The 55,239-nt window shown below is 71.3% G+C and carries 55 protein-coding genes and 4 tRNA genes (2 of these 59 only partly in view); 17 read left to right on the top strand and 42 right to left on the bottom strand.

The annotated features are described in order from the left end of the window. From rpoB to ACZ7H1_RS06525, 9 genes are all read right to left on the bottom strand, one after another. On the bottom strand, positions 1 to 1,956 hold the 5' portion of the coding sequence (gene rpoB / locus ACZ7H1_RS06565; RefSeq protein WP_470784287.1) for a DNA-directed RNA polymerase subunit beta. The gene continues 1,527 nt to the left of window position 1, outside the view; the window shows 1,956 of its 3,483 coding nt (coding positions 1-1,956); the start codon lies at positions 1,954 to 1,956; the stop codon falls past the left edge of the window. Between the two features lie 548 nt (positions 1,957 to 2,504). Further along, a complete protein-coding gene (gene rplL, locus ACZ7H1_RS06560) occupies positions 2,505 to 2,888 on the bottom strand; it encodes a 50S ribosomal protein L7/L12 (protein ID WP_470784285.1) in 384 nt (127 codons plus the stop codon). 110 nt (positions 2,889 to 2,998) lie between these two features. Beyond that, the gene (gene rplJ, locus ACZ7H1_RS06555) at positions 2,999 to 3,529 is read right to left on the bottom strand and encodes a 50S ribosomal protein L10 (protein WP_470784283.1); all 531 of its coding nucleotides are present in this window, start codon (positions 3,527 to 3,529) and stop codon (positions 2,999 to 3,001) included. Positions 3,530 to 3,805: 276 nt separating this feature from the next. Continuing rightward, entirely contained in the window at positions 3,806 to 4,696 is an 891-nt protein-coding gene (locus tag ACZ7H1_RS06550) for an SCO4651 family lipoprotein (protein WP_470784281.1), read from the bottom strand. A 134-nt stretch (positions 4,697 to 4,830) separates the two neighbouring features. Further along, positions 4,831 to 5,553 (bottom strand): 50S ribosomal protein L1, encoded by a 723-nt coding sequence (gene rplA, locus ACZ7H1_RS06545; RefSeq protein ID WP_470784279.1) that lies wholly within the window; start codon positions 5,551 to 5,553, stop codon positions 4,831 to 4,833. 112 nt (positions 5,554 to 5,665) lie between these two features. Beyond that, positions 5,666 to 6,100: a 50S ribosomal protein L11 gene (gene rplK / locus ACZ7H1_RS06540; RefSeq protein ID WP_361606070.1), complete on the bottom strand. Its 435-nt coding sequence runs from the start codon at positions 6,098 to 6,100 to the stop codon at positions 5,666 to 5,668. Between the two features lie 172 nt (positions 6,101 to 6,272). After that, positions 6,273 to 7,199 (bottom strand): transcription termination/antitermination protein NusG, encoded by a 927-nt coding sequence (gene nusG / locus ACZ7H1_RS06535; RefSeq protein WP_470784277.1) that lies wholly within the window; start codon positions 7,197 to 7,199, stop codon positions 6,273 to 6,275. An 86-nt stretch (positions 7,200 to 7,285) separates the two neighbouring features. Next, the gene (gene secE / locus ACZ7H1_RS06530) at positions 7,286 to 7,567 is read right to left on the bottom strand and encodes a preprotein translocase subunit SecE (RefSeq protein ID WP_470784275.1); all 282 of its coding nucleotides are present in this window, start codon (positions 7,565 to 7,567) and stop codon (positions 7,286 to 7,288) included. Positions 7,568 to 7,672: 105 nt separating this feature from the next. Further along, positions 7,673 to 7,745 (bottom strand) — tRNA-Trp (locus ACZ7H1_RS06525). A gap of 203 nt (positions 7,746 to 7,948) precedes the next feature. Here ACZ7H1_RS06525 and ACZ7H1_RS06520 point away from each other — a divergent pair. Both ACZ7H1_RS06520 and ACZ7H1_RS06515 read left to right on the top strand, forming a co-directional pair. After that, positions 7,949 to 9,175, top strand: coding sequence for a pyridoxal phosphate-dependent aminotransferase (locus tag ACZ7H1_RS06520; protein WP_470784273.1), 1,227 nt, complete (start codon positions 7,949 to 7,951; stop codon positions 9,173 to 9,175). Between the two features lie 137 nt (positions 9,176 to 9,312). Next, positions 9,313 to 10,332 carry an adenosine deaminase gene (locus tag ACZ7H1_RS06515; RefSeq protein ID WP_470784271.1) on the top strand — a complete coding sequence of 340 codons (1,020 nt, stop codon included), beginning with the start codon at positions 9,313 to 9,315 and terminating at the stop codon, positions 10,330 to 10,332. Here the strand turns inward: ACZ7H1_RS06515 and ACZ7H1_RS06510 are convergent. The 9 genes from ACZ7H1_RS06510 to ACZ7H1_RS06470 form a co-directional block, all read right to left on the bottom strand. Further along, positions 10,267 to 10,797: a hypothetical protein gene (locus ACZ7H1_RS06510; protein WP_470784269.1), complete on the bottom strand. Its 531-nt coding sequence runs from the start codon at positions 10,795 to 10,797 to the stop codon at positions 10,267 to 10,269. The two genes, ACZ7H1_RS06515 and ACZ7H1_RS06510, sit on opposite strands and share 66 nt — an antisense overlap. 68 nt (positions 10,798 to 10,865) lie before the next feature. Next, positions 10,866 to 11,921 (bottom strand): UDP-N-acetylmuramate dehydrogenase, encoded by a 1,056-nt coding sequence (locus ACZ7H1_RS06505; protein WP_470784268.1) that lies wholly within the window; start codon positions 11,919 to 11,921, stop codon positions 10,866 to 10,868. 78 nt (positions 11,922 to 11,999) lie between these two features. Beyond that, a complete protein-coding gene (locus ACZ7H1_RS06500) occupies positions 12,000 to 13,472 on the bottom strand; it encodes a DHA2 family efflux MFS transporter permease subunit (RefSeq protein ID WP_470784266.1) in 1,473 nt (490 codons plus the stop codon). A gap of 89 nt (positions 13,473 to 13,561) precedes the next feature. Then, positions 13,562 to 14,131: a TetR/AcrR family transcriptional regulator gene (locus ACZ7H1_RS06495; protein WP_470784264.1), complete on the bottom strand. Its 570-nt coding sequence runs from the start codon at positions 14,129 to 14,131 to the stop codon at positions 13,562 to 13,564. A 136-nt stretch (positions 14,132 to 14,267) separates the two neighbouring features. Then, positions 14,268 to 14,696 (bottom strand): MaoC family dehydratase, encoded by a 429-nt coding sequence (locus ACZ7H1_RS06490; protein WP_470784263.1) that lies wholly within the window; start codon positions 14,694 to 14,696, stop codon positions 14,268 to 14,270. A 1-nt stretch (position 14,697) separates the two neighbouring features. Next, positions 14,698 to 15,150, bottom strand: coding sequence for an FAS1-like dehydratase domain-containing protein (locus ACZ7H1_RS06485; protein WP_470784262.1), 453 nt, complete (start codon positions 15,148 to 15,150; stop codon positions 14,698 to 14,700). A 115-nt stretch (positions 15,151 to 15,265) separates the two neighbouring features. Then, on the bottom strand, positions 15,266 to 15,430 hold the full coding sequence (gene rpmG / locus ACZ7H1_RS06480) for a 50S ribosomal protein L33 (RefSeq protein ID WP_007265873.1): 165 nt from the start codon (positions 15,428 to 15,430) through the stop codon (positions 15,266 to 15,268). Positions 15,431 to 15,527: 97 nt separating this feature from the next. Next, a tRNA-Met gene (locus ACZ7H1_RS06475) sits at positions 15,528 to 15,600 on the bottom strand. A gap of 50 nt (positions 15,601 to 15,650) precedes the next feature. Then, positions 15,651 to 15,723 (bottom strand) — tRNA-Thr (locus tag ACZ7H1_RS06470). A gap of 323 nt (positions 15,724 to 16,046) precedes the next feature. Between ACZ7H1_RS06470 and ACZ7H1_RS06465 the strand changes: the two genes are divergently transcribed. Further along, positions 16,047 to 17,330, top strand: coding sequence for an amidohydrolase family protein (locus ACZ7H1_RS06465; protein WP_470784261.1), 1,284 nt, complete (start codon positions 16,047 to 16,049; stop codon positions 17,328 to 17,330). Between the two features lie 43 nt (positions 17,331 to 17,373). Then, positions 17,374 to 18,030, top strand: coding sequence for an SDR family oxidoreductase (locus ACZ7H1_RS06460; RefSeq protein WP_470784260.1), 657 nt, complete (start codon positions 17,374 to 17,376; stop codon positions 18,028 to 18,030). A 96-nt stretch (positions 18,031 to 18,126) separates the two neighbouring features. Here the strand turns inward: ACZ7H1_RS06460 and ACZ7H1_RS06455 are convergent, their stop codons facing one another. From ACZ7H1_RS06455 to ACZ7H1_RS06430, 6 genes are all read right to left on the bottom strand, one after another. Continuing rightward, positions 18,127 to 18,570: a DUF3574 domain-containing protein gene (locus tag ACZ7H1_RS06455; protein WP_470784259.1), complete on the bottom strand. Its 444-nt coding sequence runs from the start codon at positions 18,568 to 18,570 to the stop codon at positions 18,127 to 18,129. Between the two features lie 142 nt (positions 18,571 to 18,712). Continuing rightward, a complete protein-coding gene (locus tag ACZ7H1_RS06450; protein WP_470784258.1) occupies positions 18,713 to 19,060 on the bottom strand; it encodes a hypothetical protein in 348 nt (115 codons plus the stop codon). Then, on the bottom strand, positions 19,000 to 19,245 hold the full coding sequence (locus ACZ7H1_RS06445; protein ID WP_470784256.1) for a hypothetical protein: 246 nt from the start codon (positions 19,243 to 19,245) through the stop codon (positions 19,000 to 19,002). Before ACZ7H1_RS06445 ends, ACZ7H1_RS06450 begins: the two co-directional genes overlap by 61 nt. A gap of 110 nt (positions 19,246 to 19,355) precedes the next feature. Further along, positions 19,356 to 20,459, bottom strand: coding sequence for a CU044_5270 family protein (locus tag ACZ7H1_RS06440; protein WP_470784255.1), 1,104 nt, complete (start codon positions 20,457 to 20,459; stop codon positions 19,356 to 19,358). Next, positions 20,456 to 21,124: an RNA polymerase sigma factor gene (locus ACZ7H1_RS06435; protein ID WP_470784254.1), complete on the bottom strand. Its 669-nt coding sequence runs from the start codon at positions 21,122 to 21,124 to the stop codon at positions 20,456 to 20,458. The genes ACZ7H1_RS06440 and ACZ7H1_RS06435 overlap by 4 nt, the downstream gene beginning before the upstream one ends. A 141-nt stretch (positions 21,125 to 21,265) precedes the next feature. Further along, a tRNA-Tyr gene (locus ACZ7H1_RS06430) sits at positions 21,266 to 21,347 on the bottom strand. A 201-nt stretch (positions 21,348 to 21,548) separates the two neighbouring features. Between ACZ7H1_RS06430 and ACZ7H1_RS06425 the strand changes: the two genes are divergently transcribed. The 3 genes from ACZ7H1_RS06425 to ACZ7H1_RS06415 all read left to right on the top strand — a co-directional run bounded on the left by ACZ7H1_RS06425 (position 21,549) and on the right by ACZ7H1_RS06415 (position 24,994). Continuing rightward, positions 21,549 to 22,037, top strand: coding sequence for a YajQ family cyclic di-GMP-binding protein (locus tag ACZ7H1_RS06425; protein ID WP_470784253.1), 489 nt, complete (start codon positions 21,549 to 21,551; stop codon positions 22,035 to 22,037). 213 nt (positions 22,038 to 22,250) lie between these two features. Further along, positions 22,251 to 23,726 (top strand): SulP family inorganic anion transporter, encoded by a 1,476-nt coding sequence (locus ACZ7H1_RS06420; protein ID WP_470784251.1) that lies wholly within the window; start codon positions 22,251 to 22,253, stop codon positions 23,724 to 23,726. A gap of 11 nt (positions 23,727 to 23,737) precedes the next feature. Next, positions 23,738 to 24,994 (top strand): APC family permease, encoded by a 1,257-nt coding sequence (locus ACZ7H1_RS06415; protein WP_470784249.1) that lies wholly within the window; start codon positions 23,738 to 23,740, stop codon positions 24,992 to 24,994. Here ACZ7H1_RS06415 and ACZ7H1_RS06410 read toward each other — a convergent pair. The 13 genes from ACZ7H1_RS06410 to ACZ7H1_RS06350 form a co-directional block, all read right to left on the bottom strand. Beyond that, complete coding sequence (locus tag ACZ7H1_RS06410; protein WP_470784247.1) at positions 24,960 to 25,514, bottom strand: SMI1/KNR4 family protein; 555 nt, start codon at positions 25,512 to 25,514, stop codon at positions 24,960 to 24,962. The genes ACZ7H1_RS06415 and ACZ7H1_RS06410 overlap by 35 nt on opposite strands. Positions 25,515 to 25,653: 139 nt before the next feature. Beyond that, positions 25,654 to 26,046: a YccF domain-containing protein gene (locus ACZ7H1_RS06405; RefSeq protein WP_365041111.1), complete on the bottom strand. Its 393-nt coding sequence runs from the start codon at positions 26,044 to 26,046 to the stop codon at positions 25,654 to 25,656. A gap of 10 nt (positions 26,047 to 26,056) precedes the next feature. Continuing rightward, the gene (gene htpX / locus ACZ7H1_RS06400) at positions 26,057 to 26,920 is read right to left on the bottom strand and encodes a zinc metalloprotease HtpX (protein ID WP_470784245.1); all 864 of its coding nucleotides are present in this window, start codon (positions 26,918 to 26,920) and stop codon (positions 26,057 to 26,059) included. Between the two features lie 232 nt (positions 26,921 to 27,152). Next, entirely contained in the window at positions 27,153 to 28,769 is a 1,617-nt protein-coding gene (locus ACZ7H1_RS06395; protein WP_470784243.1) for an NADH-quinone oxidoreductase subunit N, read from the bottom strand. Continuing rightward, entirely contained in the window at positions 28,766 to 30,379 is a 1,614-nt protein-coding gene (locus tag ACZ7H1_RS06390; protein ID WP_470784242.1) for a complex I subunit 4 family protein, read from the bottom strand. The genes ACZ7H1_RS06395 and ACZ7H1_RS06390 overlap by 4 nt, the downstream gene beginning before the upstream one ends. A gap of 14 nt (positions 30,380 to 30,393) precedes the next feature. Next, the gene (locus ACZ7H1_RS06385; RefSeq protein WP_470784240.1) at positions 30,394 to 32,301 is read right to left on the bottom strand and encodes an NADH-quinone oxidoreductase subunit 5 family protein; all 1,908 of its coding nucleotides are present in this window, start codon (positions 32,299 to 32,301) and stop codon (positions 30,394 to 30,396) included. Continuing rightward, positions 32,298 to 32,678, bottom strand: coding sequence for an NADH-quinone oxidoreductase subunit NuoK (gene nuoK / locus ACZ7H1_RS06380; protein ID WP_470784238.1), 381 nt, complete (start codon positions 32,676 to 32,678; stop codon positions 32,298 to 32,300). The genes ACZ7H1_RS06385 and nuoK overlap by 4 nt, the downstream gene beginning before the upstream one ends. Beyond that, on the bottom strand, positions 32,678 to 33,271 hold the full coding sequence (locus tag ACZ7H1_RS06375) for an NADH-quinone oxidoreductase subunit J family protein (protein ID WP_470784237.1): 594 nt from the start codon (positions 33,269 to 33,271) through the stop codon (positions 32,678 to 32,680). The genes nuoK and ACZ7H1_RS06375 overlap by 1 nt, the downstream gene beginning before the upstream one ends. Continuing rightward, entirely contained in the window at positions 33,268 to 33,879 is a 612-nt protein-coding gene (locus ACZ7H1_RS06370; protein WP_470784448.1) for a NuoI/complex I 23 kDa subunit family protein, read from the bottom strand. The genes ACZ7H1_RS06375 and ACZ7H1_RS06370 overlap by 4 nt, the downstream gene beginning before the upstream one ends. Continuing rightward, on the bottom strand, positions 33,876 to 34,844 hold the full coding sequence (locus ACZ7H1_RS06365) for a complex I subunit 1/NuoH family protein (protein ID WP_470784236.1): 969 nt from the start codon (positions 34,842 to 34,844) through the stop codon (positions 33,876 to 33,878). Before ACZ7H1_RS06365 ends, ACZ7H1_RS06370 begins: the two co-directional genes overlap by 4 nt. Next, complete coding sequence (locus tag ACZ7H1_RS06360; protein WP_470784234.1) at positions 34,841 to 36,049, bottom strand: NADH-quinone oxidoreductase subunit C; 1,209 nt, start codon at positions 36,047 to 36,049, stop codon at positions 34,841 to 34,843. The genes ACZ7H1_RS06365 and ACZ7H1_RS06360 overlap by 4 nt, the downstream gene beginning before the upstream one ends. Continuing rightward, entirely contained in the window at positions 36,046 to 36,708 is a 663-nt protein-coding gene (locus tag ACZ7H1_RS06355; protein WP_470784232.1) for an NADH-quinone oxidoreductase subunit B, read from the bottom strand. Before ACZ7H1_RS06355 ends, ACZ7H1_RS06360 begins: the two co-directional genes overlap by 4 nt. Beyond that, the gene (locus ACZ7H1_RS06350) at positions 36,699 to 37,109 is read right to left on the bottom strand and encodes an NADH-quinone oxidoreductase subunit A (RefSeq protein ID WP_470784230.1); all 411 of its coding nucleotides are present in this window, start codon (positions 37,107 to 37,109) and stop codon (positions 36,699 to 36,701) included. The genes ACZ7H1_RS06355 and ACZ7H1_RS06350 overlap by 10 nt, the downstream gene beginning before the upstream one ends. 148 nt (positions 37,110 to 37,257) lie before the next feature. Here ACZ7H1_RS06350 and ACZ7H1_RS06345 point away from each other — a divergent pair, with 148 nt between their 5' ends. The 5 genes from ACZ7H1_RS06345 to ACZ7H1_RS06325 all read left to right on the top strand — a co-directional run bounded on the left by ACZ7H1_RS06345 (position 37,258) and on the right by ACZ7H1_RS06325 (position 44,435). Then, positions 37,258 to 38,448 carry a sensor histidine kinase gene (locus ACZ7H1_RS06345; protein WP_470784228.1) on the top strand — a complete coding sequence of 397 codons (1,191 nt, stop codon included), beginning with the start codon at positions 37,258 to 37,260 and terminating at the stop codon, positions 38,446 to 38,448. A 692-nt stretch (positions 38,449 to 39,140) separates the two neighbouring features. Further along, positions 39,141 to 40,451 carry a sensor histidine kinase gene (locus tag ACZ7H1_RS06340; protein WP_470784447.1) on the top strand — a complete coding sequence of 437 codons (1,311 nt, stop codon included), beginning with the start codon at positions 39,141 to 39,143 and terminating at the stop codon, positions 40,449 to 40,451. 169 nt (positions 40,452 to 40,620) lie between these two features. Then, positions 40,621 to 41,292 (top strand): response regulator transcription factor, encoded by a 672-nt coding sequence (locus tag ACZ7H1_RS06335; protein WP_470784227.1) that lies wholly within the window; start codon positions 40,621 to 40,623, stop codon positions 41,290 to 41,292. Positions 41,293 to 41,431: 139 nt separating this feature from the next. Then, a complete protein-coding gene (locus ACZ7H1_RS06330; protein WP_470784225.1) occupies positions 41,432 to 43,375 on the top strand; it encodes a 2-oxoacid:acceptor oxidoreductase subunit alpha in 1,944 nt (647 codons plus the stop codon). Then, on the top strand, positions 43,368 to 44,435 hold the full coding sequence (locus tag ACZ7H1_RS06325; protein ID WP_470784223.1) for a 2-oxoacid:ferredoxin oxidoreductase subunit beta: 1,068 nt from the start codon (positions 43,368 to 43,370) through the stop codon (positions 44,433 to 44,435). The genes ACZ7H1_RS06330 and ACZ7H1_RS06325 overlap by 8 nt, the downstream gene beginning before the upstream one ends. A 50-nt stretch (positions 44,436 to 44,485) precedes the next feature. On the opposite strand, the gene ACZ7H1_RS06320 is transcribed toward ACZ7H1_RS06325, so the two are convergent. Next, entirely contained in the window at positions 44,486 to 44,824 is a 339-nt protein-coding gene (locus tag ACZ7H1_RS06320) for a winged helix-turn-helix transcriptional regulator (protein ID WP_470784445.1), read from the bottom strand. Positions 44,825 to 44,940: 116 nt separating this feature from the next. Here ACZ7H1_RS06320 and ACZ7H1_RS06315 point away from each other — a divergent pair, with 116 nt between their 5' ends. From ACZ7H1_RS06315 to ACZ7H1_RS06305, 3 genes are all read left to right on the top strand, one after another. Next, positions 44,941 to 45,819 carry an SDR family oxidoreductase gene (locus tag ACZ7H1_RS06315; protein ID WP_470784221.1) on the top strand — a complete coding sequence of 293 codons (879 nt, stop codon included), beginning with the start codon at positions 44,941 to 44,943 and terminating at the stop codon, positions 45,817 to 45,819. A gap of 85 nt (positions 45,820 to 45,904) precedes the next feature. Next, on the top strand, positions 45,905 to 46,894 hold the full coding sequence (gene rarD / locus ACZ7H1_RS06310; protein ID WP_470784220.1) for an EamA family transporter RarD: 990 nt from the start codon (positions 45,905 to 45,907) through the stop codon (positions 46,892 to 46,894). A gap of 243 nt (positions 46,895 to 47,137) precedes the next feature. Continuing rightward, the gene (locus tag ACZ7H1_RS06305; RefSeq protein WP_470784218.1) at positions 47,138 to 48,454 is read left to right on the top strand and encodes a M28 family metallopeptidase; all 1,317 of its coding nucleotides are present in this window, start codon (positions 47,138 to 47,140) and stop codon (positions 48,452 to 48,454) included. Positions 48,455 to 48,551: 97 nt separating this feature from the next. Here ACZ7H1_RS06305 and ACZ7H1_RS06300 read toward each other — a convergent pair whose 3' ends face one another. The 4 genes from ACZ7H1_RS06300 to ACZ7H1_RS06285 all read right to left on the bottom strand — a co-directional run bounded on the left by ACZ7H1_RS06300 (position 48,552) and on the right by ACZ7H1_RS06285 (position 51,852). Further along, positions 48,552 to 48,977, bottom strand: a complete 426-nt coding sequence (locus ACZ7H1_RS06300) for a hypothetical protein (protein WP_470784217.1) — start codon at positions 48,975 to 48,977, stop codon at positions 48,552 to 48,554. After that, positions 48,974 to 49,177, bottom strand: coding sequence for a hypothetical protein (locus ACZ7H1_RS06295; RefSeq protein ID WP_470784216.1), 204 nt, complete (start codon positions 49,175 to 49,177; stop codon positions 48,974 to 48,976). The genes ACZ7H1_RS06300 and ACZ7H1_RS06295 overlap by 4 nt, the downstream gene beginning before the upstream one ends. A 115-nt stretch (positions 49,178 to 49,292) precedes the next feature. Next, positions 49,293 to 50,606 carry a LolA family protein gene (locus ACZ7H1_RS06290; protein WP_470784214.1) on the bottom strand — a complete coding sequence of 438 codons (1,314 nt, stop codon included), beginning with the start codon at positions 50,604 to 50,606 and terminating at the stop codon, positions 49,293 to 49,295. Positions 50,607 to 50,841: 235 nt separating this feature from the next. Beyond that, positions 50,842 to 51,852, bottom strand: coding sequence for a polyprenyl synthetase family protein (locus ACZ7H1_RS06285; protein ID WP_470784213.1), 1,011 nt, complete (start codon positions 51,850 to 51,852; stop codon positions 50,842 to 50,844). Positions 51,853 to 52,039: 187 nt separating this feature from the next. Between ACZ7H1_RS06285 and ACZ7H1_RS06280 the strand changes: the two genes are divergently transcribed. Further along, the gene (locus ACZ7H1_RS06280) at positions 52,040 to 53,545 is read left to right on the top strand and encodes a peptide MFS transporter (protein WP_470784443.1); all 1,506 of its coding nucleotides are present in this window, start codon (positions 52,040 to 52,042) and stop codon (positions 53,543 to 53,545) included. 11 nt (positions 53,546 to 53,556) lie between these two features. Then, positions 53,557 to 55,239, top strand: the 5' portion of a protein-coding gene (locus ACZ7H1_RS06275) for a CocE/NonD family hydrolase (protein ID WP_470784211.1). Its footprint extends 324 nt past the window's final position; the window shows 1,683 of its 2,007 coding nt (coding positions 1-1,683); the start codon lies at positions 53,557 to 53,559; the stop codon falls past the right edge of the window.

Below are 55,239 nucleotides of genomic sequence, written 5' to 3'. Positions count from 1 at the left end.
GTACGTGCCGTCGTCGTTCGCCACGGTGACGTAGTCGGCCGAGACCTCCTGGACGACACCGTCCTTCTCCGCACGGATCGAGTCACCGGCGTCGACCGCACAGCGGTACTCCATGCCGGTGCCGACGAGCGGGGCCTCCGCCTTGATGAGCGGAACGGCCTGGCGCATCATGTTCGCGCCCATGAGGGCGCGGTTGGCGTCGTCGTGCTCGAGGAACGGGATCATGGCGGTCGCGACCGACACCATCTGGCGCGGCGAGACGTCCATGTAGTCCACGTCGGCGGGCTCGACGTAGTCGACCTCGCCACCACGCTTGCGGACGAGAACGCGGTTCTCGGTCAGGCGCAGGGCCTCGTCCAGGCCGGCGTTGGCCTGGGCGATGACGAAGCGGTCTTCCTCGTCGGCGGTGACGTAGTCGACCTCGTCGGTGACCTGGCCGTCGACGACCTTGCGGTACGGCGTCTCGATGAAGCCGAACGCGTTGACGCGGCCGTAGGACGCGAGCGAGCCGATCAGACCGATGTTCGGGCCTTCGGGGGTCTCGATCGGACACATGCGGCCGTAGTGCGACGGGTGAACGTCACGGACCTCGAAGCCGGCCCGCTCACGGCTCAGACCACCGGGGCCGAGCGCGGAGAGACGGCGCTTGTGGGTCAGACCAGACAGGGGGTTGTTCTGGTCCATGAACTGCGACAGCTGGCTGGTGCCGAAGAACTCCTTGATGGAGGCGACGACCGGCCGGATGTTGATCAGGGTCTGCGGCGTGATCGCCTCGACGTCCTGGGTGGTCATCCGCTCGCGGACGACGCGCTCCATACGAGCCAGACCCGTGCGGACCTGGTTCTGGATGAGCTCGCCGACGTTGCGCAGACGACGGTTGCCGAAGTGGTCGATGTCGTCGGTCTCGACGACGATCGAGTTGCCGCTCTCGCCGATCGTCTCGGTCTCGCCCGCGTGGAGCTTGACCAGGTACTTGATCGTGGCGATGACGTCGTCGGTGGTGAGGACGCCGGCGTCCAGCGGCTCGTCCGCGCCGAGCTTCTTGTTCACCTTGTAGCGGCCGACCTTCGCGAGGTCGTAGCGCTTCGGGTTGAAGTAGAGGTTCTCGAGCAGCGTCTGCGCGGCCTCACGGGTCGGCGGTTCGCCCGGACGCAGCTTGCGGTAGATGTCGAGCAGCGCGTCGTCCTGGCCCTGGGTGTGGTCCTTCTCCAGGGTGGCGCGCATGGACTCGTACTCGCCGAACTCCTCGAGGATCTGCTCGGTGGTCCAGCCGAGAGCCTTCAGGAGGACGGTGACGGACTGCTTGCGCTTGCGGTCGATGCGGACACCGACCATGTCGCGCTTGTCGACCTCCATCTCCAGCCAGGCACCCCGGGACGGGATGATCTTGGCGGAGAAGATGTCCTTGTCGGACGTCTTGTCGATGGAGGAGTCGAAGTAGACACCGGGGGAACGGACGAGCTGCGACACGACGACGCGCTCGGTGCCGTTGATGACGAAGGTGCCCTTGTTGGTCATGAGCGGGAAGTCGCCCATGAAGACCGTCTGAGACTTGATCTCACCGGTCTCGTTGTTCGTGAACTCGGCCGTGACGAAAAGCGGAGCCGCGTACGTGAAGTCGCGCTCCTTGCACTCGTCGACGGAGTTCTTCGCGGGCTCGAAACGGTGGTCGCGGAAGGTCAGCGACATCGACCCGGAGAAGTCCTCGATCGGCGAGATCTCCTCGAAGATCTCTTCAAGACCGGACTTGGTGGGGACGTCCTGTCCACTCTCGAGAGCCGACTCGACGCGAGCCTTCCAGGCGGCGTTGCCGAGCAGCCAGTCAAAGCTCTCGGTCTGCAGCGCCAGGAGGTTCGGAACCTCGAGGGGCTCCTTGATCTTTGCAAAGGAGATGCGCAGCGGGGCAGTGCTGGCGCCGTTGTTCATATTGGTCGAGGCGTTGCGCGAGGCGGCCAAGAGGGGGTCCTTCCGAGGGCTCGGACTCACTACGCGCGTACCGGTCCCAGTCGTACACAAAAGACGAGAACCCCAGGTCAGAGAGGATCAATCAAATGTGCTCGAGCGTGGGCATGCCCCTGGCGACGGGCAGGGGGCAGCTAACAGGCAGCGCAAAGGGTCAGTGTAGCCACTCGGCTCACTGATGTCCAGACCAGGTTTCCGGAATCCGGCAACAGGCCTTCCCCTTGTTGTTCAACGCTGCGGCCCTCGTACACAGAGCGCGTATCAGTACTGCCCTCTTCGTAGTCGATCCATGCCTCGGAATCCGGATCGACGTAGCGACGGTCCTGAGAATTGCGCGCCGCGTGCCGTTCGTCAAGGCCCCCTGCCCCGTGCGGATCATCACCGGGCCCGTTCGGCGGGGCGGCCGCGAGGGCAACGAAGATCACCATACCGCTCAACGAGACCAGGGCAAGCCAGGCATCGCGGATACCCGGAACGCCGAAGGGCGACCACCCGTACGGGTGATCGCCCTTCGTTGGAGCCTGCAGGAGGCCCCAGAGGTGTTACTTGACCTCGACAGCCGCGCCGGCAGCCTTGAGGGACTCGGCGGCCTTCTCGGCCGTCTCCTTGTTGACCTTCTCGAGGACCGGCTTCGGGGTGCCGTCGACGAGGTCCTTGGCCTCCTTCAGGCCCAGGGAGGTCAGCTCACGCACGACCTTGATGACCTGGATCTTCTTGTCGCCCGCACCGGTGAGGATGACGTCGAACTCGTCCTTCTCCTCCTCGGCCTCGGCAACGGCGCCCGGGCCGGCGGGGCCGGCAACGGCGACGGCCGCGGCGGCGGTGACGTCGAACTTCTCCTCGAAGGCCTTCACGAACTCGGAGAGCTCGATGAGGGTCATCTCCTCGAACTGGGCGAGGAGGTCGTCCTGAGAGAGCTTCGCCATGATGGGCGATCCTTCCACTAATTCGGCAGGTGCCGGATGTATATAGAGGCGGGCGTAACGGCCCGCTACGACCCACGCACTAGGCGGCGTGGATCAGTGCGCGAGCCGAATTACTCGGCACCGCCCTGCTCGGCGAGCTTGACGCGAAGCGCTTCCGCAGTGCGGACGAACTTCGACGGCAGCGCCTGGAAGAGCGAGGCAGCCTGAGACTGCTTGCCCTTGAACGCGCCGGCCAGCTTGCTGAGCAGAACCTCGCGGGACTCGAGGTCCGCAAGCTTCTTGATCTCGTCGGCGCTGAGCGCCTTGCCATCAAGGACACCGGCCTTGATGATGAGATTCGGGTTGTCCTTGGCGAAGTCACGCAGGCTCTTCGCCGACTCCACCGGGTCACCGGTGATGAAGGCGACCGCGGTCGGACCAGCGAAGTGCTCGTCCAGCGCGGTGATCCCGGCCTGGTTGGCCGCAATCTTGGTCAGCGTGTTCTTCACCACGGCGTACTGGGCGTTCTCACCGAGCGAACGACGCAGCGTCTTGAGCTGCGCAACGGTGAGACCCCGGTACTCGGTCAGCACAGCGGCGTTCGAGCTGCGGAACTGGTCCTCAAGCTCGGCTACCGCGGCAGCCTTGTCGGGCCTTGCCATAGAGCGTCGGCCTCCTTCCGGGTGATGAGGACCGCTCAGAAGGGGCTGAACAATACGAAACGCCCCGGCGCAGGCGCACGGGGCGTAGCTCAACCGGTCGTGCTCTTCGCAGAGCGACATCCGGGAACTTTCCACGGTCACCTACGCGGGTCGTCCGCATTCAGCGGATCCTTCGGCCACCGCACCCGATGAAGGGCACGGCAACGACCAGCGGTCTTTGGCTTCTGGGGAACTGTACGTGAACGGGACTCGCAGAGGCAAATCGGCCCGGACGGGTCAGCCCTCGCGGGCTTCCTTCATCATGGCGGCGAGGTCCATGACCTCCGCGGCCGGCGGGGCGGTGACGCTGACCGGCTTGTTGTAGTCCAGGAACTTGACCGTCATGTCCAGCGGGCCCTTGGTGCCCTTGCCGCGCATCCGGAACTGCTTGGTCGTGTCGTCCTCGCCGATCCACATGTCCATGGTCAGGTTCTTGATGCCCATGTCGTCGTACTGCTTGAGGCTCTTCTCGCGGCGCTTCTTGGTCTCGGCGTCGGCGCCGGAAAGCGAGGCCCGCATCTGGTCGAGGGTGACGGTGCCGGTGTAGTGCGTGGTCCGCTGGCCGCCGACCGTCTCCTGGCCGGCGTTCTTCAGGTCCTTGGCCACGGAGAGCTCGCCGGCCTGGTCTGCGGGGTTCTGGCCGCTCTGGGAGCCCAGGGTGTCCAGCTGCTTGGAGGTCTTGGCGTCGAGCGACTTCATGTCGAACTTGATCCAGCTCTTGCCGCCGGTCTCCTTGGCGACCGCGGCGCCGCCGCCGATGTAGAAGGCGTTGTCGACGAGCCTCATCTCGAACTTCTCCCCCGGCTTCTCCGGGGACACCATCTTCATGGCCATGGCGGGCTTGGGCTTGAGGGCCAGGCTTGCCTCCGCCTCCATCTTCCCCTCCGGGGACTGCCCGGAGATGGTGTAGCGCAGGGAGGTGAACTGCTTGGCCTTCTTGCTCACCTTCTCCAGCGCGGCCGCGGGCGTGACCCGTATCGCGCCCTTGCCGCCGCCACCGTCCGAGGCACTCTCGCCCTTCGCGGCGGCCGCCTTGCCGCCCTCGCCGTCCTCACAGGCCGTGGCGCCGGCCGCGAGCAGGACCGCGGCGAGCAGGGCGCCCGTGGTCTTCTTCAGGTGCGTGTGCATGGTTCCCCCCATTGATCGCAAACGGCTTCCGACATTACCGGCGCGTACCGACAGGGAGAAACGAAAAAGGGCCCCCGCACCTCGAAAGGTGCGGGGGCCCTCAGCCACTCGGCGGGCCGTCAGGCCCGACCCCGTCAGACGGCGGCGGGGTCTTCCTCGACGAGGAGGTTGCGCGTGCGGTTCGAGTCCAGCTGGATGCCGGGACCCATCGTGGTGCTCAGGGCGGCCTTCTTGATGTAGCGGCCCTTCGCGGCGGACGGCTTCAGACGGAGGATCTCCTCCAGGGCCGCGCCGTAGTTCTCGACCAGCTTCGTGTCATCGAAGGAAACCTTGCCGATGATGAAGTGCAGGTTCGAGTGCTTGTCGACGCGGAACTCGATCTTGCCGCCCTTGATGTCCGTGACAGCCTTCGCCACGTCCATGGTGACCGTGCCGGTCTTCGGGTTCGGCATCAGACCACGCGGACCGAGCACGCGGCCGAGGCGGCCGACCTTGCCCATGAGGTCCGGGGTGGCGACGACGGAGTCGAAGTCCAGGCGGCCCTTGGCGACCTCGTCGATCAGTTCGTCGGAGCCGACGATGTCGGCGCCGGCGGCTTCCGCGGCCGCAGCACGGTCACCGGTCGCGAAGACCAGGACCCGGGCGGTCTTGCCGGTGCCGTGCGGGAGGTTCACGGTGCCACGGACCATCTGGTCGGCCTTGCGCGGGTCGACACCCAGGCGGAAGGCAACCTCGACGGTCGCGTCGAACTTGGTGGACGAGGTCTCCTTGGCGAGACGGACGGCCTCGAGCGGGGCGTACAGCTTGTCCCGGTCGACCTTGGCGTCCGCAGCGCGGAGAGTCTTGCTGCGCTTCACTTCTGCTCCTGTGTATGTGCTTCAGGCGTGGAGTCGTGGTGCGGGCCGGCGCTGGCCCTACCACTGGGGCGGTGTCCTCCTGCGGATACCGCCACCGGTTGAACGGGGCTGATCAGCCCTCGACCGTGATGCCCATCGAACGCGCGGTGCCGGCGATGATCTTCTCGGCGGCGTCGATGTCGTTGGCGTTCAGGTCGGGCATCTTGATCGTGGCGATCTCGCGGACCTGGTCACGCGTCAGCTTCGCGACCTTGGTCTTGTGCGGCTCGCCGGAGCCCTTCTCCACGCCAGCGCTCTTCAGGATGAGGCGCGCGGCCGGCGGAGTCTTGGTGATGAAGGTGAAGGAGCGGTCCTCGTAGACCGTGATCTCCACCGGCACGACCATGCCACGCTGCGACTCGGTCGCGGCGTTGTAGGCCTTGCAGAACTCCATGATGTTGACGCCGTGCTGACCGAGCGCGGGGCCGACCGGCGGAGCCGGGTTGGCCGCACCGGCCTTGATCTGGAGCTTGATAAGCCCCGTGACCTTCTTCTTCTTGGGAGGCATTGCTCTCTCCGGGTCCTAGTGAGAGTTTTCCAGCCGCCAACCGGTCATCCGGATGGAGGCATACCGCACCACGATAACGGGTATGGGTGCGGGGCTGAAAACCGAGCAGGTCAGACCGCCCTTTACGGGCTGATCTGACCTGTCCGGAAGCTGTGCGATCAGAAGATCTGGATCAGTTCTTCTGGATCTGGTCGAAGCTGAGCTCGACCGGGGTCTCGCGACCGAAGATCTCCACGAGGCCCTTGACCTTCTTCGAGTCGGGGTTGATCTCGTTGATGGTCGCCTGGAGCGTCGCGAACGGACCGTCGGTGACGGTGACCGAGTCGCCGACCTCGAAGTCCAGCACCTCGATCGTGCGCTTGACGGCGGGCGCCGGCAGGCCGGCCTCTTCCGCAGCGGCCTTGGCGGCCTTCTCCTGCGCCTCCGGGGCGAGCATCTTGACGATCTCGTCCAGGGTCAGCGGGTACGGGTCGTACGCGTTGCCCACGAAGCCGGTGACGCCGGGGGTGTTGCGGACGACGCCCCAGGATTCGTTCGTCAGATCCATGCGGACGAGAACGTAACCGGGCAGCTTGTTCTGCCGGACGTTCTTGCGCTCGCCGTTCTTGATCTGGACGATCTCTTCCTCGGGCACCTCGGCCTGGTAGATGAACTCCTCGACGTTCAGCGAGACGGCGCGCTGTTCCAGGTTGGCCTTCACGCGCTTCTCGTAGCCCGCGTAGGTGTGGATCACGTACCACTCGCCCGGGAGCAGGCGCAGCTCGTCGCGGAGGGCCTGGATGGGGTCGACCGGCTCGGCGGGCTCTTCCTCGGCGGCCTCGACGGCCTCCTCGGTGTCCTCGTCGGCGTCGTCAGCCTCGTCCTCGGCAGCCTCGTCGTCGGCCTCGTCAGCCTCGTCGTCGGCCTCGTCGGCGTCGTCCTCGGCAGCCTCGTCGGCCGCTTCTTCGACGTCCTCGACGTCCTCGGCGGGCTCGCCCGCCTCGGCGTCGGCGATCTCGGCCTCGTCAGGTTCCACAGCGTCCGCCGCCTCGACGATGTCGAGCTCGTCCTCGACGGACTCGACGGAGTCGTGGCTCACGTTCAGGTTCGGGTCAGACACGGTGGCTGCTTCTTCCTGGATACAAAGAGGGGTGGAACATGCGAAAAGGGGCGGCAGCCCTGTCAAGGCGCCGCCCTCCGCGGGGATCAGCCGAAGACGTACTTGATGGCTTCCTGGAACCCATAGTCAATCACGGTAACCAGACCGATCATGATGACGACGAAGACGATCACGACTGTCGTGTAGGTCGTCAGCTGGCTGCGAGTCGGCCACACAACCTTGCGGAGTTCCGCAACGATCTGGCGGTAGAACAGCGCGAGGCGACCCAGAGGGCCCTTCTTCCCGCGCTTGCCGCCCTTTCGGGCCTTCTTCTCGCGTGTGTCGTCCTCGGCGTCAGGCATGTCGATGGAGCCCAGGGCGTCCGTCACGTCTCTCACCTGAATCCGGGTCATGGCCGTGCCGCGCCCGGTTGAGCCGCACGGCGGTGCATCGAAGTACGTACCTGCGCACACATCCGGCGAAGGAGTGTGGAGCAGGGCCGGAGGGACTCGAACCCCCAACCGCTGGTTTTGGAGACCAGTGCTCTACCAATTGAGCTACGACCCTTTGTTGCCTCCCCAACCTACCGCATCTGAGCGAGTGCACGGAGTGCCCGCGTTCGGAGCGGTCGGCGAGGGCCAACGACAGGTGAGTGTACGTGGTCTTGGTCCTGACGTCGAACAGAAACGGATCCAGACCTGCGCGAGCGCGCTGCGTCCGGTCTCTGAAACGGTGTGCCGCGCTGGTTTTCCGTCTGGGACGATGGCGGCATGACCTCTGCAACGCCTCCCTCCGAGCGCCGGGTGTCCGCCCGTATCGGCGCCATTTCCGAGTCCGCCACCCTCGCCGTCGACGCCAAGGCGAAGGCCCTCAAGGCCGCCGGGCGCCCGGTGATCGGCTTCGGCGCCGGCGAGCCCGACTTCCCGACCCCGGACTACATCGTCGAGGCCGCGGTCGAGGCCTGCCGCAACCCGAAGTACCACCGCTACACACCGGCCGGCGGTCTGCCCGAGCTGAAGAAGGCCATCGCCGAGAAGACCCTGCGCGACTCCGGCTACGCCGTCGACCCGGCCCAGGTCCTGGTGACCAACGGCGGCAAGCAGGCGATCTACGAGGCCTTCGCCGCGATCCTCGACCCGGGTGACGAGGTCATCGTCCCGGCTCCGTACTGGACCACCTACCCGGAGTCGATCCGGCTGGCCGGCGGCGTGCCCGTCGAGGTCGTCGCCGACGAGACCACGGGCTACCGGGTCTCCGTCGAGCAGCTGGAGGCCGCGCGCACCGAGCGCACCAAGGTCGTCCTCTTCGTCTCCCCCTCGAACCCGACCGGCGCGGTCTACAGCGAGGACGACGCGAAGGCGATCGGCGAGTGGGCGGCCGGGCACGGCCTGTGGGTCCTCACCGACGAGATCTACGAGCACCTGGTCTACGGCGACGCGACCTTCACCTCGCTGCCCGTGCTGGTGCCGGCGCTGGCCGACAAGTGCATCGTCGTCAACGGCGTCGCGAAGACGTACGCGATGACCGGCTGGCGCGTCGGATGGGTCATCGGCCCGAAGGACGTCGTCAAGGCCGCGACCAACCTCCAGTCGCACGCGACCTCCAACGTCTCCAACGTCGCCCAGGTCGCCGCGCTGGCCGCCGTCTCGGGCAACCTGGACGCCGTCGCCGAGATGCGCAAGGCCTTCGACCGCCGCCGCCAGACCATGGTCAAGATGCTCAACGAGATCGACGGCGTGTTCTGCCCGACCCCCGAGGGCGCGTTCTACGCGTACCCGTCGGTCAAGGAGCTGCTCGGCAAGGAGATCCGCGGGCAGCGCCCCCAGACCTCGGTCGAGCTCGCCGCCCTGATCCTCGACGAGGCCGAGGTCGCCGTCGTCCCCGGTGAGGCGTTCGGCACCCCCGGCTACCTGCGCCTTTCGTACGCGCTCGGTGACGAGGACCTGGTCGAGGGCGTCACCCGGATCCAGAACCTGCTGGCCGAGGCCAAGGCCTGATCCGCCGCCTTCCCACCCGGATGTCCCCGGAACGGGCAGTGCCGCTGACCGCGGCGCTGCCCGTTCCTGCGTTCGGGACGTTCCACGATCGGGAAAACGCTCTCCCAAACCACCCGTTCGTGCGGCAGGATCACCAGATGGAGCAAGTACGCGATCTCACGCTTCTGCCGAAGGCTCATCTGCACCTGCACTTCACCGGGTCGATGCGCCCCTCCACCCTGCTGGAGCTGGCGGACAAGTACGGCGTCCGGCTGCCCGACGCACTGACCGCGGGCGAGCCGCCCAAGCTGCGGGCCACGGACGAGCGCGGCTGGTTCCGGTTCCAGCGCCTGTACGACGCGGCCCGCTCCTGCCTGCGGGAGGCCGACGACATCCGGCGGCTGGTCCGCGAGGCCGCCGAGGAGGACGTCCGGGACGGCGGCGGCTGGCTGGAGATCCAGGTCGACCCGACGTCGTACGCCCCGCTGCTGGGCGGGCTGATCCCCGCGATCGAGATCATCCTGGACGCCGTCGACGCCGCGTCCCGGGACACCGGTCTCGGCATGCGGGTGGTGATCGCCGCGAACCGCATGAAGCACCCGCTCGACGCCCGCACCCTGGCCCGGCTGGCCGTCCGGTACGCCGACCGCGGGATCGTCGGATTCGGGCTCTCCAACGACGAGCGGCGCGGGATGGCCCGCGACTTCGACCGGGCCTTCGCGATCGCCCGCGAGGGCGGCCTGCTGGCGGCCCCGCACGGCGGCGAGCTGGCCGGCCCCGCGTCCGTACGGGACTGCCTGGACGATCTGCGGGCGTCCCGGATCGGGCACGGCGTACGGGCCGCCGAGGACCCGCGGCTGCTGCGCAAGCTCGCGGAGCGCGGGGTGACGTGCGAGGTCTGCCCGGCCTCCAACGTCGCCCTGGGGGTCTACGAGAAGCCCGGTGAGGTCCCGCTGCGGACGCTGTTCGACGCGGGCGTGCCGATGGCGCTGGGCGCGGACGACCCACTGCTGTTCGGGGCGCGGCTGGCGGACCAGTACGAGATCGCGCGCCGCCACCACGGCTTCTCGGACGCGGAGCTGGCCGAGCTGGCCCGGCAGTCGGTGCGCGGCTCAGCGGCGCCCGAGGACGTCCGCGCGAAGCTCCTGGCGGGCGTCGACGAGTGGATCGCGGGCTGAGGGCGTCCGGGCGACGCGGGCATCGGGGGCGCTCGGGGTGTTCAGCCGGGTGAGGCGCAGGTCGCCCTCGTGGCAGTCGGCGCGCACCAGGCCGCCGGGGAAGCCGATCTCCAGGTGGGTGCGCCCGTGGTCGGGGAGGGCGTACTCGGTGACGGTGCAGACGGTTTCGCCCGCGTGGCGCTGGAAGGGGTGGTCGCCGAGGTCCTCGCCGATCTCGATGCGGCCCCAGGCACCCATGTCGTGGGACTCGTAGGACTCGTGGGGAGCGGCGGACTCGACGATCAGGCACCAGTCGGAGCCGGTGGTGATCCGGGTCGACTCGCCGAGGCCGTCGATCAGCCAGACGTCGAGGGGGACCTCGGAGCGTTCGCCCTCGTAGACGTGCCAGGACGCGATGATCCGCCGGATGGTCCGTCCGACGAGGCGGGTGGGGTCCGATCCGGTCCCGTGCAGGGGGCAGCGCATCGCCGGCCGGGCCTCTCTGGTGTCCTGTACTGCCCTGGTCGTTTGGCGGTCTTGTGGCGTCCGGCGGGTCAGATGCTGACGCCGACCGTCACCGGTTCGTTGACCAGCGTGACGCCGAAGGCGGCGTGGACGCCCGCGACGACCTCGCGGGCGAGGGCGAGGAGGTCCTCGGTGGTGGCCTCGCCGCGGTTGGTCAGGGCGAGGGTGTGCTTGGTGGAGATCCGGGCGGGCCCGGTGCCGTAGCCCTTGGTGAAGCCGGCCTTGTCGATCAGCCAGGCGGCGGAGGTCTTCGTACGGCCCTCGCCGGCCGGGTAGGCGGGCGGGGCGGTGTCCGGGCCGAGGCGGTCGTGGACGCGGGCGAGGAAGGCCGCGTAGTCCTCGTCGGTCAGGATCGGGTTGGTGAAGAACGATCCGGCCGACCAGGTGTCGTGGTCCGCGGGGTCGAGGACCATGCCCTTGCCGGCGCGCAGCCGCAGGACGGTCTCGCGGGCGGTGGCGGCGGGGACCCGGTCGCCGGCCTCGACGCCGAGGGCGCGGGCGGTCTCGGGGTACTTCACGGGCGCGGACAGGCCGCCGGCGTCCTCCAGCTCGAAGCGAACGCGCAGGACGACGTACCGGTCGGGCTGGTCCTTGAAGCGGCTGTGGCGGTAGGAGAACGCGCAGTCGGCGTTCGGGAGGGTGACCGTCTCACCGGCCGTGCGGTCGTACGCGACGACCTCGGTGATGGTGCTGGAGACCTCCTGGCCGTACGCGCCCACGTTCTGGATCGGGGTGGCGCCGGCGGAGCCGGGGATCCCGGCGAGGCATTCGATGCCGGCGAGGCCCGCCTCGACGGTCCGGGCCACGGCGTCGGTCCAGTTCTCGCCGGCGGCGAGTTCGAGCGTGGTGCCGTCGAGCCGGAAGCCGCGGGTCGCGATGCGCAGGGCAGTGCCCTCGAAGCCCCGGTCGCCGATGACCAGGTTGCTGCCGCCGCCGATGACCAGGAGCGGGGTGCCGGCGGCGTCCGCGGCGCGGACGGCTTCGACGACCTCGGCGTCGGTGGTCGCGGTGACCAGCCGGGCGGCCGGGCCGCCGAGCCGGAAGGTGGTCAGCGGGGCGAGGGGGGCGTCGTGGAGTTCCTGCACGGGGACAAGAGTACGGTCCGCGGCTCTGCCTTCCCGGCGGGGCCACGGACCGTGTGCGGGTTGCGGATGCGCCGTTCCTCACACCGCGGCAGGACTGAGGTCCTCGGCCGGGCCGGCTCCGGTGCCGTCACCGGCGTCGGCGAGGGCGGCCTTCGCCGCTGCGGCGTCGGCGGCGGCCTTGCCGGGGATCAGCAGGGCGAGTACGGCGGCCAGCGCGACCGCCCCGGCGCCGATCCACAGGGCGGGGGCGGTGCCGTCGGTGAAGATCTGGGGGGTCTCGTAGCCGCCCCGGGCGGAGAAGACCGAGGCCAGGACGGCGACGCCGAGGGCTCCTCCGACCTCGCGGAGGGCGTTGTTGGCTCCGGAGGCCATGCCGCGGTCGGCCGGGCCGACGGTGGACATGAGCACGTTGGCGGCGGGGGCGAAGTAGAGGGCCATGCCGATGCCGCCGAGGATCAGGGCGGGCAGCAGGGCGGTGTAAGCGACGTCGGGCTCGAGGGCGGCGGCGAACCACCCGAGGCCGATCGCCTGGAAGGCGAGGCCCGCCACGACGACGGGGCGGCCGCCGATCCGGTCGGACAGGGCTCCGGCGAGGGGCGCGACGACCATGGGCATGGCGGTCCACGGCAGCATCCGCAGCCCGGCCTCGGTGGGCGAGAAGCCGGCGACTCCCTGGAGGAACTGCACGAGCAGGAAGATCGAGCCGAACATGCCGAGGAACATCAGCAGGCTGGCCATGTTGATGCCGAAGAAGCCGCGGTTGCGGAACAGCCGCATCGGCAGCATGGGGTGCTTGTTGCGGAAGCCGTGGTGGATGAAGCCGCCGATGAGGGCGGTGCCCGCGATCAGGCCGCCCAGGACCGGGGCGCTGGTCCAGCCCTCGGCGTTGGCGTTGACCAGGGCGTAGACGACTCCGAAGAGCCCGCCGCTGATCAGCAGGGTGCCGGGGATGTCGAGGCGGGCGCCCGGGGCGGTGGACTCGGCGAGCCGCAGGCGGGCGAGCGGCAGCAGGGCGAGGCCGATCGGCACGTTCAGCCAGAAGATCCACTGCCAGGAGATGTGCTCGGTGAGCGAGCCGCCGATGAGGGGGCCGCTGGCGATGGCGAGGCCGGTGACGGCGCCGTAGATCCCGAGGGCCATGCCGCGGCGGGCGACGGGTACGGCGTTGGTCAGCAGGGTGAGGGTCAGAGGCATCATGATCGCGGCGCCCACGCCCTGCACGGCACGGGCGGCGATCAGTTCGTCGATGCCGGGCGACAGGGCCGCGGCGGCGGAGGCGCCTGTGAAGACGGTGAGGCCGACGAGGAAGAGGCGGCGGCGGCCGAACCGGTCGCCGAGGGCCGCGCCGAGCATCAGCAGGACGGCGAAGGTGAGCGTGTACGCGTTCACCGTCCATTCGAGCTCCTCCAGGCCTCCGCCGAGGTCGGCGCGGATGGCCGGGAGGGCGGTGGTCACGACGAGGTTGTCGAGGGCCGCCATGAAGCTGGCTATACCGGTGATGACGAGGGCCCAGGCGGCGGGACCGCGCAGGGTTGTGGGCTGCTGTTTCATCGCTTCCCCTTGATGTTAGTTATTACTGACTAACTTTCACGGGCGGAAAAATGGCAGGTACCGGGGCGCGCACCCGGGGGTGCCCGCCGTCACTTCTCCAGACGGCCCTTGGCCCGGGCCGAGGGGTACAGGCCCTCCCAGATGGGGTGGTCCGGCTCGAATCCCATGGCGGCGAGGGTGTTGATCAGCATCCCGAACGCCATGAACGTCGTGGTTTCCTTCTCGTCCGCCCCCAGCGGCAGGTGGACGGTCTCCCAGAGCTTCATCCAGCCGGCGCGCACCATCTCGCCGAACTCCCGCTCGCCCGCGGCCTCGGCGGCCGCGACGGCGACGTAGGTCTGGAGCTGCATCTGCAGCTTGTCGGGGTCGTCGACGATCAGCTGGGTGTAGGCGTTGGCCATCGCGTCCCGGGCCTCCTCGCCCTCCAGCCCCTCCGAGGCGTCGGCGAAGACCTGCCGGGTCTCTTCCATGCACCGGGACGCGGCGGCGAGGAAGATGGCCTGCTTGTTGGGGAAGAGGCGGAAGAGGTACGGCTGCGAGACACCCACCCGCTTGGCGATCGCCTCGGTGGAGGTGCCGTGGTAGCCGCCGCGCGCGAACTCGTGCATCGCGGCGCGGATGACGCTCTCGCGCCTCTCCTCTGCGCTCATCCTGACCATGCAATGAAGTTAGTACTCAATCACTAACTACGTCAAGGAAAAGCCGGGGCACTCCGCACGTTCGGCGGAGTGCCCCCGGAATCTGCCTGGCCGGCCCCTGGTCAGGCGGGTGGTGCGAGCCGGGGGCAGGGCCGGGTCAGGCCAGCTGCACCACGGCCCGGGACATGCCCAGCACCTTCTGCCCGGCGCTCATCGCCGTCAGGTCCACGCGGACCCGGTTGTCGTCGAGCTTGGCGGCGACCTTGGCGCTGACCTCGATCAGGGCGCCCCGGTCGTCGTTCGGGACCACGACGGGCTTGGTGAAGCGCACGCCGTACTCGACGACCGCGGCCGGGTCGCCGGCCCAGTCGGTCACGACCCGGACGGCCTCGGCCATGGTGAACATGCCGTGCGCAATCACGTCCGGCAGGCCCACCTCCTTGGCGAACTTCTCGTTCCAGTGGATCGGGTTGAAGTCACCCGAGGCGCCGGCGTACTGGACCAGGGTGGCGCGGGTGACGGGGAAGCTCCCGGCCGGCAGCTCGGTGCCGACCTCGACGTCCGCGTACGAGATCTTGGCGGTCATCTCAGGCCTCCTCCGCCGCGCGCGCGACGAGCTTCGTCCAGGCGGTCACCACGTGCTCGCCGCTGGCGTCGTGGACCTCTCCGCGGATGTCCAGGATGTCGTTGCCCGCCATCGACTTGATCGCCTCGATGGTGGACGTGACCGAGAGCCGGTCTCCCGCCCGCACGGGCCGGGTGTAGGCGAACTTCTGGTCGCCGTGCACGACCCGGCTGTAGTCCAGACCCAGCTGCGGGTCGGCAATGACCACACCCGCCGCCTTGAAAGTGATCGCAAACACAAAAGTCGGCGGAGCGATCACATCGGGGTGCCCGAGCTCCTTGGCCGCTTCCTGGTCGGTGTACGCGGGATTGGCGTCACCCACCGCCTCCGCGAATTCCCGGATCTTCTCCCGGCCGACCTCGTAGGGATCGGTGGGGGGATAGGCCCGCCCCACGAAGGACTGGTCGAGCGCCATGGCTCACTACCTCCTGGTCGAACTGATCTCTCATGCAGCTGGGGAAACGACACGAGGCCGCCCCCGGAAAGGGACGACCTCGTGACAAGCCTGTTGGTCCGGAGACTCGCTGGGGTCAGCGGGTCTCGCGGTGCGCGGTGTGCGAGTTGCAGCGCGGGCAGTGCTTCTTCATCTCCATGCGGTCCGGGTTGTTACGCCGGTTCTTCTTGGTGATGTAGTTCCGCTCCTTGCACTCCACGCAGGCCAGCGTGATCTTCGGGCGGACGTCGGTGGCAGCCACGTGAGTGCTCCTTGACGGATGGATGGAAGGATGAACGCATAAAAGAGTAGCCGATTGGGAGACCGACCCCACAATCGGCTACTGTTGCTACTTTGAGTAGCGGTGACCGGACTTGAACCGGTGACACAGCGATTATGAGCCGCTTGCTCTACCGACTGAGCTACACCGCTTTGATGTGATCTGCCCCCCACCACGAGTGGCGAGGGACCGTTCACACCAGAGCCCCAATACGGAATCGAACCGTAGACCTTCTCCTTACCATGGAGACGCTCTACCGACTGAGCTATTGGGGCGAGCGATGAAGACATTACACGCTCGGCTGCCGATCGCCCAAATCCTTTGGCCCGGGGCCTTCCGGGGCCCGCTCCCCCGGGCCTGCGGACCTCTCCCGGAGACCGGCACACCCTCATCGGGAACCCGCGGGACTCGCTGGAGCCCCCGTGAAACAGCCGGGATGCCGCGGGCACCACACCGGTACGACTATTTCGCTCCTCCGTGAACCGGGCCCCGGTGCGCCCTACGCTCGGTGCAGGCTGCGTGATCTTGAACACCCGGCACTCCGCGCAGCGCCGCCGCCGTCGTCGTCGACAGGAACGCCCGACCCCGCAGGAGCGCGATGCCCGACAGCCACCCGCAGCAGCCGCCCCACTCGCCGCGCAGCGGCGGCGGCGAGGGCTCGGGCTCCGGAGCACCCGCGGACCCGGCCACCACGCTGCTCCTCAGCGGCGCCCGGCTGACGGACGGCCGCACGGTCGACGTACGGCTCGGCGGGGGCCGGATCGAGGCCGTCGGCACCGTGGGCAGCCTGCCGGCCCCCGCCTCCTCCCGGGTCGACCTGAGCGGCTACCTGCTCCTCCCGGCCCCCGCCGAGCCCCACTCCCACGGCGACACCGCGCTCACGGCCGACTCCGAGGGCCCGGTCTCGTACCGCACGGAGGACGTCCAGCGGCGGGCCACCGAGGCGGCCCTGCTCCAGCTCGGCCACGGCGCGACAGCGGTCCGCTCGCACGTCCGCATCGGGGACGTGCACGGCCTCGGACCGCTGGAGGCCGTGCTCCAGGCCCGCCGGTCGCTGCGCGGGCTGACCGACCTCACCACGGTCGCCGTACCGCGGCTGCTCACCGGAGCGGCCGGCGCGGACGGCCGCGCGATGCTCCGTGACGCGGTCAAGATGGGGGCGACGGTCGTCGGCGGATGCCCCGACCTGGACCCGGACCCCACCGGCTACACCGAAGCCGTGCTGGAGCTCGCCGCCGAGCACGGCTGCCCCGTCGACCTGCACACCGACGGCGACGACCCGGCCCGGCTGTCCCGGCTCGCGGCGATGGCCGGCGGGCTGCGCCCGGGGGTCACCATCGGGCCCTGCGGCGGCCTGTCCCGGCTGCCCCTGGACGTGGCGACCCGGGCGGCCGACCAGCTGGCCGCGGCGGGCGTGACGGTGGCCTGCCTGCCGCAGGGCGACTGCGCCGCCCTGGAGCGGCGCGGCCTGCGGACCGCCCCGGTACGGCTGCTGCGCTCGGCGGGCGTACGGGTCGCGGCGGGCAGCGGCGCCCTGCGCGACGCGGGGAACCCGGTCGGCCGCGGCGACCCGCTGGAGGCCGCGTACCTGCTGGCCTCGCAGGGCGGACTGCGGGCCGCGGAGGGGTACGACACCGTGAGCGCGGCGGCCCGCGAGGCGATGGGGCTGCCGGAGGTCCGGGTCGAGGCGGGTTTCCCGGCGGAACTGCTCGCCGTCCGCGGCGACCGGATCTCCGGGGTGCTCTCGCTCGCGTACAGCCGGATCGTCATCCACCGCGGGCGGGTGGTCGCGCGGACGAGCGCGGTGCGCGAATACTGCGACTCGGCCGTCGCGGTGGCCCTCGACCTGCCCCGGCAGGGCCGGATGGAGCCAGGTCCCTGAGCGTTCGCGGGCAGCGGCACCCGGACCGTCGTACGGTCGGGTCATGCGCATCGTCATCGCTGGTGGACACGGTCGGATCGCGCTGCGGCTGGAGCGGTTGCTCGCCGTGCGCGGCTACGAGGTCGCGGGCATCATCCGCGACCGGGCGCAGGGCGACGACCTCCGGGAGGCGGGGGCGGAGCCGGTGCTGTGCGATCTGGAGACCGCCTCGGTCGAGCAGGTGGCGGCCGTGCTGCACGGCGCGCACGCCGCGGTGTTCGCGGCAGGCGCGGGGCCGGGCAGCGGCGCCGCCCGCAAGGACACCGTGGACCGCGGGGCGGCCGTGCTCTTCGCCGACGCGGCCGAACGCGCCCGCGTGCGCCGCTTCCTGATGGTGTCCTCGATGGGCGCGGACGCCCGGCATCCGGGTGACGACGTCTTCGACGTGTACCTGCGGGCCAAGGGCGAGGCCGACGACCACGTCCGCACCCGGCTCGGCCTCGAGTGGACGGTGCTGCGGCCCGGCACGCTGACGGACGAGCCGGGCACGGGCGTGGTGCGGCTGGAGGCGTCGACCGGCCGCGGAACGGTCCCGCGCGACGACGTGGCGGCCGTCCTGGCGGAGCTGGTCGAGACCCCGGCCACGGCCGGGCTCACCCTGGAACTGATCGCGGGTTCGACCCCGGCCGGGGTGGCGGTCAAGGCGGTCGCCGGGAACTGACCCGCCGGGGGGCGGCCCGGCGGGAGCGGTCGGGGGCGGGAGCGTTCGGGGCTTGAGCGGTCGGGGGCTTGAGCGGTCGGAGCGGGTGATCCGGGGTCAGAAGTCGACCGAGGCGCGGTCGTCGGCGCGTCCGACGGAATCCTGCGCGTACTGCCGCTCGTAGGTGGCGCGGATCCGCTCGATCCGGCCGTCGCGCGCCTTCGCCTCGCCCGCCGGGTAGAGCAGCACGAGGGTGTACGAGCGCTCCCGCTCGATGACGCCCGAGCGGTTGCGCCACTGGCCCCGGCCGGACATCAGGGTGAGCCCCTCGGGGAAGGCGGGGGTGACCTCGCGGTCGATGAACCTCATGAACTGGCCCTCGCTCACCTCCGGTTCCCCGTCGGCCCGTGCCGTCCCGAAGAACAGCCGGGTCTCGACGTACGCCGACCCGCGCGAGCGGGACTCGTCCTGGAAGGTGGCCTGCGCGGCGGGCACGGCGGTCGCGAGCGCGGCCACGAGGGCCCCGCCGGCGAGCAGGGCCCGCGTATCGGAGAATCGCATCACAACGGGACAACGAGACGCGGGCGGCCCCGATGCGGCCCGGCCCCCTGAAGGGTGTTCCGGCGGGCGCGGGCACGACGGGGGCCGAGGGGCCGACCGGGTGCCGGCGAGCGCGCGCGACGGGGGCGGTACGGCCGGCGCCTCACGCACCCCCGGTCAACCCGGGGTCCTGCCGCGGGGCCGGCAGCCCGGCGGCCTCCCTCACGGCGGGGCGCTCGGCGTCCTCCCTCGGGGCCGGCAGCGCGTGCTCCGCACCGACGTTCCGGCGCATGGCCCGCCGCGTGCCTTCGAGCCGGCCCCACACCGCGATGATCTGGGCGTGGGCCTGCTCCGGCGACTCGTCCTCCCGGCGGGGCGGGATCCCGCCGTCGAGCCGCTTGAGCACCCCGTAGACCCTGTTCAGCGCCACATTGACGCCGTTGGCCAGGGTCAGTACGTCGTCGGGGACCCGCATCTGCGCCTCGGAGTGCCGGGCAGCGCGACGCAGCATTCGCGGAGCTTCTCCACGGCCGCCCGCTCCGCCTCGTACCGCCGGTCCTCGACGCGCCGGCGCTCGGCGTGCTCCAGCTCCCTGGCCTTGGCCCGCTCCGCCAGCCGCTGGGTCAGGAGGCCGGAGGCGAGGGTGCCGACGATGCCCAGGAAGGCGATGACGAGCGGGATCACCGAGCCGTCCACGGCACCTCCACCTCCGGGCTCCTGACCGGCCCTCAGACTGCCCCGATCGGGGGACTTTCACCCCACCTTCTGCTGATGCGGGTGCGAGGGCCGATGCGGGTGCGGGTGTGTCAGCCCGTCTGCGACGGGGTCTGCTTGATGCCGTCGACGACCGCCCGGTGCGTGATGGCGCTGGTGGAGGTGACCGTGCCGGGCTTGATCAGGGCTTCGTCGCCGGTGTTCTCCTTCACCTGGACGGTTCGCGCGCCCAGGAAGACGTGGGTCTTCCTGTCGAAGATCCACTCCTCTCGCCGGCCGCTGTTCTCGTCCAGCCGGGCGACTGCCACCCCGTGCCGGCCCACCGCGTCCACCGCGTCCTGCACGACGACGACGCCGGGTATCTTCGCGGCGGCCTTGAACAGGGCCGGGTACAGCTCCGCGGGCGGGTAGCTCTCGCCGAGCAGATCGCCGATGGTGGTGAAGGCCTGCTGGTCGGGCGAGTTCCCCATCCCTTTGGTCTCCTCGTAGATCTTGGCGAGCAGCCTGTCGGGGTCGGTGGTGAGCCTGGCCAGGTAGTCGTACGAGGGGGCGTTCAGGCCGGCCACGGGGGTGTTGCCCAGTTCGTCGGGGAGGCTCAGGGTCTCCCCCTCGGGGCTGTCGTTGACGGCGGGGTCGATCAGCCAGCCCTTGGTGCCGTCGGGCGAGCTCCAGACCTGACGGCGGTGCAGCTCGTGGCCGGCGAGGGTGGTCTTGTCGCCGACGGTCTTGAGGAACGTGCCGGCGGTCTCGGACTCGACGTAGAGGTACTGGCCGGGCAGGACGCGCGGGTGGGGCGCCTTGGCCGCTGCGAGCGAGATCCGGTCGACCAGTTCGGGCAGGCCCTTGGTGCTGGCGGCGAGGACGGGTGTGGTGAGGGCCGGTCCTGTGGCGAGGGCGCCGCCCTCGTGACCGGCGGGCATGGCCAGCATGGCGATGGCCGCCCCGGCCAGCGCGGTGGCCACGAGGGGCAGGGTGATCGCGGGGCGCGGCAGCCGGAAGCGCCGTGTCCGGGCCCGGGCGGCGGCCTGCTCCGTACGCCGGTCCTGCTGGTCCTGCTGGTCCTGCTGAATCTGGGCCATCAGAAGCTCCTTGTGGAACTGGTGGCGGCCCGCGGGCAGGTCGCGCGCCGTCCGGGACAGGAGCTGTGCGTCCCCGTCCCACTCGGCCGGACTCTGCCCGGACGTGTTGGCGTTCATCGGTTTCCTCCCTGCACGGGCCGGATCACGGGTGTGTGATCACCTCTTGTCTGTCGGGCGGGGAGGCCGCCTTCCCGTTGTGCGCGCGTTTTCTGCGGCGCGCGTCCGGGAGCCGGACCGGGGAACGGGCCGGGCTGTTCGTCGCCGGCGAGTACGCGCAGCTTCTTGCGCGCCCGGGACAGTCGGGAGCCGACGGTGCCGACGGCTATCCCGAGGGCTTCCGCCGCGGCTTCGTAGTCCAGGCCCTCCCCCAGGCACAGCGCCACCACCTCGCGCTCCGTACGGCGCAGCGAGGCGAGCGCGGTCAGCGCCTTCGCGAGGCGGCGCCGGTCGTCGACGCGTCCGGCCACCTCGTCGGCGTGGTCGGGAACCGACAGCCCGGCCGCCGCGGCCGCGCTCGCCGCCGCCCGGTACCGCCGGTTGCTCCGGTACTGGTTGCGCGCGGTGTTGGTGGCGATGCCCAGCAGCCATGGCCGCAGGGAGCCGCCTTCGGGGTCGACCCTGTCGCGCAGCCGCCACGCCTCCATGAACGTCGCGGCCATCACGTCCTCGGCCGTCGACCAGTCGGCCGTCAGCCGGAAGGCATGGTTGTAGACCGCGCGGGCACAGCTGTCGAAAAGCTCCGCGAACGCGCTCGAATCCCCGGCCCGTATCCGGGCTCGCATTTGAGTGCTCACGCCCATGAGCTGTCCGGCACCCCCCACCGGCTTCCCGTGACCTGCGCCACACCCTCGCCGCCCCCGTGCAAAGGGAACGAAGAAGCCCCCCTGATCGCGTTTCCGCAGATCAGGGGGGCTTCTATCGCGTGGCGGCGCCAGGATTCGAACCTGGGTAGGCTAAGCCGACGGATTTACAGTCCGCTCCCATTGGCCACTCGGGCACACCGCCATGGGATGTTGCCTGTGGAAGTTCGCTTGCGCGGTGCTCCGTGGCAACGACGTAAACGATACCCGATGCCCGGGGGTGCTTCGCCACCGGATTGATCAGCGCTTCGGGCAGTGGTGGTGGCTAGGCTTTGCGGAGTGGTCCGGGCAGGTCCGGTCCGCACCCCTTTGAGTAATCGCAGCCGACATCAAGGAGCCACAGGACATGGCCGACTCCAGTTTCGACATCGTCTCGAAGGTCGAGCGGCAGGAGGTCGACAACGCCCTCAACCAGGCCGCCAAGGAGCTTTCGCAGCGGTACGACTTCAAGGGCACCGGCGCTTCGATCGCCTGGTCCGGCGAGAAGATCCTGATGGAGGCGAACTCCGAGGAGCGGGTCAAGGCCGTCCTCGACGTCTTCGAGACCAAGCTGGTCAAGCGCGGCATCTCCCTGAAGGCGCTGGACGCCGGCGAGCCGCAGCTGTCCGGCAAGGAGTACAAGATCTTCGCCACGATCGAGGAGGGCATCTCCCAGGAGAACGCCAAGAAGGTCGCGAAGATCATCCGCGACGAGGGCCCCAAGGGCGTCAAGGCCCAGGTCCAGGGCGACGAGCTGCGGGTGAGCTCGAAGAGCCGTGACGACCTCCAGGCCGTCCAGCAGCTGCTCAAGGGCAAGGACCTGGACTTCGCGATCCAGTTCGTGAACTACCGCTGACCTGCGGTTCCGGCGGGGCGGGCCCATGGGCCCGCCCGTGTCGGCGGTACGGCACCACACGCGCCCCCGGGGCACGCCCTCGGCGCGAGAGGTGCTCGTGCGGCGCGCGTGCAGCGTGCGCTCCGTGATCTCCCCCCTGTGGGCCCTTGGGCCCGGGCCCGTGCGCCCACCACGCTGGCTGACGACCGTCACCGTGTGGACAGGGGGTTTCGCATGCCTGGGGCAGGCAGTCTTCGGGACGACTTCGGTGCGTCCGTGGTCGTCGCGCTGGTCGCACTGCCGTTGTGCGTGGGGGTGGCGGTGGCCTCCGGGGTGCCCGCCGAGCTGGGGCTGGTCACGGGCGTGGTCGGCGGGCTGGTCACCGGCTGGTTCCGGGGCAGCTCGCTGCAGGTGAGCGGGCCCGCGGCCGGTCTCACCGTGCTCGTGTACGAGGCGGTCCAGGTCTACGGCGTACGGGCCCTCGGGGTGCTGGTGTGCGCTGCGGGGGCGCTCCAGCTGGCCATGGGGCTGCTCCGGCTCGGACGCTGGTTCCGGGCGATCTCCGTGGCCGTCGTCCAGGGCATGCTGGCCGGCATCGGCCTGGTGCTGATCGCCGGGCAGCTGTACGCGCTCGGTGATGTGACGGCGCCCGGCGGGACGCTGGAGAAGCTGGGCGGGCTGCTGCGGCTCGGCGGGCAGGCGGTCTGGCCCGCGGTGGCGCTGGGGGCGGGAACGATCGCCGTGATGGTGGTGTGGAAGCGGCTGCCGGGCCCCGCCCGGGCCGTGCCGGGTGCGCTGGCCGGGGTCGGGGCGGCGACCGCCGTCAGTGCGGCGCTCGGTCTGCCGGTCGCCAAGGTCGAGGTCACCGGGGTGCTCGCGGCCGTGTCCCCGCCGGCGGCCGGGCAATGGGCCGCGCTGTGGTCGCCGGGCGCGCTGGCGGCAGTGGTCGCCCTCGCGCTCATCGCCTCCGCGGAGACCTTGTTCAGCGCCGCCGCCGTCGACCGGCTGCACGACGGGCCGCGCACCGACTACGACCGGGAGCTCGTCGGGCAGGGCGCGGGGAACACGCTCTGCGGGCTGCTGGGAGCCCTGCCCATGACCGCCGTGATCGTCCGGAGTGCGGCCAACGTCGAGGCGGGTGCCCGGACCCGGGCGGCCCGCATCCTGCACGGCCTGTGGCTGCTGCTCTTCGCCGTACTGCTGCCGCAGACCCTGGCGGCGGTGCCGCTCGCCGCGCTGGCCGGGGTGCTGCTGCACGCGGGGTGGAAGCTGCTGCCCTTCCGGGCGCTGCCGGCGCTGTGGGACACGCACCGCGGCGAGGCGGTGGTGCTGGTGGTGACGGCGGGCGCGATCGTCACCACGAACCTCTTCGAAGGGGTGCTGGTGGGGCTGGGGCTCGCCGTCGCGAAGGCGGCCTGGGAGACCTCGCACGTCCACATCGAGACCCTGCCGGAGACCACCGCCGAGGGCCCGGCGCTGCGGGTGCGGGTGCTCGGGAACGCGACCTTCCTGAGGCTGCCGAAGCTGCTGGACGCGCTGGAGGCGCTCCCTGCCGACCGGCCCGTACGGATCGACCTGAGCGGACTGCGCCACCTGGACCACGCCTGCCTGACGGCACTGGACGGCTGGGAGCGCCGGCGCGGTCCCCGCCCCGGGGCGGCGGATGAAGATCTGATGGCCGGACGGGAGGGCGCACCGGAGCCCGGCTAGGGTCCGGTGCCGTGGAGCAACAGCTGAAGCGGGCGCTCGGGGTGTCCGATGCCGTGGTGATCGGGTTGGGGTCGATGGTGGGCGCGGGTATCTTCGCCGCGCTCGGGCCCGCGGCGCGGGCGGCCGGCGGCGGGCTGCTGCTGTCGCTCGCGCTGGCCGCCCTGGTGGCCTACTGCAACGCCTCGTCCTCGGCGCGCCTGGCCGTGCGGCACCCCGCCTCCGGCGGCACGTACGTCTACGGGCGGGAGCAGCTCGGCCCGTTCTGGGGGTATCTGGCCGGGTGGGCCTTCGTGGTCGGCAAGACCGCGTCGTGCGCGGCGATGGCGCTGACGGTCGGCGCGTACCTCTGGCCGGGGCAGGCGCCTGCCGTCGCGGTCGGGGCGGTGGTGGCGCTGACGGCCGTGAACTACGGCGGCGTGCAGAAGTCCGCACGGCTGACCCGGGTGATCGTGGCGGCGGTGCTGGCCGTGCTGGCGGCCGTCGTGGTGGTGTGCCTGGGCTCGGCCGCGTCGGATCCGGGCCGGCTGGGGCAGGGCGGCGGGGTGACGGCGGGCGGGCTGCTCCAGGGCGCCGGGCTGCTCTTCTTCGCCTTTGCGGGTTTCGCGCGGATCACCACCCTGGGCGAGGAGGTGCGCGATCCGCAGCGCACGATCCCGCGCGCGGTGCCGCTGGCCCTCGGGATCACACTGGCGGTGTACGTCGCGGTGGCCGTCGCCGTGCTGTCCGTCCTGGGCCCGGACGGACTGGCGTCGGCCACGGCCCCGCTGGCCGACGCGGTGCGGGCGGCGGGCGTTCCGGAGCTGGTGCCGGTGGTGCGGGTCGGCGCGGCGGTGGCCGCCCTCGGAGCGCTGCTCTCGCTGATCCTCGGGGTGTCCCGGACCACGCTGGCCATGGCGCGGGACGGCCATCTGCCCCGCCCGCTCGCGGCCGTGCACCCGCGCTTCCGGGTGCCCCACCGTGCGGAGCTCGCCGTGGGTGCGGTGGTGGCGGTGCTCGCGGCCACCGTGGACGTCCGCGGCGCGATCGGTTTCTCGTCCTTCGGGGTGTTGCTCTACTACGCGATCGCGAACGTCTCGGCGTGGACTCTGGGTTCGGTTTTCAAGGTGCGGGCCGTGGCGGCAGTGGGGCTGGCCGGCTGTGTCCTGCTCGCTCTGTCCCTGCCGCTTCGGTCGGTGGCGGCGGGGGCTGCGGTGGTGGGTCTGGGCGCGCTCGTCCACGGCGCCCGGCGCGTGTTCACACGCGGGACCGGAACTCCTCCCAGGGCGTGAACTGCGGCTCTGCGTCGTCCTCGGCGACGCCTCCGTCCTCGTCGTCCGCTTCCCCGGCGAACCAGGAGGTGCCGTCGAGCCAGCCCCTCAGCCAGTCGGCCAGGCCCGGGGCGTCGATGAACCAGGACAGGTCCGGATCTCCCAGGTTCGGGTCGAACAGCAGGACTTGGGCGGTGCCGGAGCGGCTGTCCACGCAGCTGTACATCCCGCAGCCCCAGCTGAGGAACGGCAGCACGCCCTCGGGCCAGCGCCACCCGGACCGGCGCATGTCGGCGTAGCTCCGGACCGCGGAGGCGGGGCCGCCGACGAGGGGCAGGAGGCCGGGCTGCGGACCGAAGTCCCCGTCCGCGACACGGATGTAGAGGCCGGCGAGGAGAGGCGGCAGCGGGAAACCGAGTATCGCCTCGGCGCGGGCGATGTCACCCCGCGCCAGGGGCGCCGGAAGCGGGCCGTCGAAGCCGTCGCGGCACGCGCGGGCCCGGTCGGCAACTTGCTCCAGCAACTGCTCGGTCTCGTCCATGCCCCCCATCGTGGAGCACCCCACTGACAATCGCCCTGACCTGCGGCTCCGTTGGCGTGGGCGGTTCCGTGAGCGTTGGCATGGACGCGGGTGGCGGCGTCCTCGGGCCCCGCGCCGAGCCCGTCGGACGCCGCCGGGGTCACCGGGAGGCGAACGGCGCGTCCGTGGGGACGATTTCGCGGCCCAGCGGGAGCAGCGAGATGGGGATCATCTTGAAGTTGGCGATGCCGAAGGGGATGCCGATGATCGTGATGCACAGGGCGATGCCCGTGACGATGTGCCCCAGGGCCAGCCACCAGCCGGCCAGGACCAGCCAGAGGACGTTGCCCACGCAGGAGGGGGCGCCGGCGTCACGGCGCTCGACCGTGGTGTAGCCGAACGGCCAGAGGGCGTAGAGGGCGATCCGGAACGCCGCGATGCCGAACGGGATGCCGATGATGGTGATGCAGAGGATGAGGCCTGCGAGGCAGTAGCCCAGGAACAGCCAGAAGCCGCTGAGCACGAGCCATATGACGTTCAGGATTGTCTTCATCGGTCCATCTTCACTGGTGACGGCCTGCCATCTGTTCGAGCCTGGCGATGCGTTCGGCCATGGGCGGGTGGGTCGAGAACATCCTGGAGAGCCCCCTGTCCGGGCGGAAGGGGTTCGCGATCATCATGTGGCTCGCGGTCTCCAGCCGGGGCTCGGGGGGCAGGGGAAGCTGTTTCGTGCCCGCGTCGAGCTTGCGCAGCGCGCTGGCCAGGGCGAGCGGGTCGCCGGTGAGCTGGGCCCCCGAGGCGTCCGCCTCGTACTCCCGCGAGCGGCTGATGGCCAGTTGGATGACCGAGGCGGCCAGCGGACCCAGGATCATGACGAGGAGCATGCCGATCAGACCCGGGCCCTCGTCGTCGTCGGACCGGCCGACCGGGATCAGCCAGGCGAAGTTGACCAGGAACATGATCACGGAGGCGAGCGCGCCGGCGACCGAGGAGATGAGGATGTCGCGGTTGTAGACGTGGCTCAGCTCGTGTCCGATCACGCCGCGCAGCTCGCGCTCGTCGAGGATGCGCAGGATGCCTTCCGTGCAGCACACGGCGGCGTTGCGCGGATTGCGGCCCGTGGCGAAGGCGTTCGGCGCCTCGGTCGGGGAGATGTACAGCCGCGGCATGGGCTGGCGGGCGGACGTGGAGAGCTCCCGCACCATGCGGTACAGCTCGGGGGCCTCGAACTCGCTGACCGGGCGGGCACGCATCGCGCGTAGAGCCAGCTTGTCGCTGTTCCAGTACGCGTAAGCGTTCGTCCCGAGCGCCACGAAGACCGCGACGATCAGGCCGGTCCTGCCGAACAGGCTGCCGATGACGATGATGAGTGCCGACAGTCCGCCGAGGAGTACGGCGGTCTTCAGCCCGTTGTGCCGGCGGTGCACGGTACGCCCTCCAAGTGGTGCGGCAGGGGAACCCTGGAGAGGGTCTACGTCCAAGTGGACCCTCCCTACCTGGTCAACGCCACGCGAGGACCGGTGGTTCCCGGCCGCCCGCCCACGGGCACGGGGCGGGGGCGGGACCGGCGGTTGGGCCGAACGGGCGACGCGTGCGTACCGGCGCGCAAGGGCGCGCACGGGGCGCAGCGGCACGCGCGCGGTCGGCCTGCCCGGCGGCCTACTGCGGGAAGAGGCTGCCCGCCGCGAAGCGCAGCACCAGCTGCGGGGCGCCCGAGAGGACCACGGCGACGACGGCGGTGAGGGCGATCGTCACGGTGACGGGCAGCGGCACCCGGGGGCGGACCGGCCCGGCGGTCGCGGCGCCGTCCGCCGACCCCGCCGGCTCCGCGGTCTCCGCCGCGCCCGGCGCCTCTGCCGCGTCCCCGGCGGGGGCCGGGCGGAAGAGGAGCGCCGTCCACTGCAGGTAGTAGTAGAGCGCCACGACGACGTTGACGGCCATGACGACGGCCAGCCAGCCGAGGCCCGCGTCCACGGCGGAGCGGAAGACCGCGACCTTGGCGAAGAGGCCGACGATGCCCGGCGGCAGGCCGGCGAGGCAGAGCAGGAAGAAGGCCAGCGAGAGGGCGGCGAGGGGCCGGCGTGCGTACAGCCCGCGGTAGTCGCTGATCCGGTTGAGCGGCGCGGTGCGGGCGACGAGCGCGGCCACGGCGAAGGCGCCGAGGTTCACGGCGCCGTACATGAGCGCGTAGGCGACGGTCGCGCCGATCTGGTCGCGGTCGGTGTACGCGGCCGCCGCGATCGGGACGAGCAGGTACCCGGCCTGGCCGACCGAGGACCAGGCGAGCAGCCGCACGGCGCTGTGGGCGCGGTCGGGGTCCTGGCGCAGCGCGGCGGCGTTCCCGAGGGTCATCGTGAGCGCGGCGAGGACGGCCAGCACGGGCCCCCAGATGTGGGAGTACGCGGGGAAGGCCAGCACCGTGACCAGGATCAGGCCGGTGAAGCCGACCGCCTTGCCGATCACCGACAGGAACGCGGCGATGGGCAGGGGGGCGCCGATGTACGTGTCCGGCACCCAGAAGTGGAAGGGGACGGCGGCCGTCTTGAAGGCGAAGCCGACGAGGGTGAGCGCGACGCCCGCCATGGCGAGGGTGTCGAGCTGTCCGGGCACGTCCTCCAGACCGTCGGCGATCCGGCTCAGGTGCAGGCTGCCGGTGGCGGCGTAGACGAAGCTGACGCCCAGCAGCGAGACGGCGGTGGCGGTGACGGACGACAGGAAGAACTTGAGCGCGGCCTCGGAGGAGAGCCGGTTCCCGCGGCGCATGCCCACGAGCGCGAAGGCGGGCAGCGAGGCGACTTCGAGGGCGACGATCAGGGTGGCCAGGTCGCGGGAGGCCGGCAGCAGGGCCGCGCCGGCCGCGGAGGAGAGCAGCAGGAACCAGTACTCGCCGGCGGGCAGCCGGGTGTCCTTGACCGCGGTGACCGACAGCAGCGCGGTCAGCAGCGCTCCGGCGAGCACCAGGAACTGCACGATCAGCGCGAAGTGGTCGGCGGCGTAGCTGCACGCGTCCGGTTCGCCGACCACGCAGAAGGTGGTGCGGTCGCCGTCGGTCAGCGGCAGCAGGGACAGCGTCGCGGCGGCGAGGCCGGCCACGGAGATCCAGCCCAGGAGGGCCTTCTTCCGCTCGGCCACGAAGAGGTCGGCGACGAGGACGACCAGGCCGACGACGGCGGCGATGGTCGGCGGCGCGATGGCGAGCCAGTCGATGTTCTGGACGAGGCTGGAGCCGGTGGACGCGGCCAGCACCGCGGTGTCGGAGGCGAGGGTCGCCGTCATGAGTTGCCTCCTGCGAGGAGCTTCTGCACGGCCGGGTCGGTGAGGCCGAGGAGGACCGCGGGCCACAGGCCGGCGAGGACGGTGAGCAGGACGAGCGGGGTCCAGGCGGCGAACTCGTAGCCGTGGACGTCGGCCAGCGGGGCGGGCAGGTCGTCCGGCCTGGCCTCCGGGTGGGCCTCCGGGTCGGCGGGCAGGTGCTCGCCCATGCACACCCGGCGCACGACGATCAGGAGGTACGCGGCGGTCAGGAGGGTGCCGATGCCGCCGATCACCATGAAGGTGAGGAAGGCGGGGCGGCTGAGGCCGGGGGCGGGGTCGAAGGCGCCGAAGAGGGCCAGCATCTCGCCCCAGAAGCCGGCGAGGCCGGGCAGTCCGAGCGAGGCGACGGCGGCGAAGGCGAGCAGGGCGCCGAGGCGGGGGGCGCGGCCGTAGAGGGCGGCGCCGGTGGCTCCGGCGAGGGTGTCGAGGTCGCTGGTGCCGTAGCGGTCCTTGAGCGCGCCGACCAGGAAGAAGAGCAGGCCGGTGATCAGGCCGTGGCCGATGTTGGCGAAGAGCGCGCCGTTGACGCCGGTGGGGGTCATTGTCGCGATGCCGAGCAGGACGAAGCCCATGTGGCCGACGGACGAGTACGCGATGAGGCGCTTGAGGTCGCCCTTGGAGCCCTTGCGGGCCAGCGCGAGGCAGGCGAGGGATCCGTAGATGATGCCGACGACGGCGAAGGCGGCCAGGTACGGCGCGAAGGTCGTCATGCCGCTGGGTGTGACCGGCAGCAGGATGCGCACGAAACCGTACGTGCCCATCTTCAGCAGCACGCCGGCGAGGAGTACGGAGCCGACGGTCGGGGCGGCGGTGTGGGCCGCGGGGAGCCAGCTGTGCAGGGGCCACATCGGGGTCTTCACGGCCAGGCCGATGCCGATGGCGAGGACGGCCAGGAGCTGGGTGGTGTGGGTCAGCCCGCGGCCGTTGTCAGTGGCCAGTGCCACCATGTCGAACGTGCCCGCGCTCAGGCCGATGAGCAGCAGGCCGAGCAGCATGACCACGGAACCGAGCAGCGTGTAGAGGATGAACTTCCAGGCGGCCGCGCGCCGCTGGTCACCGCCCCAGCGGGCGATGAGGAAGTACATCGGGATGAGGACCATCTCGAAGGCGAGGAAGAAGAGCAGCAGGTCGAGGACGGCGAAGGTCGCGAGGGTGCCGGACTCGAGGACGAGCAGCAGGGCGACGAAGGCCTTGGGGGACGGGCCTGCGGGGAGCTTGAAGTAGCTGTAGAGCGCGCAGAGGAAGAACAGCAGCGCGGTCATCAGGAGAAGGGGGAGCGAGATGCCGTCGACGCCGAGGTGGATCCGGACGTTCAGCGCCTGGATCCAGCTGATGTCGGTCGTCGCCTGGAAGCGGGCGGGGGCGTCGTGGTCGAAGCCGAGCGCCAGGGCGACGGCGGCGGCGAGGATCACGCCGGTGACGGTGACGCCGTGGCGCAGGACGGCCTGTTCGGGGCTGCGGCCCTTGAGCCCGGGCGGTGCCGGGAGCAGGGCCGCGGCGGCGCCGAGCAGGGGTGCGGCCACGATGAACGCCAGAAGGAACTGCATCACGGATGCGCTGATATCAATCACGGCTGACTCACGGCTCACGATCCGGCGTTGACGTTGGCAAGGACGGCGGCGGCGACCGCGAGGACCACGGAACCCGCGAGCAGGGCGCTCAGGTAGGTCTGCACGTTGCCCGTCTGGGCGCGGCGGACGAGCGTGCCGAGCAGCCGGGGGCCGGCTCCGGCTCCGCGTACGTACGTGTCGACGACCTCGCGGTCCAGGAAGCGGACCAGCGTGGCGGCGGCCTGTACGGGGCGGACGAACAGCGCGGCGTAGACGGCGTCGAGGTGGAAGCCGGTCGCGGCGTGCGCGTGCAGGGGGCCGAGGAGCAGCCGGCCGGGGTCGGCGGCGGCCGCGGGGGCCTCGGTGCGGGCGGCGTCGCGGGCGGCGCGCTGCCACAGGCCGTAGGTGAGGACCGCGCCGACGAGCGCGGCTCCGGTGCCGAGCAGGCTGGTGAGCAGGGTCGGGGTGAGCTCGTTGCCGTCGAACCAGCCGGGGAGCTCGCCGACGCCGAGTCCGAAGGCGAGGGTGGGGACGGCGAGCAGCCAGAGCACGCCGGTCATGGCGAAGGGCTGGCGGCCGTGGTCGGGGGCCTGCTCGCCGTGGCCGCGGAAGGCCATCAGCCACAGGCGGGTGGCGTAGGCGGCGGTGAGCAGGGCGGTCAGCACGCCGGCGACGAGGACGGTCCAGCCGGCGGCCGAGGGGGCGATGTCGGAGTGGCCGACGGCCGTCTGCTCGGCGGCGACTAGGACGGCTTCCTTGGAGAAGAAGCCGGCGAACGGCGGGAGCGCCGCGAGGGCGAGCAGCGCGATCGTCATGGTCCAGAAGGCGTCGGGGATGCGCTTGGCCAGGCCGTCCATGCGGGACATGGCGGCCAGGGAGTTCGTCCCCGCGGCGTGGATGATCACGCCGGCGCCGAGGAAGAGCAGCGCCTTGAAGAAGCCGTGGGACAGGAGGTGGAAGACGGCGGCACCGCGGTCGCCGACGGCCAGGGCTCCGGTCATGTAGCCGAGCTGGCCGACCGTGGAGTACGCGAGGACGCGCTTGATGTCGTCCTGCGCGAGGGCGGCGAGCGCCGAACCGACCATCGTCACGGCCGCCATGACGGCCATGACCACGAGGGCGGCCTGGGAGGCCGCGAAGACCGGGAGGAGACGGGCGATGAAGTAGACACCGGCGGCGACCATCGTCGCGGCGTGGATCAGTGCCGAGACCGGGGTCGGGCCCGCCATGGCGTCCGGGAGCCAGGTGTGCAGCGGGAACTGCGCGGACTTGCCCGCGACGCCGGCCAGGAGGAGCAGCGCGATCAGGGTCGGGTGGTCGAGGCCGCCCGCGGCCACGGCCCCGAGGATCTTGCTGATCCGGAAGGAGCCGGCGTCCGCGGCGAGCGCGAACATGCCGAACAGGAAGGGGACGTCACCGAGCTTGGTGACCAGGAAGGCCTTGAGGGAGGCGGAGCGGGCCGCCTCGGTCTCCCAGTAGTGGCCGACCAGGAAGTACGAGCAGATGCCCATGATCTCCCAGCCGACCAGCAGCACCATCAGGTCGCCGGAGTAGACGACGAGCAGCATGGCGGAGGTGAACAGTGAGACGAGAGCCGCGTAGGACGGGTAGCGCGGGTCCTCGCGCAGGTACGCCGTCGAGTAGAGCTGGACGCAGGTGGCGACGATGCCGACGAGGACCGCCACGAGGACCGCGAAGCCGTCCAGGTTGAGGGCTAGTTCGATCGGCACCGAGCCGGTGGGGGTCAGTTCCGTGGCGGCGTGGACGTCTTTGCCGTTGCCGACGCGTGCGGCGACGAGTACGGCGAGGACCGCGGCGGCCACGGTGGGCAGCACGGCCAGCGGGCGGACGAATCCGGGGGCCTTGCGGCCGAGCAGCAGTCCGGCCACCGCGCCCAGGAAGGGCAGCAGCGGGACGAGGACGGCGAGGGTCGTGGTGCTCACGCGGCGGCTCCGGTTGCGCGGGCGGCCTGGTCGGCGGGCTGGGTGCTTGCTGTGGTCGGTCCGGGCTCGTGGCCCTCGGCGGTGTCGCGCAGCCTGTCGATGTCCGCGGTGCCGCGGTTGCGGTAGACCATCAGCACGATCGCCATGCCGATGCCGATCTCGGCTGCCGCGATGGCGATGGTGAAGAGGGTGAGGGCCTGGCCGGCGTGCAGGGTGTCGCGCAGCCAGACGTCGAAGGCCACCAGGTTGAGGTTGACGGCGTTGAGCATCAGCTCGACGGACATCAGCACCAGGATGGCGTTGCGGCGGGCGAGTACTCCGTACAGGCCCGTGCAGAAGAGGAGCGCCGCGAGCACGGCGGGATAGGCGAGGTGCATCAGCGCTGCTCCTGACCGGTGCCGTCGGTGGCGGGGGTCTTGCGGGAGAGGACGATCGCGCCGACGAGGGCGGCCAGCAGCAGGACGGACAGCGCCTCGAAGGGCAGCACCCAGTGCCGGAACAGGAACTCGCCGGTGACCTTGGTGGAGCCCTGGGCCGGGCCGTCGAGGTCGATCCAGGTGGTGCGGAAGGCGTCGACGACCACCCAGACCAGGGCGCCGGCCGCGGCCACGGCGACGACGAGGGCCGACAGGCGGTTCCCCGAGTCGGCGTCGGGTGACCGTCCGATGGGGGCCTTGGTGAGCATCAGTCCGAAGAGGAGGAGGACGACCACGGAACCGACGTAGATCAGCACCTGCACCCAGGCGATGAACTCCGCCGTCAGGAGCAGGTACTCCACGGCGATCCCGCCGAGCGCCACGACCAGCCACAGCGCCGCGTGCACGAGCTGCTTGGTCGTGACGGTGACGAGGGCCGCGCCGAGGGTGGCGATGCCGACGAGCACGAAGGCGATCTCGACGCCGGTCGGGGAGAGGAAGCCGGGGCCGGTGGCGGAGCCGGCGGCTGATGCGGCAAGGGTGAGCGTGCTCATCGGTCGGCACCTCCCTCGGGGGCAGCGGGTCCGGACGGGTCGGTCGGCGCGTCGGGGGCGGCGGCCGCCTCGGCCTCGGCGGCAGCGGCGGCCTCCAGCTTCTCGACGGCCTTGCGGGCGGCGGCGAGCTCCTTCGGCTCCTCGGCGGCCGGGTCGAGTGCGGGCGGGGCCGGGACCGTCCACATCCACTCGCGCAGCTTGTCGCGCTCGTGGGTGAGTTCGTGGATGTCCGTCTCCGCGTACTCGAACTCCGGCGACCAGAAGAGTGCGTCGAAGGGGCACACCTCGATGCAGATGCCGCAGTACATGCAGAGGGAGAAGTCGATGGCGAACCGGTCGAGGACGTTGCGGCTGCGCTCACGGCCACCGGGGGCGGCGGCCGGGACCGTCTCCTTGTGGGAGTCGATGTAGATGCACCAGTCGGGGCACTCGCGCGCGCAGAGCATGCACACGGTGCAGTTCTCCTCGAACAGCCCGATGACGCCGCGGCTGCGCGGCGGCAGGTGGGGCTGGACGTCGGGGTACTGCGCCGTGTGGGACCGCTTGGTCATCGTGCGCAGGGTGACGGCGAGGCCCTTGGCCAGGCCGGATCCGGGGATGGGCATTATCCGATCGCCACCTTCACGATGCCGGTGAGCGCGATCTGAGCGAGCGCGAGCGGGATGAGTGTGGTCCAGGCGAGCTTCTGGAGCTGGTCCTCGCGCAGCCGCGGGTAGGTCACGCGGAGCCAGATCACGCCGAAGGCCAGGATGGCGACCTTGAGGAGGGTCCAGACCCAGCCGAGGCCGTCGCCGCCGAAGGGCCCGTGCCAGCCGCCGAGGAAGAGGACGGTCGTCAGGGCGCAGAGGACGACGATGCCGGCGTACTCGGCGAGGAGGAACAGCGCGAAGCGGAGACCGGTGTACTCGGTGTAGGCACCGAAGATGATCTCCGAGTCGGCGACGGGCATGTCGAAGGGGGGACGCTGGAGTTCGGCGAGGCCCGCGGTGAAGAAGACCAGGGCGCCGACGATCTGCCAGGGCAGCCACCACCACTCGAACGCCTCGACGATCCCGGGCAGGGAGACCGTGCCGGCGGCCATGGCGACCGAGGCGGCGGCGAGGAGCATGGGCAGCTCGTAGGCGAGCAGCTGGGCGGCGGTGCGCAGGCCGCCGAGCAGGGAGAACTTGTTCGCCGAGGCCCAGCCGGCCATGAGGCTGCCGAGCACGCCGATGCCCATGACGGCGAGGGCGAAGAACACGCCCGCGTCGACGACCTGTCCGACGGCGCCCTCGCCCCGGCCGATCGGGATCACGAGGATCACGAGGAGGTACGGGAGCAGCGCGACGGCGGGGGCGAGCTGGAAGATCCGCCGGTCGGCGTTGGCCGGGACGATGTCTTCCTTCTGCGCGAACTTGACGCCGTCGGCGACGAGCTGGGCCCAGCCGTGGAATCCGCCCGCGTACATGGGGCCGAGGCGGCCCTGCATGTGGGCCATGACCTTGTGCTCGGTCTGGCCGATGACGAGCGGCATCACGAGGAAGACCGCGAAGACGACGATCAGTCGCAGCGCGACGTCGAGGACGTCGTTCACGCGTCGCCTCCGGTGTCGGTTTCGGGATCGGTGGGGGTTCGGGGCGCGTCCGCATCGCCGCCGGCCGGCTTGTCGGCCTGCGGTTCGGCTGCGGTCCCGTTGTCCGGTGCCGCGCCGTCGGGCTGCGGCGCGGCGGACGGGGGCGCGGGCTCGTCGAACGCGGGACGGGCGTGGTGCCACGGGGCGTCCGGGCTGCGCGGGGTCCGCGGCGGAGCCGGGGGCTCGGCGGGTGCCGCCTTCGGCTCCGCCGGAGTCCCGGGTGCGGCCTGGCTCGCCGAGCCGTCCGCCGTCGTATGGGTGCGAGCCGGGGCAGCCGGGGGCTCGGCGGGTGCCGCCTTCGGCTCCGCCGGAGTCCCGGGTGCGGCCTGGCTCGCCGAGCCGTCCGCCGTCGTACGGGTGCGCCGCGGAGGGCGGGCCGCCGGGGTCTCGGAGGTCGCCGACGCCTCGGAGGCCGCCGGGGTCTCCGGGGCCGCCTGGCTTGCCGAGCCCTCCGCGACCGAGCGGGTGCGGCGGACCGGGGCGCCTTCGCCCGCTGCCGCGCGGGGGCGGCGGGCCGGGGCGCCCTCGGCGCCGGCCGCGCCTGCCGCCGCACGCGGAGTACGGGCCGGGCGGGCCGGGGCCGGCGGGAGCTGGCCCTTCATCGGGCCCCAGTCGTTGGGGTCGGGAACGCCCGGCGGGAGCATCTGCCGGCGCTTCGGGCCGCCGTGGTCCGCGCCCTCGCCCGGCTCCTTCGCCCCGGGCCACGCCTTGGCGACCCGCGCCGCCAGGACGAAGTCCTTGCGCAGCGGGTGGCCTTCGAAGCCCTCGGGAAGGAGGAGCGGGACCAGGTGCGGGTGGTCGGTGAAGACGACGCCGAACATCTCGTACGTCTCGCGCTCGTGCCAGGCCGCGCCCGCGTAGACGGCGACCGCGGACGGCAGCGAGGGGGCGGAGTGCGGGACCGTGGTCCGCAGCAGCAGGCGGCGGACGCGCCCCGACTCCAGCGCGACGACGTGCGCGCACACCCGGAATCCGGTGCCCGGCTCGTCGACCGCGCTCAGCCAGTCGAAGTAGGTGCAGCCCAGCTTGTCCCGGGCGATCTCCAGGGCCGCGATCCAGCTGCCGACCGGCACGTCGACGGTGAGGAGGTCGTAGGCCGACTCGGCCACGGCCTCGACGCCGAACACCTCGCCGGCGGCATCGGGAAGGGAGTCGTACAGGTTCACGCCCGCTCCTCCCCCTCGGCCGAGGCCGGAGCAGAGGCCGGAGCCGCATCAGGAGCGGACGCCGGAGGGGCCGGCGGGGTGACCAGTCCGCTGGTCAGAGCGGCCACCGAAGGACGCGCCGAGCTGTAGCGCTCGTCGAGCGACTCCCGGGCGATCTTCTCCTGGAGCTTGAGGATTCCCTGCAGGAGGGCCTCGGGGCGGGGCGGACAGCCCGGCACGTAGACGTCGACCGGGATGATCTGGTCCACGCCCTTCGTGACGGAGTACGAGTCCCAGTACGGGCCGCCGCAGTTGGAGCAGGCGCCGAAGGAGATCACGTACTTCGGCTCGGGCATCTGCTCGTACAGCCGCTTCACGGCCGGGGCCATCTTGTCCGTCACCGTGCCGGAGACGATCATCAGGTCGGCCTGGCGCGGGCCCGGCGCGAAGGGGATCACGCCCAGGCGGATGAAGTCGTGCCGCGCCATCGAGGCCGCGATGAACTCGATCGCGCAGCAGGCCAGGCCGAAGTTGAAGACCCACAGGCTGTAGCGGCGGCCCCAGTTGAGGACCACCTTCATCGGCTCCGGGGCCAGACGGGCGAGCGCCCCCAGCCGCTTGGGCTCCGGGAGCAGCTCGGGGGCGGAATTCCCGCTCGTAGACGGGCTGGTCACGTCCATTCGAGGACGCCCTTCTTCCATGCGTAGAGCAGGCCGACGGCCAGGAAGCCCAGGAAGATGAACATCTCCACCAGGGTCGTGGCGCCGTATCCGGCGGCGGCGAACACGGTCGCCCACGGGAACAGGAAGATCGAGTCGACGGCGAAGATGACGTAGAGGAACGCGTAGACGTAGTAGCGGACCTGGGTGTGCGCCCAGCCCTCGCCGACGGGGTCCACACCGCATTCGTACGTCAGCAGCTTCTCGGGAGTCGGCACCACGGGCCGCAGCAGCCGGCCGGCGCCGAAGGCCACGGCGACGAACAGCACGCCGATCACTGCGAGCAGCCCGACGACCGAATAACTCCGGAAGTAATCGGCTGCGAGCACTGTGACGGTCGAAACCGTCGGGTCGTTCGGCACGTCCGTTCCTCGCTCCCTGGCCGCTGTCCACGATCTGTTACGGACGGGAGTCTAGGGGGTGTCCCAGACGGGGTGGGGTTATCCCCCGTTCACGCTGCCCCGGCCACCCCATGGCATGACCGGGGCAACGCACGGCAGGCTGTCCGGCATGACCGTGACCAGCCTCGCTCCCGACGACTCCGCCATCGACGACCGGCCACCCGCCGTACGCCCCGTGTACGCGGCGGCCACGTGCAAGGAGATCGCGCACCTCCTCGTCAATCTGCCGATGTCGATCAGCGGATTTGTTTACGTAGTTGTCATGATCGGCGTCGCGAGCGGTCTGTCCGTGACCGCGATCGGGCTGCCCCTGCTCGCACTCGGGCTGTTGGGGTCCCGCCAGCTGGGCAAGCTGGAACGGGGCCGGGCCCGGCTGCTGCTGGGGGTCCGCGTCGACGAGCCGACGCCGATTCCGGCGCGCGGCGGCTTCGGCGGCTTTTTCCCCTGGCTGTGGACGAGCCTGAAGGACCCGGTGGCCTGGCGGACGGTGCTGTACGACGCGGTGCGGCTGCCGTGGGGGGTGCTCACCTTCACCACGGTCACCGTCGGCATCTTCGTCGCCTGGCCGGTGCTGCCGTACGTGGTGCGCGCGATGGCGAACGTCGACCGGGCGATGGTCCGCGCGCTGCTGTCGCCGTCGGACGAGCTGGAACGGCGGATCGCGGAGCTGGAGTCGGACCGCGGGGTCGTGGTCGACACCGCCGCCGCCGACCTGCGGCGGATCGAGCGCGACCTGCACGACGGCGCGCAGGCCCGGCTGGTGGCCCTCGCGATGGGGCTGGGCCTGGCGAAGGAGAAGCTGCTGGAAGACCCGGACGCGGCGGCGGCGATGGTGGACGAGGCGCACGGCGAGGTGAAGCTGGCGCTTCAGGAACTGCGGGACCTGGCCCGCGGGATCCACCCGGCGGTGCTGACGGACCGCGGGCTGGACGCCGCGCTGTCGGCGGTCGCGTCGCGGTGCGTGGTGCCGGGCGGGGTGAAGGTGCTGGTGGACATGCCGACGCGGCCGGCGGAGGCGATCGAGGGGATCGCGTACTTCACGGTCTCGGAGCTGCTGCAGAACGTCAGCAAGCACGCGCAGGCCAGGAGTGCGTCCGTGGAGGTCTGGCGGTCGGGCGACCGGCTGCTGATCCGGGTCGCGGACGACGGGAAGGGGGGCGCGCGGACGGGGCGCGGGACCGGGCTGGCGGGGCTCGCGGAGCGGTTGGGGGCGGTGGACGGGGTGTTCGTCGTCGACTCGCCGGAGGGGGGCGGGACGGTGGTGACGGCGGAGCTGCCGTGGCGGGGGCGGGCCGCGTGACCCGTCCCGGGCCCCGACCGGACCCGGCGTCCCCGGATCCTGACCTGTCCCGGCGTCCCCGGATCCTGACCTCCCCCGGGCCCCGACCCGTCCCGGCGTTCCCGGGGCGGCTCCGGGGCCCGTTTGCGTGCGGCCTCCGTGCCGGTCCGTGCCGGTGCGGGACCGTGGGGGCGGGTTTTGTACGTCGTATCGCTCGGCGGGGCCCGAGGGTGGGGCGCGTCGGGGTCGGTGCGGGGGTGCGCCGGGGTGGGCGGGGTCGGGCCCTGCGGGGCGTTTCCCCCACCCCGCCCCTTCCCGAAACCGCGTGGCGACGCGGACCGCCCGGGGCTGCGCCCCGGACCCGCCGGGTGCACGGGCTGCGCCCGGCACCCGTTTCGGGGGCTCCGCCCCCCGGCGGCCCCACCCCGGGGCTCCGCCCCGGACCCCGCGCCTCAAACGCCGGCGGGGCTGGGGATTGGCCGGGGTCACCTGCGGGGCTGGGGATTGGCCGAGGTCACCGGCGGGGCTGGGGATTGGCCGAGGTCACCGGCGGGGCTGGGGATTGGCCGAGGTCACCGGCGGGGCTGACGAAGCCCAGGGGTGGGGTTAACCCCACGGTGGGACACCTACTCGCTCCATGGTTGCCGGGGGCGGCGGGCGGGAGGGTGGTGGGGTAGGTGGGAGAGCAGCTGAGCAGAACGGACGTACGGACCATGGGCAGCAGTCAGGGCGGGATCATCCATCGGCTTCCTCCGGTGCTGCGGGCTCCGGTCGAGGCGCGGACCTGGCGGGAGTTCGGGCACCTGATGCTCGGGCTGCCGCTGAGCACCTTCTACTTCTGCCTCGCGATCACCGCCATCAGTGCCGGGGCCGGGCTGCTCGTGACCTTCCTCGGGATTCCGGTGCTCGCCGCCGGGCTGGCCATGTGCCGCGGGTTCGGGGCGATCGAGCGGGCGCGGGCCCGGGGGCTGCTGGGGGCCCGGATCGACGAGCCCGAGCCGGTGCGGCCGCGCAAGGGGGGTGCCCTCGCCTGGATGGGCGCGATGCTCAAGAGCGGGGTGTCCTGGCGGCACATGCTCTACAGCGTCATCCACTTCCCGTGGGCGGTGTTCACCTTCTCGGTGTCGCTGACCTTCGTGGCCGTCGGCTGGTCGCTGCTGCTGTACCCGGCGTGGTTCTGGGTCTTCCCCGCGTTCACCGACCAGCCGGGGCTCCAGCTGTTCCAGAACGGCGACTACACCTTCTACCTCGACGCCCCCGTCCTGGTCGCCCTGGCCTGCGGGCTCGGCCTGCTGTTCGTCCTGGCCGCCACTTGGCTGGTGCGGGGGTTCGCGGCGGCCGACCGGATGCTGATCGGCGGTCTGCTCGGCCCGTCCCGGCTGGCCACCCGCGTGACCGAGCTGGAGTCGGACCGCGGGGTCGTGGTGGACACGGCCGCCGCCGACCTGCGGCGGATCGAGCGCGACCTGCACGACGGCGCGCAGGCCCGGCTCGTGGCCCTCGCGATGGACCTGGGCCTGGCGAAGGAGAAGCTGGCCGAGGACCCGCAGGCCGCGGCCCGCATGGTCGACGAGGCGCACGGCGAAGTGAAGATCGCCCTCCAGGAGCTGCGGGACCTGGCCCGCGGGATCCACCCGGCGGTGCTGACGGACCGCGGGCTGGACGCCGCACTGTCGGCCGTCGCGTCCCGCTGCACGGTGCCCGGCGGGGTGCGGGTCTCGGTGGACCTGCCGACGCGGCCCGCGCCCGCGATCGAGGGGATCGCGTACTTCACGGTCTCCGAGCTGCTGCAGAACATCAGCAAGCACGCGCAGGCCAGGACCGCGACCATCGAGGTCTGGCGGTCGGGCGACCGGCTGCTGATCCAGGTCGCCGACGACGGCCTCGGCGGCGCGTCCGCCACCGCGGGCAGCGGGCTCGCCGGGCTGTCGGAACGGCTCGGCGCCGTGGACGGGGTGCTGGTCCTGGACTCCCCGCGCGGTGGCGGGACCGTGGTGACCGCCGAGCTTCCCTGGCGCGGCTAGCCGCCCGCGGGCCACCCGGTCCGCGCCCCTGGGAGGCGCCCCCGCACCGGTGACCGGATCCCGTCCCCTCGGGAAACACCCCTTCGGTCGACCTTGCCTCCGCCCGCGCTCAAGACTGGGATGCTTGGCTCTGCCAGGTACAGGACGAGCGAATGCGGGGCGCGGAATCGTGGAGGACAGGGTACGGGTGGTCATCGCCGAGGATTCAGTGCTGCTCCGAGAGGGCCTGACCCGGCTGCTGACCGACCGCGGACACGACGTCGTCGCAGGCGTCGGGGACGCGGAAGCCCTGATGAAGACGATCGCGGACCTCGCGGCGGAGAGCGCGCTGCCGGACGTGGTCGTGGCGGACGTGCGGATGCCGCCCACGCACACCGACGAAGGCGTGCGGGCCGCGGTACGGCTGCGCGCCGAGCACCCCGGCATAGGTGTGCTCGTGCTGTCCCAGTACGTGGAGGAGCAGTACGCCACCGAGCTGCTGGCCGGATCCAGCACCGGTGTGGGGTACCTGCTCAAGGACCGGGTGGCCGATGTGCGCGAGTTCGTCGACGCCGTGGTCCGGGTGGCCAGGGGCGGGACCGCGCTCGACCCCGAGGTCGTCGCCCAGCTGCTGGGCCGCAGCCGCAAGCAGGACGTGCTGGCGGGGCTGACGCCCCGGGAGCGCGAGGTCCTGGGGCTGATGGCCGAGGGGCGGACGAACTCCGCGGTCGCCAAGCAGCTGGTCGTCAGCGACGGCGCGGTCGAGAAGCACGTCAGCAACATCTTCATGAAGCTCGGGCTCTCGCCCAGTGACGGGGATCACCGGCGGGTCCTGGCCGTCCTCACCTATCTGAACTCTTGATCCACTGACACTCTGTCAGGCACTGCCGATCGGAAACGTCTCAAAGTAGCGTCCAGAATATGAGCACCCCGGGGAAGGGCACCCGTACGGTCGTAGGGTGGGCCTGGGGGCGCCTACGCCTCGAAGGAGGTCCAGTTCAGTGACCAGCCAGGTCAGTAGCCCAGCCGAACAGGCCGACGGGGCCGCGGGGGCTGTCGTTGGTGAACAGCGCACGCCCGTGGCCTCCGGAGAGAAGGAAGTACGCCGCCTCGACCGGGTGATCATCCGCTTCGCGGGCGACTCCGGTGACGGCATGCAGCTCACCGGTGACAGGTTCACCTCGGAGACCGCGTCGTTCGGCAACGACCTCTCCACGCTGCCGAACTTCCCCGCCGAGATCCGCGCACCCGCCGGCACCCTGCCGGGCGTCTCCTCCTTCCAGCTGCACTTCGCCGACCACGACATCCTCACGCCGGGCGACGCACCGAACGTCCTGGTGGCGATGAATCCGGCCGCGCTGAAGGCCAACATCGCCGACGTGCCGCGCGGCGCGGAGATCATCGTCAACACCGACGAGTTCACCAAGCGGCCGATGGCCAAGGTGGGCTACGAGGTCTCGCCGCTGGAGGACGGCTCGCTGGACGCGTACAACGTCCACCCGGTGCCGCTGACCACGCTGACCGTCGAGGCGCTCAAGGACTACGGCCTGTCCCGCAAGGAGGCCGAGCGCAGCAAGAACATGTTCGCGCTGGGCCTGCTGAGCTGGATGTACCACCGGCCGACCGAGGGCACCGAGGCGTTCCTGCGGGCGAAGTTCGCGAAGAAGCCGCAGATCGCCGAGGCGAACGTCGCCGCCTTCCGGGCGGGCTGGAACTTCGGCGAGACCACCGAGGACTTCGCGGTGTCGTACGAGGTCGCACCCGCGACCCGGGCGTTCCCGACCGGCACCTACCGGAACATCTCCGGGAACCTCGCCCTGTCCTACGGCCTTATCGCGGCCGGCCGGCAGGCGGATCTGCCGCTCTACCTGGGCTCTTACCCGATCACCCCGGCTTCGGACATCCTGCACGAGCTGTCGAAGCACAAGAACTTCGGCGTGCGGACCTTCCAGGCCGAGGACGAGATCGCCGGTATCGGCGCGGCGCTCGGCGCGGCGTTCGGCGGCGCGCTCGCGGTCACGACCACGTCCGGGCCGGGCGTGGCCCTGAAGTCGGAGACCATCGGCCTGGCGGTCTCGCTGGAGCTCCCGCTGCTGATCGTGGACATCCAGCGCGGCGGCCCCTCGACGGGCCTGCCGACCAAGACCGAGCAGGCCGACCTGCTCCAGGCGATGTACGGGCGCAACGGCGAGGCACCGGTCCCGGTGGTCGCCCCGCGGACCCCGGCGGACTGCTTCGACGCGGCCCTGGACGCGGCCCGGATCGCCCTGACGTACCGGACGCCGGTGTTCCTGCTGTCCGACGGCTACCTGGCCAACGGCTCCGAGCCGTGGCGGATCCCGGATTTGGACGACCTCCCCGACCTGCGGGTTCAGTTCGCCACCGGCCCGAACCACGAGCTGGCGGACGGCACCGAGGTCTTCTGGCCGTACAAGCGCGACCCGCAGACCCTGGCCCGCCCCTGGGCGGTGCCGGGCACCCCGGGGCTGGAGCACCGGATCGGCGGGATCGAGAAGCAGGACGGCACGGGCAACATCTCGTACGACCCGGCGAACCACGACTTCATGGTCCGCACCCGCCAGGCCAAGATCGACGGCATCGAGGTGCCGGACCTGGCCGTGGACGACCCGGACGGCGCGAAGACCCTGGTCATCGGCTGGGGCTCGACCTACGGGCCGATCACCGCGGCCGTACGCCGGCTGCGGCTCGCCGGGGTCCCCATCGCGCAGGCCCACCTGCGCCACCTGAACCCCTTCCCGCGGAATCTGGGTGAGGTCCTCAGGCGTTACGACAAGGTAGTGGTGCCGGAAATGAACCTCGGCCAGCTCGCCACCCTGATCAGGGCGAAGTACCTGGTCGACGCACAGTCGTACAACCAGGTGAACGGCATGCCGTTCAAGGCGGAGCAGCTCGCGACGGTTCTCAAGGAGGCCATCAATGACTGAGGTGACCGAGGCGCCCACCCTGCTGTCCCTGGTGCCCAAGGCCGAGGCCAGGCAGTCCATGAAGGACTTCAAGTCGGACCAGGAGGTCCGCTGGTGCCCGGGCTGCGGTGACTACGCCGTGCTCGCCGCCGTGCAGGGCTTCATGCCCGAGCTCGGGCTGGCGAAGGAGAACATCGTCTTCGTCTCCGGCATCGGCTGCTCCTCCCGCTTCCCGTACTACATGAACACCTACGGGATGCACTCGATCCACGGCCGCGCCCCCGCCATCGCCACGGGCCTGGCGTCCTCGCGCCGGGATCTGAGCGTATGGGTGGTCACCGGTGACGGTGACGCACTGTCCATCGGCGGCAACCACCTGATCCACGCCCTGCGGCGGAACGTCAACCTCAAGATCCTGCTGTTCAACAACCGGATCTACGGGCTGACCAAGGGCCAGTACTCGCCGACCTCCGAGGTCGGCAAGCTCACCAAGTCCTCCCCGATGGGCTCCCTCGACGCGCCCTTCAACCCGGTGTCCCTCGCCATCGGGGCCGAGGCCTCCTTCGTCGCCCGGACCGTGGACTCCGACCGCAAGCACCTCACCGAGGTGCTGCGGCAGGCCGCCGACCACCAGGGCACGGCGCTGGTGGAGATCTACCAGAACTGCAACATCTTCAACGACGGCGCGTTCGAGGTCCTCAAGGACAGCGAGCAGGCCCAGGAAGCCGTGATCCGCCTCGAGCACGGCAAGCCGATCCGCTTCGGCATCGACGGCCACAAGGGCGTCGTCCGCGACCCGGCCACCGGCGACCTGAAGGTCGTCCAGGTCACCCCCGACAACCAGTCGCAGATCGTCGTCCACGACGCGTACAGCGCCAGCCCCACCCAGGCCTTCGCGCTCTCCCGCCTCGCCGACCCGGACACCCTGCACCACACGCCCATCGGCGTGTTCCGCAGCACGCGGCGCCCGGTCTACGACACGCAGATGGCGGAGCAGCTCGACACCGCCATCGAGCAGAACGGCAAGGGCGACCTGGGCCGGCTGCTCGCGGGCAACGACACCTGGACCGTCGTCGGCTAGGCGGCACCCCACGCCGCACGGCACCCGGCATACGCCGAGGCCCGGATCTCCTACGAGGTCCGGGCCTCGTCGTATGCGGCGCGGGCGCGCTGCACGTCCGCGGTGCGCCGCTCCGTCCAGCGGGCCAGCGCCCACACCTGCTCGGCGGCCTCCCGCCCCATGGCCGTGAGGGAGTAGTCGACGCGCGGCGGGATCACGGGCTTGGCGTCGCGCAGCACGAAGCCGTCGCGCTCCAGCGTCTGCAGGGTCTGGGCGAGCATCTTCTCGCTGACGCCGCCGACCTCGCGGCGCAGTTCGCTGAACCGGTACGAGCGCTCCACCAGCGCGGCCAGGACAAGGACGCCCCAGCGGCTGGTGACGTGCTCCAGCACTCCGCGGGACGGGCACATCGGGGCCTTCACGCTTACTTCCACACCAGTACCTTACTTCAAAGTGTGTACTTACGAATCGATAGCGCTCTCCGTAGGGTGGTGTCACACCCCGAAAGCACCCCTAGGAGCGCGCCATGAGCATCGTCGTCACCGGAGCCACCGGAGCCCTGGGCAGTCTCGTCGTGGAAGAGCTGCTGGCCACCGTCCCCGCCGAGCGCATCGCCGCCGTCGTGCGCGACGAGAAGAAGGCCGCCGGCCTCGCCGCCCGCGGGGTCGAGCTGCGCGTCGCCGACTACGACGACCCGGCCTCCCTGGCCGGGGCCTTCCGGCCCGGCGACCGGGTGCTCCTGATCTCCGGCAGCGAGGTCGGCCGCCGCATCCCCCAGCACACCGCCGTGATCGGGGCGGCCCGGGCGGCCGGCGTGGCACAGTTCGCCTACACCGGGATCCTGGGCGGTCCGGAGGCCGACTTCGACCTGGCCGCGGAGCACCGCGCGACCGAGCAGGCGATCCTCGACTCGGGCCTGCCGTACACCTTCCTGCGCAACGGCTGGTACCACGAGAACTACACCGCCGGGCTGGGGCCGGTGCTGGAGCACGGCGCGGTCGTGGCCAGCGCGGGCGAGGGCCGGGTCGCCTCCGCGGCGCGCGCCGACTACGCCGCCGCGGCGGCCGCCGTCCTGACCGGCGAGGGGCACGTGAACCGGGCGTACGAGCTCAGCGGCGACACCGCCTGGAGCCTGGCCGAGTACGCGGCCGAGGTCGCGGCCCGCTCGGGCCGGGAGGTCGCGTACGCGGACGTGCCCGCCGAGGCCCACCTGGCGGTGCTCACCGGCGCCGGAGTGCCCGAGGCCTTCGCCGCGATCCTCGTCGACGTCGACGCGGCCATCGCGCGCGGGCGGCTCGCGGACACCAGCGGGGACCTTTCGCGGCTGATCGGCCGCCCGACCACGCCGATCGGCCAGGCGATCACCGAGGCACTGGCCGGCCACCTCGCACAGCCGTCCACGTAATGAGCATTTCCCCACTATGGGCATGACAGATGGCCCTCCCGGCGTTACGGTCATCAGGTTGGCTTGAAGTCGTCCAGGAGGGCCCGTGAAGTCAGGCAGCGAGCAGCGGGCAGGTTTGCTCTACGGTTTCGGCGCATACGGCATGTGGGGGCTCGTCCCCTTGTTCTGGCCACTGCTCAAGCCGTCCGGCGCGGTCGAGATCCTCGCCCACCGGATGGTCTGGTCCCTCGGCTTCGTGGCCCTGGCCCTGCTGGTGATGCGCCGCTGGGGCTGGATACGCGAGCTACTCCGGCAGCCCCGCAAGCTGGCCCTGACCGCGGTCGCGGCCTCCGTGATCACGGTCAACTGGGGCGTGTACATCTGGTCCGTCAACAACGGCCAGGTGGTCGAGGCCTCGCTCGGCTACTTCATCAACCCGCTGGTCACCATCGCCATGGGCGTGCTGCTGCTCGGCGAGCGGCTGCGCCCGGCCCAGTGGGCGGCGGTCGGCATCGGCTTCACGGCCGTGCTGGTGCTCGCCGTCGGGTACGGGCGGGTGCCGTGGGTCTCGCTCGTCCTGGCCTTCTCCTTCGCCACGTACGGACTGATCAAGAAGAAGGTCAACATCGGCGGCCTGGAGTCGCTGGCCGCCGAGACCGCCGTGCAGTTCCTGCCGGCCCTCGCCTACCTGCTGTGGCTGAGCTCGGCCGGCGAGTCGACCTTCTCCGGCGAGGGACCCGGCCACGTCGCGCTGCTCGCCGCCACCGGCGTGGTGACGGCCGTGCCGCTGATCTGCTTCGGGGCGGCCGCGATCCGCGTGCCCCTGTCCACCCTGGGCCTGCTCCAGTACATGGCGCCGCTCTTCCAGTTCGCACTGGGTGTCGTGTACTTCCACGAGGCGATGCCGGCCGAGCGCTGGGCGGGCTTCGGCCTGGTGTGGACCGCACTGGTCCTGCTCACGTGGGACGCGCTGCGCACGGCCCGCCGCACCCGGGCGGCAGCGGCCCTGCTGTCGCACCAGGCAGCCGCCCCGCATGCCGCGACCCCGCACGCGCAGGCTCCGCGCCCGCCCGAGGCGGCTCGCGAACCGGCGTAATCCCCCTCGCGGATCCCTCGCACGGGCTCCCTGACCCCCGTCCGGACCGCCACGCACACGCCCCATACACCCCGGCAGACGCCCGCGCCCACACTGGTGCGGGCGTCTGTCCGTATTCCGAACAACCTTGACCGGATTACGCTCTTGACGGAGTGTCACACTCTCGCTGAACATCGGGCTCGCACAGACGCTCTATCCCCGCACGTTCCGTCCCATCCCCGTACGGAATCCCGGAGCCCCCACATGAGCCTCTCCGTCTCCCGGCGGCTGGCCGCCGCGACCGCTCTCGCGGTCGCCGGCCTCCTCGCCTCCACCGCGCCCGGCGCACTCGCCGCTCCCACGGCGGCCACCGCGGCCCCCACTCCGCCGGACATCCCGCTCGCCAACGTCAAGGCCCACCTGTCCCAGCTGCAGACGATCGCCACGAACAACGGCGGCAACCGCGCACACGGCCGGACCGGCTACAAGGCCTCGATCGACTACGTGAAGGCGAAGCTGGACGCGGCCGGGTTCACCACCACGCTGCAGACCTTCACCTCCAGCGGCGCGACCGGCTACAACCTGATCGCCGACTGGCCGGGCGGTGACCCCAACTCCGTGCTGATGGCGGGCGCGCACCTGGACTCGGTGAGCTCCGGCGCCGGCATCAACGACAACGGCTCCGGTTCCGCGGCCGTCCTGGAGACCGCGCTCGCCGTCTCCCGCGCGCAGCTCCAGCCGACCAAGCACCTGCGCTTCGGCTGGTGGGGCGCGGAGGAGCTCGGCCTGATCGGCTCGAAGTACTACGTGAACAACCTGCCCGCGGCCGAGCGCGCGAAGTTCTCCGGCTACCTGAACTTCGACATGATCGGCTCGCCGAACCCGGGCTACTTCGTCTACGACGACGACCCGGCCATCGAGCAGACGTTCAAGGACTACTTCACCGGGATCGGCGTCCCGACGGAGATCGAGACCGAGGGCGACGGGCGCTCGGACCACGCCTCCTTCAAGAACGTGGGCATACCCGTCGGCGGCCTGTTCACCGGCGCCAGCAGGACCAAGAGCGCGGCCCAGGCCCAGAAGTGGGGCGGCACGTCCGGCCAGGCCTTCGACCGCTGCTACCACTCCTCCTGCGACAACACCTCGAACATCAACGACACCGCGCTCGACCGCAACAGCGACGCCGTCGCCTACGCGATCTGGCACCTGGGCGCCTCCACGCCGGTCCCGCCCGGCCCGTCCTTCGAGAACACCACGGACGTCAACATCCCGGACTCCCCCGCCGGCGCGGTGACGTCGTCGGTCACGGCCGTCAACGTGCCCGGGAACGCGCCGGCCACCACGAAGGTGGACGTCAACATCGTCCACACGTACCGCGGTGACCTCATCGTCGACCTCGTCGCCCCCGACGGCACGGTCTACAACCTGCACAACCGCAGTGGCGGCAGCGCCGACAACCTCGTCCAGAGCTACACCGTCAACGCCTCCAGCGAGGTCGCCAACGGCGTCTGGGGCCTGCGGGTGAGGGACGCGGCCGCGCAGGACGTGGGCTACATCAACAGCTGGAAGATCACCTTCTGACGCAACGGGTGAACTCCGCCCCACCGCAGCACCGCTGACCGTAGCCGCCGTCCCCCGCCTTCCGGTGCGGGGCGGCGGCTGCCGCGCGAAACGGCCCCTACGGAGTGCCGGAACCGGTGTCCGCGTCGTCCGCAGGCTGCTGCTGCGGATCCTGGATCCGGGCGCGCAGCTCCTCCGCGACCCCGCCGATGTCGACGCGCCCCAGCTTCGCGGCCTCGACCAGGTCGCCGAGGTCCTCGGGCGAGGGCAGGTGCCGGGCCCCGGCCACCCGCAGGTAGGAGCGGGTGGCGGCGGCCGCGTAGAACTCGTTCATCGGCGATTCGAGCGCCGGGCACACCGCGAGCGTGTGCAGGAACGCCGCGGCCCGCCAGGCGGTGTCCGGGGCGGGCTGCTCGGGGACCAGCACCAGGTCGCTCTGGTGGCGGGCGACCGCGGCCTCGACCCCGGAAGGGTCCCAGACGGCCGGGTCGGACGGGAGATGGTGGGCGAGCGCCGTCCAGGCCCACTCCATGGTGATCTTCAATTCCCGAACCGCTCCTGGAAGTAGCCCCAGTGGTCGGCGAACTCGTCGATGCCGGTGAGGAACTTGCGCCGGTCCTCGTCCAGTTCGCGCTCGGTGACCTCGGTGATCAGCGCGGTGACGGTCGTCCCCAGCGCCGCCGCACGCGCCTTCAGGCGGTCGTGGAACTCCTCGTTCAGGCGGATGGTGACGTGTCTCGACATGCCTTTCACCGTACAGCGGGCCTGCTGTACGGGGTACCGGAACGGCCGAAGGGTGGGCCGGGACACAGTCCCGGCCCACCCTTCGATCCTCGCGTCGCGCGGTGTCGCGCCGCCGTTACTTCGCCGAGTCCGCGGCCTTCACCAGCGCGTCCTTGGTGACCGTGCCGACGTAGACGGTGCCGTCGTCGGTGATCAGGGCGTTGACGATGCGGGTCGAGAACACCCGGCCCTCGCCGAACTTCCCGGAGACCTTGTCACCGATCGAGTCGATGAACTGCTGGGCCTCCTTGGGGACGTCCGTGTCGGCCTCGTTGCCCGCGACGGCGTTCAGGCCCTTGCCGCCCGGCACCTCGATCCGCGCGATCGTGGCCCAGCCCTCGCCCAGGATCTTCAGGTCGCGCGCGCCGTCGCCCGCGGCGCCGCCGGTCAGACCCCCCAGGCCGGGGATGGCCTCGAGCGCCTTCAGGCCGTCCGAGCCGTCCTTCCCGAAGCCCTTGTCCGGGCCCTTGCCGTGCTCTTCGCCCGGCAGGCCCTCGGTCACCTTCGCGCCCTTGGGCGGGGTGAAGGTGAAGGTGTCCGCGGACGGCCGGGAGAAGTCGACCTTGGTGAAGCCGGCGTCCAGGATCGGCTTGCCGCCTTCGCTCGCCAGCACCTGGAAGCGCAGCGGGGTGCCGTTCTCCGCGTCCACCGCGATCTTCACGGAACCGATCGTGGAACCGCTCTGCTTCGGCTTGAGGACCAGCTGGTACGCGTCGCGGCCGGCCACCTGCGCGGTGTCGCCGACGCTCACCTCGGTGGTCGGGCCGGCGGCCTTCAGGGCCTCCTCGGCCATCTGCTTGGGCGTGCCCGGCAGCCGGTCGGCCGTCTTGTGGTCCTTGCGGTCCTTCAGGTGCCCGGGCGCGCCGCCCTCGGAACCGGTCTTGTCGTGGAAGACCTCGCCGGACTTGCTGTCGTATCCCCAGACGTCCTGGCCGTTGTGGACGAGGCTGTACTCGTCCTTGCCGTCGAGGAAGGTGAGCTTCTGGCGGTCCGGGCCGTCGGCTGCGACCTTGACCGTGTGGGTGCCCATGGCCAGCTGGGTCAGCTTCTCCTGCGGGTCCGCGGACCCGCCGGTCATCCCGCTGCCGCCGGTCAGGCCGCTCAGCAGGCCGCTCCCGAGGTCCGGCAGGCCCAGGTCGGTGCTGATCTTCGCCGTGCCGGACAGCTGCTCCGTGTCCGAGGCGGCGATCTTCTCGACGAGCTGCTGCGCCGTGATCTTCGGCAGGTCGGGGCTGCCGGCGTTCGCCATGGCCGGGACCATGGCGACGGCCGTGACAGCCACCGCCGCCACCGCTATCGGTACGGCGTACCGCGCGGCCTTGCGGCGGCCCGCCCGGAGGTCGACGGCCTCGTCGTGGCCGTCAACCGGAGTCTGTGCGTTCGGTGCCATGTCTGCCCTACCTCTGTGTACGGCGGCGGCATGCCCGTCTGTTTGTGTACACGTCCACCCCTCGCCGCCTGCGTCACCCGATCTGGTGGGGATGGTGTACCCATCTGACCAAATCGGGCGGTACGAAGCGTCAGACCCCGGAATCAACTCCGCGTACTACGCAGGGATGACACCGCGGGCCGTTTCCTCCCCCGTCCCGTAGGGGTCGGGGGAGGCGAGCAGCTGCACGAAGGTGTTACCCGGCGCGGTGCACCACGGCGTCGCACAGCTCGACGAGCGCGGACTTGGCGAAGCACTCGGGGAGCGGGGCGAGCGTGGCGCGCGCCTCCTCGGCGTACCGGACCGTGTCGCGGCGGGCCTGGTCCAGGGCGGGGTGCACGCGCAGCCGGGCGAGCGCCTCGGCGTGCCGGGCGTCGTCCGTCAGATCGCCGTCGAGGAGCCGTACGAGATCCAGGTCCTCGGCCTTGCCGTCCCGCGCGGCCGTCTCGCGCAGCCGCAGCACGGGCAGGGTCGGGATGCCCTCGCGCAGGTCGGTGCCCGGGGTCTTGCCGGACTCGTGGGAGTCGGAGGCGATGTCCAGGACGTCGTCGGCCAGCTGGAAGGCGGTGCCGAGGCGCTCGCCGTACTGGGTGAGGATGTCGACGACGGATTCGTCGGCGCCGGACATCATCGCGCCGAAGCGGCCCGAGACGGCGACCAGCGAACCGGTCTTGCCGGCGAGGACGTCGAGGTAGTGCTCGACGGGGTCCTGGCCCTCGCGCGGGCCCGCGGTCTCCAGGATCTGACCCGTCACCAGCCGCTCGAAGGCCTCCGCCTGGATGCGGACCGCCTCCGGGCCGAGGTCGGCCAGGATGTGCGAGGCGCGGGCGAAGAGGAAGTCACCCGTGAGGACCGCCACGGAGTTGCTCCAGCGGGTGTTGGCGCTGGCCACCCCGCGGCGCACGTCCGCCTCGTCCATCACGTCGTCGTGGTAGAGCGTCGCCAGGTGCGTGAGCTCCACCACCACGGCCGAGGGCACGATGCCGGGCGCGTAGGGGTCGCCGAACCGCGACGCGAGCATCACGAGCAGCGGCCGGAAGCGCTTGCCTCCCGCGCGCACCAGGTGCTGTGCGGCTTCCGTGATGAAGGGGACGTCGCTCTTGGTGGCTTCGAGCAGACCCTCCTCGACGGCGGCCAGTCCGGCCTGGACATCGGTCTCAAGAGCCTGGTCCCGCACGCTCAGTCCGAACGGCCCGACGACGGTCACGAGGGGTACTCCTGTCTGCTGACGATCACACGGATTGTCGATGTGTCGCTGCCATCACTCAAGTCAGCGTATCCGGTCCATTTTCGATCACGGAGAGCACCCGGGCGCCATGTCCCGCGCAGTGCCCGAAGAGCCCCGGTATGTTCATGAGAAGTCCATAGAAACCAGAGAGGGTGTTTTGTCCAGAATCTTGACCGACGTGGAACCGGGCGAACCGGAGGCGGAGCATCCGCCCGCGGCCGACGACCACGCCTTCTTCGGGCAGCCCCGCGGCCTGGCGACCCTGTCCGGTCTGGAGGTCTGGGAGCGCTTCTCGTTCCTGGGCATGCAGGCCATCCTCGTCCTCTACTTCGCGGACACGGTCGCGAACGGCGGACTGGGGATGGACCCCGGAACCGCGGCCTCCGTCTCGGCGGCCTACGGAACCATGGTCTACCTCGTCTCCGTCGCGGGCGGCTGGCTCGCCGACCGGATCCTCGGCTCGTACCGCGCCGTGCTCTGGGGCGGCATCCTGATCGCCTGCGGCCACTACGCGATGGCCGTGCCGACCACCGCCATGACCTGGACCGGACTCGGCCTGATCAGCGCCGGCACCGGGCTGCTCAAGCCGAACGTCGCCAGCATGGTGGGCAAGCTCTACCGCACCGACGACGACCGGCGCGACGCGGGCTTCGCCCTGTACTACATGGGCATCAACATCGGCGCCTTCGCCGGACCGCTGATCACGGGCTGGCTGGGCGAGCACAAGGGCTGGCACTGGGGCTTCTCCGCCGCCGCGGTCGGCATGACGGCCGGTCTGGTCCAATACGTGCTGGGACGCCGCCATCTGGCGGGGCGCAAGCACTCCGCAGAGTTCGCCCTCGCGCCCGCCGCCATGCGGCGCGCCGTGTGGACGATCGCCGGCGGACTGCTGGGCCTGGCCGTGCTGTGCGGGCTGCCGGCCGCCGCCGGCCGGCTGACCATGGAGCGCTTCGTCGACGTGCTGACGCTCATCTCGGTGATCGCGCCGGTCGTCTACTTCACGGTGATGTTCCGCAGCCCCCGGGTGACCCCGGCCGAGCGCGGCCGCCTGAAACCGTACGTGGTGCTCTTCCTGGCGTCGGTCGCCTTCAACTTCATCCTGTTCCAGGCGTACTCGACGATGATGCTGCTGGCCTCGACGAACGCCAGGACCACGATCCTCGGCTTCGACTTCCCGGCGAGCTGGTACGCCTCCGCGCTCGGCGCCTTCGAGGTGGCGCTGGCCCCGGTGGTCGCCGCCGTGTGGGTGCGGATGGGCCGCCGCCAGCCGCACGTCTCCAACAAGATCGCCATCGGGGTGATCCTGGGCGGCCTCTCCTTCCTGCTGATGGTGATCCCCACCTCCGGGCACGCCTCGGACTCGTACCGCATGGCCGCCTGGTGGATCGTCAGCTCGTACCTGCTGCTCGGGCTCGGGGACATCCTGCTGGAGACCTCGGGCATGTCCGCGACGACCAAGCTCGCACCGAAGGCCTACAGCAGCCAGACCATGGCCCTGTGGTTCCTCTCGCTCGCCCTCGCCAACGGCATCCAGGCGCAGGTGGTGAAGGTCTACGGGCACGTGTCGAACCCCGTGTACTTCGGAGTCAACGGTGCCGTCGCGGTCGCCGCCGGCCTCGCCGTGATCGCCCTCGCGCCCTGCCTGCGGCGCACGATGCACCCCGTGCACTGACAAGGACGCCCATGATCATCCGTACCGCCTTCCCGTACGAGACCGCCCACGAGGACGTCCGCATCCCCCTGCCGGACGGCACCAGGCTGTACGCGCGGATCTGGCGCCCGGTCACCGACGAGCCGGTCCCGGCCCTGCTGGAGTACCTGCCGTACCGGCTGACCGACTGGACCGCCCCGCGCGACTGGCAGCGCCACCCCTGGTACGCGGGCCACGGCTACGCCTCCGTCCGCGTCGACGTGCGCGGGCACGGCAACAGCGAGGGCCGTCCGGGGGACGAGTACGACGCCCGGGAACTGGCCGACGGGGTCGCGGTGGTGGAGTGGCTGGCGGCGCGGCCGTGGTGCACGGGCGCGGTCGGCATGTTCGGCATCTCCTGGGGAGGCTTCAACTCGCTCCAGATCGCGGCCCTGGCGCCCGGGCCGCTGAAGGCGGTCGTCACCGTCTGCTCCACGGACGACCGCTATGACAACGACGTGCACTACATGGGCGGCTCGGTACTGGCGGTGGACATGCACGCGTGGGCGGCGACGATGCTGGCCTTCGCCTCCCGCCCGCCGGACCCGCGGTACGCGGGGGACGGCTGGCGGGAGCAGTGGCTGGACCGGCTGGAGTCGGTGGAGCCGCTGATCCACACCTGGCTGTCCCACCAGACCCGCGACGCGTACTGGAAGCACGGGAGCGTCTGCGAGGACTACTCCGCGATCCGTGCGGCCGTGCTGGCCGTGGGGGGCTGGCACGACCCCTACCGGGACACGGTCCTGCGGCTGGCCGAGCACCTGCCGGCGGACCGGGTGCGCGCGCTGATCGGGCCCTGGTCGCACCAGTACCCGGACCGCGGGCTGCCGCCCGGACCGGCGATCGGCTTCCTCCAGGAGACGCTGCGGTGGTGGGACCACTGGCTCAAGGGGGCGGACACCGGCGTGATGTCCGAGCCGCTGCTGCGGTCCTGGATCAGCGAGTCGCACCCGCCGGCGACCGGCTACGACGTGCTGCCGGGCCGCTGGGTCGGCGACCGCGCCTGGCCCTCCCCCGCGGTCACCCCCGTCCGGTACGGCTTCCAGGGCCCGCCCGTGAAGGTCGCCTCGCCGCAGCACACGGGCGTGGACGCGGGCCGGTTCTTCCCCTTCGGCAACGACGCCGACCTGCCGCCGGACCAGCGCGAGGAGGACGCGCGGTCGGCCTGCTTCGAGTTCCCGGTAGCGGACGCGCCGGTCGAGATCCTGGGCCGGCCCCGGGTGACGGTCCGGCTGCGGATGGACGTACCGCACGGGCAGGTCGTCGCGCGGCTCTGCGACGTCGCCCCCGACGGGTCCTCGACGCTGGTCACCCGGGGGGCGCTCAACCTGTCCGCGCGCTCCGGGCGCGACACCGCGCTGTCCTGGCCCGCGGGCGCGACCGAGGACGTCTCCTTCGACCTGAACGGCATCGGCCACTCCTTCCCCCCGGGCCACCGGATCCGGCTCGCGCTCTCCTCCGCGTACTGGCCGTGGATCTGGCCGCGGGCGGGCTCGGAGGCGGGCTGGACCATGGAACCGGCCGGCAGCTCCCTGGAGCTCCCGGTCCGCAGCCCCGCCGCCGACGCCGGCGCCGCGGAGATCGTCTTCGGGCCCCCGGAACAGTCCGGGCCGCTGGGGGTCTCGTACCCCGCCACGCTGGAGGAGCCGCGCCCGGAGCGGCTGGTCGTGCGCGAC

Source organism: Streptomyces sp. NPDC037401, from assembly GCF_055602345.1.
The sequence above is the reverse complement of the archived record's forward strand: the minus strand, read 5'-3'. Positions and strand labels throughout refer to the sequence as shown.

Excerpts from the sequence above, each read along its gene's own strand:
- ACZ7H1_RS06305 (WP_470784218.1), top strand. The coding sequence starts at position 47,138 with ATGAGCCTCTCCGTCTCCCGGCGGCTGGCCGCCGCGACCGCTCTCGCG.
- ACZ7H1_RS06320 (WP_470784445.1), bottom strand. The coding sequence starts at position 44,824 with ATGTGCCCGTCCCGCGGAGTGCTGGAGCACGTCACCAGCCGCTGGGGC.
- ACZ7H1_RS06490 (WP_470784263.1), bottom strand. The coding sequence starts at position 14,696 with ATGACCGCCAAGATCTCGTACGCGGACGTCGAGGTCGGCACCGAGCTG.
- ACZ7H1_RS06325 (WP_470784223.1), top strand. The coding sequence starts at position 43,368 with ATGACTGAGGTGACCGAGGCGCCCACCCTGCTGTCCCTGGTGCCCAAG.
- ACZ7H1_RS06440 (WP_470784255.1), bottom strand. The coding sequence starts at position 20,459 with ATGAACGCCAACACGTCCGGGCAGAGTCCGGCCGAGTGGGACGGGGAC.
- ACZ7H1_RS06375 (WP_470784237.1), bottom strand. The coding sequence starts at position 33,271 with ATGAGCACGCTCACCCTTGCCGCATCAGCCGCCGGCTCCGCCACCGGC.
- ACZ7H1_RS06405 (WP_365041111.1), bottom strand. The coding sequence starts at position 26,046 with ATGAAGACAATCCTGAACGTCATATGGCTCGTGCTCAGCGGCTTCTGG.
- ACZ7H1_RS06485 (WP_470784262.1), bottom strand. The coding sequence starts at position 15,150 with ATGGCGCTCGACCAGTCCTTCGTGGGGCGGGCCTATCCCCCCACCGAT.
- ACZ7H1_RS06295 (WP_470784216.1), bottom strand. The coding sequence starts at position 49,177 with ATGTCGAGACACGTCACCATCCGCCTGAACGAGGAGTTCCACGACCGC.
- ACZ7H1_RS06355 (WP_470784232.1), bottom strand. The coding sequence starts at position 36,708 with ATGGACGTGACCAGCCCGTCTACGAGCGGGAATTCCGCCCCCGAGCTG.
- ACZ7H1_RS06395 (WP_470784243.1), bottom strand. The coding sequence starts at position 28,769 with ATGACGGCGACCCTCGCCTCCGACACCGCGGTGCTGGCCGCGTCCACC.
- rplL (WP_470784285.1), bottom strand. The coding sequence starts at position 2,888 with ATGGCGAAGCTCTCTCAGGACGACCTCCTCGCCCAGTTCGAGGAGATG.
- ACZ7H1_RS06500 (WP_470784266.1), bottom strand. The coding sequence starts at position 13,472 with ATGAAACAGCAGCCCACAACCCTGCGCGGTCCCGCCGCCTGGGCCCTC.
- ACZ7H1_RS06495 (WP_470784264.1), bottom strand. The coding sequence starts at position 14,131 with ATGGTCAGGATGAGCGCAGAGGAGAGGCGCGAGAGCGTCATCCGCGCC.
- rplJ (WP_470784283.1), bottom strand. The coding sequence starts at position 3,529 with ATGGCAAGGCCCGACAAGGCTGCCGCGGTAGCCGAGCTTGAGGACCAG.
- ACZ7H1_RS06435 (WP_470784254.1), bottom strand. The coding sequence starts at position 21,124 with ATGCGAGCCCGGATACGGGCCGGGGATTCGAGCGCGTTCGCGGAGCTT.
- ACZ7H1_RS06455 (WP_470784259.1), bottom strand. The coding sequence starts at position 18,570 with ATGCGATTCTCCGATACGCGGGCCCTGCTCGCCGGCGGGGCCCTCGTG.
- nuoK (WP_470784238.1), bottom strand. The coding sequence starts at position 32,678 with ATGCACCTCGCCTATCCCGCCGTGCTCGCGGCGCTCCTCTTCTGCACG.
- ACZ7H1_RS06515 (WP_470784271.1), top strand. The coding sequence starts at position 9,313 with ATGGAGCAAGTACGCGATCTCACGCTTCTGCCGAAGGCTCATCTGCAC.
- rplK (WP_361606070.1), bottom strand. The coding sequence starts at position 6,100 with ATGCCTCCCAAGAAGAAGAAGGTCACGGGGCTTATCAAGCTCCAGATC.
- ACZ7H1_RS06425 (WP_470784253.1), top strand. The coding sequence starts at position 21,549 with ATGGCCGACTCCAGTTTCGACATCGTCTCGAAGGTCGAGCGGCAGGAG.
- ACZ7H1_RS06410 (WP_470784247.1), bottom strand. The coding sequence starts at position 25,514 with ATGGACGAGACCGAGCAGTTGCTGGAGCAAGTTGCCGACCGGGCCCGC.
- ACZ7H1_RS06520 (WP_470784273.1), top strand. The coding sequence starts at position 7,949 with ATGACCTCTGCAACGCCTCCCTCCGAGCGCCGGGTGTCCGCCCGTATC.
- ACZ7H1_RS06510 (WP_470784269.1), bottom strand. The coding sequence starts at position 10,797 with ATGCGCTGCCCCCTGCACGGGACCGGATCGGACCCCACCCGCCTCGTC.
- ACZ7H1_RS06315 (WP_470784221.1), top strand. The coding sequence starts at position 44,941 with ATGAGCATCGTCGTCACCGGAGCCACCGGAGCCCTGGGCAGTCTCGTC.
- ACZ7H1_RS06465 (WP_470784261.1), top strand. The coding sequence starts at position 16,047 with ATGCCCGACAGCCACCCGCAGCAGCCGCCCCACTCGCCGCGCAGCGGC.
- ACZ7H1_RS06550 (WP_470784281.1), bottom strand. The coding sequence starts at position 4,696 with ATGCACACGCACCTGAAGAAGACCACGGGCGCCCTGCTCGCCGCGGTC.
- ACZ7H1_RS06345 (WP_470784228.1), top strand. The coding sequence starts at position 37,258 with ATGACCGTGACCAGCCTCGCTCCCGACGACTCCGCCATCGACGACCGG.
- ACZ7H1_RS06450 (WP_470784258.1), bottom strand. The coding sequence starts at position 19,060 with ATGCTGCGTCGCGCTGCCCGGCACTCCGAGGCGCAGATGCGGGTCCCC.
- ACZ7H1_RS06290 (WP_470784214.1), bottom strand. The coding sequence starts at position 50,606 with ATGGCACCGAACGCACAGACTCCGGTTGACGGCCACGACGAGGCCGTC.
- ACZ7H1_RS06420 (WP_470784251.1), top strand. The coding sequence starts at position 22,251 with ATGCCTGGGGCAGGCAGTCTTCGGGACGACTTCGGTGCGTCCGTGGTC.
- ACZ7H1_RS06460 (WP_470784260.1), top strand. The coding sequence starts at position 17,374 with ATGCGCATCGTCATCGCTGGTGGACACGGTCGGATCGCGCTGCGGCTG.
- ACZ7H1_RS06340 (WP_470784447.1), top strand. The coding sequence starts at position 39,141 with ATGGGCAGCAGTCAGGGCGGGATCATCCATCGGCTTCCTCCGGTGCTG.